48 protein-coding genes (1 of these 48 cut by a window edge) are annotated in these 50,036 nt (G+C 60.6%); 31 read left to right on the top strand and 17 right to left on the bottom strand.

All coding sequences use genetic code 11. From position 1 onward, the window contains the following. The first annotated feature begins 150 nt into the window (after positions 1 to 150). The 10 genes from JQN68_RS03300 to JQN68_RS03255 all read left to right on the top strand — a co-directional run bounded on the left by JQN68_RS03300 (position 151) and on the right by JQN68_RS03255 (position 10,737). Positions 151 to 1,251, top strand: coding sequence for an ATP-NAD kinase family protein (locus JQN68_RS03300; RefSeq protein ID WP_225071711.1), 1,101 nt, complete (start codon positions 151 to 153; stop codon positions 1,249 to 1,251). An 89-nt stretch (positions 1,252 to 1,340) separates the two neighbouring features. Further along, positions 1,341 to 1,958 carry a thiamine phosphate synthase gene (gene thiE, locus JQN68_RS03295; RefSeq protein ID WP_225071712.1) on the top strand — a complete coding sequence of 206 codons (618 nt, stop codon included), beginning with the start codon at positions 1,341 to 1,343 and terminating at the stop codon, positions 1,956 to 1,958. A 565-nt stretch (positions 1,959 to 2,523) separates the two neighbouring features. After that, a complete protein-coding gene (locus tag JQN68_RS03290; RefSeq protein WP_225071713.1) occupies positions 2,524 to 3,504 on the top strand; it encodes a thiamine pyrophosphate-dependent dehydrogenase E1 component subunit alpha in 981 nt (326 codons plus the stop codon). 39 nt (positions 3,505 to 3,543) lie between these two features. Then, a complete protein-coding gene (locus JQN68_RS03285) occupies positions 3,544 to 4,548 on the top strand; it encodes an alpha-ketoacid dehydrogenase subunit beta (RefSeq protein ID WP_225071714.1) in 1,005 nt (334 codons plus the stop codon). Positions 4,549 to 4,553: 5 nt separating this feature from the next. Then, positions 4,554 to 5,921, top strand: coding sequence for a dihydrolipoamide acetyltransferase family protein (locus JQN68_RS03280; RefSeq protein ID WP_249621004.1), 1,368 nt, complete (start codon positions 4,554 to 4,556; stop codon positions 5,919 to 5,921). Positions 5,922 to 6,038: 117 nt separating this feature from the next. Continuing rightward, positions 6,039 to 6,965, top strand: coding sequence for a lipoyl synthase (lipA, locus tag JQN68_RS03275; RefSeq protein WP_502799345.1), 927 nt, complete (start codon positions 6,039 to 6,041; stop codon positions 6,963 to 6,965). Positions 6,966 to 7,168: 203 nt separating this feature from the next. Beyond that, positions 7,169 to 8,581 carry a dihydrolipoyl dehydrogenase gene (gene lpdA / locus JQN68_RS03270; protein WP_225071716.1) on the top strand — a complete coding sequence of 471 codons (1,413 nt, stop codon included), beginning with the start codon at positions 7,169 to 7,171 and terminating at the stop codon, positions 8,579 to 8,581. Positions 8,582 to 8,830: 249 nt separating this feature from the next. After that, positions 8,831 to 9,481 carry a lipoyl(octanoyl) transferase LipB gene (gene lipB / locus JQN68_RS03265; RefSeq protein ID WP_225071819.1) on the top strand — a complete coding sequence of 217 codons (651 nt, stop codon included), beginning with the start codon at positions 8,831 to 8,833 and terminating at the stop codon, positions 9,479 to 9,481. Further along, positions 9,478 to 10,260 (top strand): alpha/beta fold hydrolase, encoded by a 783-nt coding sequence (locus JQN68_RS03260; RefSeq protein WP_225071717.1) that lies wholly within the window; start codon positions 9,478 to 9,480, stop codon positions 10,258 to 10,260. The genes lipB and JQN68_RS03260 overlap by 4 nt, the downstream gene beginning before the upstream one ends. 126 nt (positions 10,261 to 10,386) lie before the next feature. Beyond that, the gene (locus JQN68_RS03255) at positions 10,387 to 10,737 is read left to right on the top strand and encodes a DUF3135 domain-containing protein (protein WP_225071718.1); all 351 of its coding nucleotides are present in this window, start codon (positions 10,387 to 10,389) and stop codon (positions 10,735 to 10,737) included. Between the two features lie 196 nt (positions 10,738 to 10,933). Here the strand turns inward: JQN68_RS03255 and JQN68_RS03250 are convergent, their stop codons facing one another. Both JQN68_RS03250 and JQN68_RS03245 read right to left on the bottom strand, forming a co-directional pair. Next, positions 10,934 to 11,188 (bottom strand): hypothetical protein, encoded by a 255-nt coding sequence (locus JQN68_RS03250; RefSeq protein WP_225071719.1) that lies wholly within the window; start codon positions 11,186 to 11,188, stop codon positions 10,934 to 10,936. A 214-nt stretch (positions 11,189 to 11,402) separates the two neighbouring features. Next, complete coding sequence (locus tag JQN68_RS03245; RefSeq protein WP_225071720.1) at positions 11,403 to 12,113, bottom strand: ATP-binding protein; 711 nt, start codon at positions 12,111 to 12,113, stop codon at positions 11,403 to 11,405. A gap of 253 nt (positions 12,114 to 12,366) precedes the next feature. On the opposite strand from JQN68_RS03245, the gene JQN68_RS03240 reads away from it, so the two are divergent. Beyond that, positions 12,367 to 13,791 (top strand): aldehyde dehydrogenase family protein, encoded by a 1,425-nt coding sequence (locus JQN68_RS03240; RefSeq protein WP_225071721.1) that lies wholly within the window; start codon positions 12,367 to 12,369, stop codon positions 13,789 to 13,791. A gap of 15 nt (positions 13,792 to 13,806) precedes the next feature. Here JQN68_RS03240 and JQN68_RS03235 read toward each other — a convergent pair whose 3' ends face one another. Both JQN68_RS03235 and JQN68_RS03230 read right to left on the bottom strand, forming a co-directional pair. After that, the gene (locus JQN68_RS03235) at positions 13,807 to 14,409 is read right to left on the bottom strand and encodes a DNA-binding protein (protein WP_225071722.1); all 603 of its coding nucleotides are present in this window, start codon (positions 14,407 to 14,409) and stop codon (positions 13,807 to 13,809) included. Between the two features lie 79 nt (positions 14,410 to 14,488). Beyond that, complete coding sequence (locus JQN68_RS03230) at positions 14,489 to 15,643, bottom strand: iron-containing alcohol dehydrogenase (protein WP_225071723.1); 1,155 nt, start codon at positions 15,641 to 15,643, stop codon at positions 14,489 to 14,491. 196 nt (positions 15,644 to 15,839) lie between these two features. On the opposite strand from JQN68_RS03230, the gene JQN68_RS03225 reads away from it, so the two are divergent. Both JQN68_RS03225 and JQN68_RS03220 read left to right on the top strand, forming a co-directional pair. Continuing rightward, positions 15,840 to 16,352: a hypothetical protein gene (locus JQN68_RS03225; protein WP_225071724.1), complete on the top strand. Its 513-nt coding sequence runs from the start codon at positions 15,840 to 15,842 to the stop codon at positions 16,350 to 16,352. Continuing rightward, positions 16,352 to 16,897 carry a macro domain-containing protein gene (locus JQN68_RS03220; protein WP_249621003.1) on the top strand — a complete coding sequence of 182 codons (546 nt, stop codon included), beginning with the start codon at positions 16,352 to 16,354 and terminating at the stop codon, positions 16,895 to 16,897. Before JQN68_RS03225 ends, JQN68_RS03220 begins: the two co-directional genes overlap by 1 nt. Positions 16,898 to 17,103: 206 nt before the next feature. On the opposite strand, the gene JQN68_RS03215 is transcribed toward JQN68_RS03220, so the two are convergent. From JQN68_RS03215 to JQN68_RS03185, 7 genes are all read right to left on the bottom strand, one after another. Then, positions 17,104 to 17,556 carry an ATP synthase subunit C-like protein gene (locus tag JQN68_RS03215; protein ID WP_225071726.1) on the bottom strand — a complete coding sequence of 151 codons (453 nt, stop codon included), beginning with the start codon at positions 17,554 to 17,556 and terminating at the stop codon, positions 17,104 to 17,106. Between the two features lie 29 nt (positions 17,557 to 17,585). Continuing rightward, entirely contained in the window at positions 17,586 to 19,358 is a 1,773-nt protein-coding gene (locus JQN68_RS03210; protein WP_225071727.1) for a V-type ATP synthase subunit I, read from the bottom strand. A 51-nt stretch (positions 19,359 to 19,409) separates the two neighbouring features. Beyond that, a complete protein-coding gene (locus tag JQN68_RS03205) occupies positions 19,410 to 20,021 on the bottom strand; it encodes a V-type ATP synthase subunit D (RefSeq protein ID WP_225071728.1) in 612 nt (203 codons plus the stop codon). A 27-nt stretch (positions 20,022 to 20,048) separates the two neighbouring features. Then, positions 20,049 to 21,350 (bottom strand): V-type ATP synthase subunit B, encoded by a 1,302-nt coding sequence (locus JQN68_RS03200; protein ID WP_225071729.1) that lies wholly within the window; start codon positions 21,348 to 21,350, stop codon positions 20,049 to 20,051. Continuing rightward, positions 21,347 to 23,083 carry a V-type ATP synthase subunit A gene (locus JQN68_RS03195; protein ID WP_225071730.1) on the bottom strand — a complete coding sequence of 579 codons (1,737 nt, stop codon included), beginning with the start codon at positions 23,081 to 23,083 and terminating at the stop codon, positions 21,347 to 21,349. Before JQN68_RS03195 ends, JQN68_RS03200 begins: the two co-directional genes overlap by 4 nt. A 99-nt stretch (positions 23,084 to 23,182) precedes the next feature. Beyond that, positions 23,183 to 23,743 (bottom strand): DUF2764 family protein, encoded by a 561-nt coding sequence (locus JQN68_RS03190; protein ID WP_225071731.1) that lies wholly within the window; start codon positions 23,741 to 23,743, stop codon positions 23,183 to 23,185. Positions 23,744 to 23,745: 2 nt separating this feature from the next. Beyond that, on the bottom strand, positions 23,746 to 24,351 hold the full coding sequence (locus JQN68_RS03185) for a hypothetical protein (protein ID WP_225071732.1): 606 nt from the start codon (positions 24,349 to 24,351) through the stop codon (positions 23,746 to 23,748). 370 nt (positions 24,352 to 24,721) lie between these two features. Between JQN68_RS03185 and JQN68_RS03180 the strand changes: the two genes are divergently transcribed. From JQN68_RS03180 to ablB, 3 genes are all read left to right on the top strand, one after another. Next, complete coding sequence (locus JQN68_RS03180; RefSeq protein ID WP_225071733.1) at positions 24,722 to 25,072, top strand: hypothetical protein; 351 nt, start codon at positions 24,722 to 24,724, stop codon at positions 25,070 to 25,072. A gap of 97 nt (positions 25,073 to 25,169) precedes the next feature. Beyond that, positions 25,170 to 26,486 carry a lysine 2,3-aminomutase gene (gene kamA / locus JQN68_RS03175; RefSeq protein ID WP_225071734.1) on the top strand — a complete coding sequence of 439 codons (1,317 nt, stop codon included), beginning with the start codon at positions 25,170 to 25,172 and terminating at the stop codon, positions 26,484 to 26,486. After that, positions 26,479 to 27,318, top strand: coding sequence for a putative beta-lysine N-acetyltransferase (gene ablB, locus JQN68_RS03170; RefSeq protein WP_225071735.1), 840 nt, complete (start codon positions 26,479 to 26,481; stop codon positions 27,316 to 27,318). Before kamA ends, ablB begins: the two co-directional genes overlap by 8 nt. A 28-nt stretch (positions 27,319 to 27,346) precedes the next feature. On the opposite strand, the gene JQN68_RS03165 is transcribed toward ablB, so the two are convergent. The 4 genes from JQN68_RS03165 to JQN68_RS03150 form a co-directional block, all read right to left on the bottom strand. Then, positions 27,347 to 28,507, bottom strand: a complete 1,161-nt coding sequence (locus JQN68_RS03165; RefSeq protein ID WP_225071736.1) for a glycoside hydrolase family 3 protein — start codon at positions 28,505 to 28,507, stop codon at positions 27,347 to 27,349. Continuing rightward, positions 28,500 to 28,934 carry an ACT domain-containing protein gene (locus tag JQN68_RS03160; RefSeq protein WP_225071737.1) on the bottom strand — a complete coding sequence of 145 codons (435 nt, stop codon included), beginning with the start codon at positions 28,932 to 28,934 and terminating at the stop codon, positions 28,500 to 28,502. The genes JQN68_RS03165 and JQN68_RS03160 overlap by 8 nt, the downstream gene beginning before the upstream one ends. 75 nt (positions 28,935 to 29,009) lie before the next feature. Next, positions 29,010 to 30,317 carry a phenylacetate--CoA ligase family protein gene (locus JQN68_RS03155; RefSeq protein WP_502799344.1) on the bottom strand — a complete coding sequence of 436 codons (1,308 nt, stop codon included), beginning with the start codon at positions 30,315 to 30,317 and terminating at the stop codon, positions 29,010 to 29,012. Positions 30,318 to 30,553: 236 nt separating this feature from the next. Beyond that, a complete protein-coding gene (locus tag JQN68_RS03150; RefSeq protein ID WP_225071739.1) occupies positions 30,554 to 31,351 on the bottom strand; it encodes an NlpC/P60 family protein in 798 nt (265 codons plus the stop codon). A 436-nt stretch (positions 31,352 to 31,787) separates the two neighbouring features. Between JQN68_RS03150 and JQN68_RS03145 the strand changes: the two genes are divergently transcribed. The 9 genes from JQN68_RS03145 (at position 31,788) to galE (ending at position 42,800) form a co-directional block, all read left to right on the top strand. Next, on the top strand, positions 31,788 to 32,363 hold the full coding sequence (locus JQN68_RS03145) for a nicotinamidase (RefSeq protein ID WP_225071740.1): 576 nt from the start codon (positions 31,788 to 31,790) through the stop codon (positions 32,361 to 32,363). Positions 32,364 to 32,716: 353 nt separating this feature from the next. After that, positions 32,717 to 33,910: a glycosyltransferase gene (locus JQN68_RS03140; RefSeq protein ID WP_225071741.1), complete on the top strand. Its 1,194-nt coding sequence runs from the start codon at positions 32,717 to 32,719 to the stop codon at positions 33,908 to 33,910. A 34-nt stretch (positions 33,911 to 33,944) separates the two neighbouring features. Beyond that, on the top strand, positions 33,945 to 34,613 hold the full coding sequence (locus JQN68_RS03135) for a hypothetical protein (RefSeq protein ID WP_225071742.1): 669 nt from the start codon (positions 33,945 to 33,947) through the stop codon (positions 34,611 to 34,613). Positions 34,614 to 34,767: 154 nt separating this feature from the next. Continuing rightward, entirely contained in the window at positions 34,768 to 35,838 is a 1,071-nt protein-coding gene (locus tag JQN68_RS03130; protein ID WP_225071743.1) for a polysaccharide biosynthesis/export family protein, read from the top strand. A 57-nt stretch (positions 35,839 to 35,895) separates the two neighbouring features. After that, positions 35,896 to 38,295, top strand: coding sequence for a GumC family protein (locus tag JQN68_RS03125; protein ID WP_225071744.1), 2,400 nt, complete (start codon positions 35,896 to 35,898; stop codon positions 38,293 to 38,295). 142 nt (positions 38,296 to 38,437) lie between these two features. Continuing rightward, positions 38,438 to 39,238, top strand: coding sequence for a tyrosine-protein phosphatase (locus tag JQN68_RS03120; protein WP_225071745.1), 801 nt, complete (start codon positions 38,438 to 38,440; stop codon positions 39,236 to 39,238). A gap of 48 nt (positions 39,239 to 39,286) precedes the next feature. Next, positions 39,287 to 40,624, top strand: a complete 1,338-nt coding sequence (locus tag JQN68_RS03115; RefSeq protein ID WP_225071746.1) for a UDP-glucose dehydrogenase family protein — start codon at positions 39,287 to 39,289, stop codon at positions 40,622 to 40,624. A 139-nt stretch (positions 40,625 to 40,763) separates the two neighbouring features. After that, a complete protein-coding gene (locus tag JQN68_RS03110; RefSeq protein WP_225071747.1) occupies positions 40,764 to 41,783 on the top strand; it encodes an NAD-dependent epimerase in 1,020 nt (339 codons plus the stop codon). A 36-nt stretch (positions 41,784 to 41,819) separates the two neighbouring features. Further along, positions 41,820 to 42,800: a UDP-glucose 4-epimerase GalE gene (gene galE, locus JQN68_RS03105; protein ID WP_225071748.1), complete on the top strand. Its 981-nt coding sequence runs from the start codon at positions 41,820 to 41,822 to the stop codon at positions 42,798 to 42,800. 145 nt (positions 42,801 to 42,945) lie between these two features. On the opposite strand, the gene lptG is transcribed toward galE, so the two are convergent. Together lptG and lptF are read right to left on the bottom strand one after the other, a co-directional pair. Next, entirely contained in the window at positions 42,946 to 44,031 is a 1,086-nt protein-coding gene (lptG, locus tag JQN68_RS03100; protein ID WP_225071749.1) for an LPS export ABC transporter permease LptG, read from the bottom strand. Next, on the bottom strand, positions 44,028 to 45,215 hold the full coding sequence (lptF, locus tag JQN68_RS03095; RefSeq protein ID WP_225071750.1) for an LPS export ABC transporter permease LptF: 1,188 nt from the start codon (positions 45,213 to 45,215) through the stop codon (positions 44,028 to 44,030). Before lptF ends, lptG begins: the two co-directional genes overlap by 4 nt. A 209-nt stretch (positions 45,216 to 45,424) precedes the next feature. On the opposite strand from lptF, the gene rpsB reads away from it, so the two are divergent. The 6 genes from rpsB to JQN68_RS03065 form a co-directional block, all read left to right on the top strand. Further along, complete coding sequence (gene rpsB, locus JQN68_RS03090; RefSeq protein ID WP_225071751.1) at positions 45,425 to 46,210, top strand: 30S ribosomal protein S2; 786 nt, start codon at positions 45,425 to 45,427, stop codon at positions 46,208 to 46,210. A gap of 134 nt (positions 46,211 to 46,344) precedes the next feature. Next, positions 46,345 to 47,256, top strand: a complete 912-nt coding sequence (gene tsf / locus JQN68_RS03085) for a translation elongation factor Ts (RefSeq protein ID WP_225071752.1) — start codon at positions 46,345 to 46,347, stop codon at positions 47,254 to 47,256. A 13-nt stretch (positions 47,257 to 47,269) separates the two neighbouring features. Further along, positions 47,270 to 47,995 (top strand): UMP kinase, encoded by a 726-nt coding sequence (gene pyrH / locus JQN68_RS03080; protein ID WP_225071753.1) that lies wholly within the window; start codon positions 47,270 to 47,272, stop codon positions 47,993 to 47,995. 5 nt (positions 47,996 to 48,000) lie between these two features. Continuing rightward, entirely contained in the window at positions 48,001 to 48,558 is a 558-nt protein-coding gene (frr, locus tag JQN68_RS03075) for a ribosome recycling factor (RefSeq protein WP_225071754.1), read from the top strand. 190 nt (positions 48,559 to 48,748) lie between these two features. Further along, positions 48,749 to 49,471 carry an undecaprenyl pyrophosphate synthase gene (uppS, locus tag JQN68_RS03070; RefSeq protein ID WP_225071755.1) on the top strand — a complete coding sequence of 241 codons (723 nt, stop codon included), beginning with the start codon at positions 48,749 to 48,751 and terminating at the stop codon, positions 49,469 to 49,471. Positions 49,472 to 49,572: 101 nt separating this feature from the next. Further along, on the top strand, positions 49,573 to 50,036 hold the 5' portion of the coding sequence (locus JQN68_RS03065; protein WP_225071756.1) for a phosphatidate cytidylyltransferase. It continues 385 nt past the right edge of the window; only the first 464 of its 849 coding nucleotides appear in the window; the start codon lies at positions 49,573 to 49,575; the stop codon falls past the right edge of the window.

The raw sequence follows: 50,036 nt of genomic DNA, 5'->3' as shown, positions 1-50,036 counted from the left end.
GATCTGCGCCATGCTGCAGGCTCAGGGCTATGACCCGGTCTGGAAGGACTGGGACCGGGCGTTTCTGAGCGAGGAGAGCCGATTGGCCAGTTGATGGTTTTTTCTTCAGTCTTCAGCCTTCGGACTGAACTTACCAGGAGGTTCCTGCCCATGACAGGCTGTTCCGCCGCCGATATCAGCATCGGCATCATCGCCAATCCGGCTTCCGGGCGGGATATTCGCCGTCTGGTCAGTGCCGCATCCGGTTTCACCGTGGCCGAAAAGGTCAATATCGTTCGGCGGCTGTGTCTCGGAATGCGTTACATGGGGGTGTCCCGGATTTGCCTGATGCCGGACCTTTCCGGGATTGTCGGCAGCCTCCTGAAACAAAAAGAGCAGGGCTCCCGGGTGCTGGGCGAGCACTGGCCGGAACTGGTGTTGCTGGACATGCCTGTCGAGGAGTCGGCGGTGGATACCCAGCGCGCCGTCGAACACATGGTTCAGTCAGGGGTGCGCGTCATCATTGTTCTGGGTGGGGACGGGACTCATCGGCTGGTGGCCAAACATTGCGGCTCCATTCCTTTGGTGGCTCTGTCCACCGGAACCAACAACGCCTTCCCCCACTACCAGGAAGCCACCGTGGCGGGCATGGCCGCCGGGTTGGTGGGAACCGGCGCCGTCCCCATCTGTGAAGTGACGGAGCGCAACAAGGTGTTGCGGGTCGGCATCAACGATGCCCGCCGGGACCTGGCCCTGGTCGACCTCTGTCTGACGGATGACCGTTGGATCGGGTCGCGGGCCATGTGGCAACCGGAAAAGGTGCGGGAGATCTTCGTTACCTATGCCCAGGCCGACGCCATCGGTCTGTCCGCCGTGGCCGGTCTGGCCAATCCCGTGTCGCGGGATAGCGGCCACGGCCTGCATCTTCGGCTTTGCCCGCCGGGGCAGGGGCGGATGACTTTGTGCGCGCCCATCGCGCCGGGACTCATCGTGCCCATGGGGATTGCCGATCTGCAGATTATTCGGCCGCACCAGCCCTGCAGCCTGACCACGGTCCAGGGTGCCATTTCCCTGGATGGCGAGCGCGAGTATGTCTTTCACACCGGCGATAGTCTGCGCATCTGGCTGGATCTCGATGGACCCTTGACCATCAATGTGTCGCGCACCATGCATCTGGCCGCCGAGCGCGGCATGTTTTCCATGTCCTCACCGACCCTGGCGGTGGAGTCTTCCCTGGCTTGCGGTATGTGCAGTGTCGAGCCGGAGTACTGAAAGGAAGTAAATATTCAGCATCGTGGACGCAGGGTCTCGCGCCGCCCACCCCGAGCCCCTGTGCTGAACGGTTACGAAAGGAATTCGGTATGAGAGCCCATCGCCTCTCCGGCCTTTATCTGATTACCATGCCGGTTGCGGATCTGTTCGAGCGGGTGGAGCTCGCCCTGCAATTGGGGGTACGCACCCTGCAGTACCGGGGCAAGGACGAGGCGCCCGCACGGCAGTTGCAGGTGGCCGGAGAACTGCGGCAACTCTGCCGGCAATATGGTGCCCTGTTCATGGTCAACGACAGTATCCAACTGGCCCGGGAATGCGCGGCCGACGGGGTTCATCTCGGCCAGGGCGACGGCAACGTGGCTGTAGCTCGAAAGGTTCTGGGTGCCGATGCCCTGGTCGGAATGTCCACCCATTGCCTCGCCGAAGCCGTGGCCGCCGAGGAGCAGGGCGCCGACTACATCGGATTCGGCTGCCTGTTTCCGACCGGAACCAAAACCGATACCACCGCCGCCAGCCTCCATGAACTTCCCCGCGTGCGCCGCGCCGTGCGCCTGCCCATCGTCGGCATCGGTGGCATTGATGCCGACAATGCCGGCCGGGTCCTGCAGGCCGGAGCCGACGCCGTGGCGGTCATCTCCGCCGTCATGCAGGCCGACCATCCGGCCGATGCCATCCGCCGTATCCTGCAAAGCTGCCAAACCGCCTGAAACGCATCCCTCATCCCTCGAAGCCTGCTCCCTGCGTCCCAACCACCAGTCGTCAGCTTTCATCCTTCATCCTTCATCCTTCAGCTATCATCCTTCATCCTTAAGCCTTCATCCTTCAGCCTTCAGCCTGCCCTTATAAACCATGGTTTTGCGACAGGTGTTTGATCGACCATGGGACACTTGTCGCATAATTTCCCCGAAGGGTGAGAAGTGTTCGGAGCAGGAGGCATTTCCATGGTGCAAAGACTTCCTGTTTGGGGCTTGTGGCCTTTTTTTGTTGTTGTAAATAGTGTTGAAAAAACAGTGTTTTGTGAGATTTTCGCGGTGCTTTGCCAGAATTTTGGGGTCCTCGATGGAAAATTTGGGAGGGATTGGCACCTGTTGTGCTCTTACAGATTGCCGTCATGCGGGGCAATGAACGCACAGCGGCTTCATTGCCTGAATATAGGAATTTGTAATATCGAGGGCAAAGGAGGTGCTGATTGACGCAGGAAGGCTTGCATGGAGCGGCCATATTCAATCCGTAGTTTTGCTGTAACATTTCAAAGACTGAAGGGAGAAACAGATGAAGGCACAATTGTCCAAAGAAGATCTTCTCAGGGCTTACAGAAAGATGCGCGAGATCCGCGAGTTTGAAGACCGCGTTCATGTCGAGTTCGCCAAGGGGACTCTGCCCGGCTTCGTGCATCTTTACTCGGGTGAGGAAGCGGTTGCCGTCGGCGTCTGCGAACATCTCAACGACTTGGATCGTATCGCCAGCACCCATCGCGGCCATGGTCACTGCATCGCCAAGGGCGTTGATCTGGTGGGCATGATGGCCGAGATCTACGGCAAGCAGACCGGCACCTGCGGCGGCAAGGGCGGCTCCATGCATATCGCCGACCTCGACAAGGGCATGATGGGCGCCAACGGTATCGTCGGTGCCGGTCCCCCTCTGGTGGCGGGTGCCGCTCTGGCTTCCAAGCTGCGCAAGGACGGCAGCGTCGGCGTGGTGTTCTTTGGTGACGGCGCCTCCAACCAGGGCACCAACTTCGAATCCATGAACCTGGCGGTGACTCTGGAACTGCCGATGATTTTCGTGCTCGAGAACAACGGCTACGCCGAATCCACCTCCGTCAAGTACTCCGCCAAGGTCGGCTCGGAAAATATCGCCGACCGCGCCCGCGGTTTCGGCATGCCGGCGGTGACCGTGGACGGCAACGATTTCTTCGCGGTTTACGAAGCGGCCGGCGAAGCCATCGAGCGTGCCCGCAAGGGCGGCGGTCCGACCTTCCTGGAGTGCAAGACCCTGCGCTATTACGGTCATTTTGAAGGCGATGCCCAGACCTATCGTCCCAAGGACGAGGTCAAGAATGCCCGCGCCAACAATTGTCCCCTGAAGCGTTTCGCGGCAGCGGCCGTTGAGGCCGGTCTGGTCGAGGCGGCGGAACTCGAGGCCATCGACAAGGACGTCCTGGCGCTGGTCGAGAAGGCCGTCAAGGAAGCCGAGGCTGCTCCGCAGCCGGATATGAGCGCTTTGCTGACGGACGTTTACGTATCTTACTGACCCCTTGTGACGATTCAGGGTATAGAAAGGAATAAAACGATGGCTAGAAAGATCATGTTCAAGGACGCAATCAACGAAGCCATATGCCTGGAGATGGCGCGCGACGAGTCCGTCATCCTCCTCGGCCTGGATGTGGCCGGCGCCGCCGGTACCGACCAGGAGCGCGATGCCTGGGGCGGCGTGCTCGGCGTTACCAAGGGGATCTATCCCAAGTTTCCCGATCGGGTAATCGATACCCCCATTTCCGAGTCCGCCTACATCGGCGCCGCCGTCGGCGCTTCGGCTTGCGGCATGCGCGCCATCGGGGAACTGATGTTCTCCGACTTTTTGGGAGTGTGCTTCGACCAGCTGTACAACCAGGCGGCCAAGTTCCGCTACATGTTCGGCGGCAAGGCCGTGACCCCGGTCACCATCCGCACCATGATCGGCGCCGGTTTCAGCGCCGCCGCCCAGCATTCCCAGAGTCCCTATTCCATGTTCGCCCATGTGCCGGGCCTGAAGAGCATCATCCCCTCCAACCCCTATGACGCCAAAGGGTTGCTGGCGGCCTGCATTCAGGATGACGATCCCTGCGTCTTCTTCGAGCACAAGGCCCTCTACACCATGAAGGGCGAGGTTCCGGAAGAGCACTATACCATCCCTCTGGGTAAGGCGAATGTGGTTCAGGAAGGCAAGGACGTGACCATCGTCGCCCTGGCGCGCATGGTGCAGGTGGCCACCCAGGCGGCCAAGGCCCTGGCCAAGGAAGGCATCGAGTGCACCATCATCGATCCGCGCACCATCTCGCCCTTGGACAAGGACACCATTTTCTCCAGCGTTGAGAAAACCGGTCGCCTGGTGGTGGTGGATGAGGACAACGATCGTTGCGGCTTCGCGACGGATATCGTCGGCATGGTGGCCCAGGACCTGTTCCGCTCCCTGAAAGCGGCGCCGCAGATGGTCACGCCGCCCTTCGTGCCGGTACCTTTTGCCGCCAACCTGGAAGCCGAGTATATTCCCAACGCCGCCAAGGTGCAGGCAGCTGTACGCAAAACCCTGGAGTAATCATCATGAGTGAAGCAAGGATCATCGCCCTCACCATGCCCAAGTGGGGGTTGACCATGGAAGAAGGGACCATCGCCTCCTGGCTCATCGAGGAGGGGGACGAGGTGGAGCCCGGCACCGAGATGCTGGAGGTCGAGACGGACAAGATCGCCCAGCCGGTGGAATGCACGGTCAGCGGCGTGCTGCGCCGCAAGATCGGTGAAGAAGGGGAAGTCTATCCGGTGCAGGCCCTGATTGGCGTGATTGCCGGCGCCGATGTGCCTGACGAAGAGATCGATGCCTTTCTGGCCGCTTATGGCGGTGAGGAAAATGAGGGTGCAGAGGAATCTTCCCCTGAGGCCGTCTCGGCTCCCGCCGGGATCCATGAACTGACCATGCCCAAGTGGGGCCTGACCATGGAAGAAGGGACGATTGCTTCCTGGATGCTCGACGAAGGCGATGAAGTGGAACCCGGCACCGAGATCATGGAAGTCGAGACGGACAAGATCGCCCAGGCGGTGGAAAGTACGGTCAGCGGCATTCTGCGCCGCAAGATCGGCGAGGAGGGCGAAGTGTATCCGGTGCAGGCCCTGATCGGTATCATCGCCGAGGCCTCGGTTTCCGATGCCGATATCGATGCCTTTCTTGCCCGACGCAGCGGCGCGGCGGCTCCCGCTACCGAACCGGAAACTGCGGAAACAATCCCTTCCGCAGCTCCGGCAAAGCCGGCCAGCAAGCCCATGACGGCCATGCGTGCCGCGATTTCCAGTACGGTGACCAACTCCTGGACGGTTCCTCAGTTCCCGGTCACCATGGCTATCGACATGGGTGCCGCCAAGCAGTTCCGGAACGATCTCAAGGCCGCCTGCAAGACCGTGTCCATGAACGACATGGTGGTGAAAGCCTGCGCCAAGGCCATCGAGAAGTATCCGATGGTCAACGCCACCCTGGGCAACAAGGAATACATCTTGAACCCCGAGGTGAATATCGCCGTGGCCGTCGGCCTCGACGACGGCCTGATGATGCCGGTTGTCAAAGGCTGTCAGGACCTCAGTCTGGAAGAGGTGGCCGGCAGTTCCCGGGCCCTGATCGACAAGGTCAAGGCCGGGACCTGCGGCCCGACGGAGATGGCCGGGGGCAACTTCGCCATCTCCAACCTGGGGATGCTCGGGGTCGACCAGTTCGTGGCTCTGGTACCCCCGGGAATGACGGCGATCCTGGCCGTAGGCGGTATCAAGGAAGAAGTGGTCGTGAAGGACGGCAACATGGTCCCTGCCTCAACCATGAAGGTAACCCTGGTAGCCGACCACCGGGTGGTGGATGGATTGTATTCCGCCCAATATCTGGTGGAACTGAAGCGCCTGCTGGAAAACCCGGCGGAACTGCAGGGTTGAGAATGGAACAGCCCGGAGCCGGCATCCGGGTGTAAGTAGGCCCTCCGGGGGCGAGCGCCCTCGGAGGGCCGGCACAAATCCGCCGGTTGGCAAATCAGCATGAACAGGGAGCCAGTCATGGCACTGATGGAAAAAAAGCGCGGTGGCGCCAAAACGGCTCGAAGTTGCATGGACATCGATCAAATTCTCGCCAAACCGGCCTGGATCAAGGCCAAGGCGCCGGCGGCGCCCGAGGTGCGGGAGTTGACAGGCATTCTGCGCAACCACAGCCTGCATACCGTCTGTGAGGAAGCCAATTGCCCGAACCTGGGCGAATGCTTCCAGCGCGGCACCGCCACCTTCATGATCATGGGGGATATCTGCACGCGTCGCTGTCCGTTCTGCGACGTCGCCCATGGTCGTCCCGCGCCCCTGGACGAGCAGGAACCGGAGCATCTGGCGGCGGCCATCCAGGCCATGCAGTTACGGTATGTGGTGATCACCTCCGTCAACCGTGACGATCTTCCCGATGGCGGCGCCGGGCACTTTGCACGCTGTATCGGCGCCATCCGGGCCACCGGCAGCGGTGTCAAGATCGAAATCCTGGTGCCGGATTTTCGCGGACATGTCGAGGCGGCCTTCGAGGGCCTGGCCGGCAACCTGCCGGACGTGTTCAACCACAACCTGGAAACGGTGCCCCGCCTGTATGGCGAGGCGCGTCCCGGCGCGCGCTACGGTGAGTCGCTGCAGTTGCTGCAGCGGTTCAAGGCGCGTTTTCCGGGAATCCCCACCAAGTCCGGTCTGATGGTCGGCCTCGGTGAAACGGACGAAGAAATTCTGACGGTGATGCGTGATCTGCGCGCCCATGGCTGCGACATGCTGACGGTGGGCCAATACCTGCGCCCCAGCCGCCATCATCTGCCGGTGCGCCGCTACGTGACACCTGAACAGTTCGACAAATTCCGGGAAGAAGGCCTGGCCATGGGCTTTGCCCAAGTCGCTTCCGGGCCCTTGGTGCGTTCTTCCTATCATGCCGACCTGCAGGCCCGCGAGGTGCTGCAGTAACACCCAAGTTTCGGCGTAATCTATTCTGCAGCGGTGTGCAGGGTCCCGTGCCGCCCACGCCGCGGGCCGCATGAACCCATCCCAGGGGCTTGGCCGGCGCCATCCGGGCGCCAGACACCCTCGGCGCGGGCGCCCCGAGACCCTGTACGGCACAGTTGCTTTTCGACAAAAACCTCGGTTTTTGCACCATAAGGAGAAGATAAATGGCTGAAGACGTTTTTGATCTGGTGATTCTGGGTGCCGGCCCCGGCGGTTATGTCGGAGCGATCCGCGCCTCCCAGTTGGGACTCAAGGTGGCCGTGGTGGAAAATCGCCCGACCCTGGGCGGGGTCTGCCTGAACGAGGGCTGCATCCCCAGCAAGGCCCTGCTGGATTCCAGCGAACACTTCGCGCTGGCTCGGGACAAGTTCGACCTGCACGGCATCGAGATTGCGCCGCCGAAACTGAATCTGGCGCGCATGATGGAGCGCAAGGCAGGAGTGGTCAGCGACCTTACCGGCGGCATCGCCTACCTGTTCAAGAAAAACAAGGTGACCTGGCTCAAGGGTCGCGGCAAACTGATGGGCGCCGGCAGCGACGGCCTGCAGCAGGTGCAGGTGGAAGGCAAGGATGCCGGCGTGGTGCGCGGCAAGCAGGTGCTGCTGGCGACGGGCGGCAAGGTGGCCCGAATTCCCGGCCTGGACGTGGACGGCGAGGTCATCATCGACAATGCCGGGGCGCTGTGTCTGCCGGCGGTGCCGGAACATCTGGTGGTCATCGGCGCGGGCTATATCGGCCTGGAACTGGGTTCCGTCTGGCTGCGTCTCGGTGCCAAAGTGACGGTGGTTGAAATGCTGCCGGTCATGCTGCCCAAATCGGACGGGGAGGCGGTCCAGGCTCTGACCCGATCCCTGAAAAAGCAGGGCATGGCCTTTCATCTGGGAACCACCGTTCAGGGCATCGAGGTGAGCAACGGTCAGGCGCGCATCACTCTGGCCAAGGGGGACAAGGTCCAGGAAATCACCTGCGACAAGGTGCTGCTGTCCGCCGGACGCAAGCCCAACACCGACAACCTGGGTCTGGAAGAAATCGGCGTCCAACTCGACGAGCGGGGCTGCATCCGGGTGGATGAAAACTACGCCACCACCGTGCCGGGCGTCTACGCAATCGGCGATTTGATTCCCGGCCCCATGCTGGCGCACAAGGCGTCGGAGGAGGCGGTGGTGTTCGTTGAACGCCTGGTGGGAAAGAACTCCCAGGTGCATTACGAGACCATCCCCGGGGTCTGCTACACCTGGCCGGAGATGGCTTCCGTCGGCCAGACGGAGGAACAGCTCAAGGAGGCGGGGGTGCCCGTCAAAACCGGCAAATTCAACTTCATGGCCAACGGCCGGGCTCGGGCCATGGCCGAGACCGAGGGCTTCGTCAAGGTGCTGGCCCATGCCGACACCGGTCAGGTGCTGGGCGTGCACATCTTCGGTCCGCGCGCTTCGGACATGATTGCCGAAGCCGTGGCGGTAATGAGCTACGGCGGTACCGCCCACGATATCGGCGCCATGTTCCACGGGCATCCGACCCTGGCCGAAGCCCTCAAGGAGGCGGCTCTGGACGTGGACAAGGCCGCGGTACATTGCTGAGATTCGCCTATCCTGCGGGATCGACGGGTTCCGTGCCATAGGGTTGACGGCGGGCTGCTGCACCACACAAAAATTGCTTCTTCCTCCCCGGCAATCGCGTTGCAGCCCGCCGTCGAACAAGCACCTTCACCTTTTACCAGGGTTAAGTATCTGCGAGACCCTGTTTCCGGGTGGGAGGACCCTCCTAGCCTCCCACCCGGGCTTTTTTGTTCTAAGTTGATTTAAAAGCTTCCGGAGTGCGCCGTGGAATTGAAGGTCCAGGATTTGGGAACGATCGGCTATGGTCTGGCCTTGGCTCTGCAGGAGGATCTCGTTGCCCGCATCGCGGCGGGCCGGTCGGAGGAAACGCTGCTGCTGCTGGAGCACCCGCCGGTCTACACCGTGGGACGCGGCGGTCACCTGGAAAATGTCCTGGATGAATCCATCGAGGTGGTGCGCATCAACCGGGGTGGCGACATCACCTATCATGCACCAGGCCAGTTGGTCGGCTACCCGCTGCTGAACCTGGGTCGCCGGGGGCGGGATCTGCATCATTATTTGCGGTTTCTTGAAGAGGTGCTGATCCAAACGGCCGCCCATTTTGGCGTCGACGCCTGGCGCGAGGCTGGTCTTACCGGGGTATGGACGGCCCAGGGAAAATTGGCCTCCATCGGGGCGGGGGCGCGGCGCTGGGTCACCATGCACGGTTTTGCCCTGAATGTTTCCATCGACTTGGCGGGCTTTCAGCGTATCCATCCTTGCGGCATCCAGGATTGTCCTATGGTCTCCCTGGAGGGACTGACAAAGCGGCACCTGCCCATGCCGGAAGTCAAGGGTATCGTTGCCGGGATCTTCCAAAGGCTGCTGCCGGAATGGCTGCCGCTGGCGGAGGGCGTATTCGCTTCGGACCCGTCGTTATGAAACTGGCCCTGAACTGGGAAGTGCAGGGCGAAGGCATTCCACTGGTTGTTCTTCACGGCCTGTTCGGCAGCCTCGACAACTGGCGCTGGATGGCGCAACGACTCTCCGGCGAGTTTCAGGTTTTCAGCGTCGATCAGCGCAATCATGGGCAGTCGCCGCACAGTCCGGTTTTTGATTACCGGGCCATGGTTGAAGACCTGGAAAAATTCCTGGATGACCGCCTATTGGACCGGGTGCACCTGCTTGGACATTCCATGGGCGGGAAGACCGCCATGCTTTTTGCCGCCCATTACTCGGAGCGCATCGACCAACTGCTGGTGGCCGACATCGGCCCCGGTCCGAACCCGCCTCGGCATGATGGGATTTTTGCTCTCCTGCAGGCGTTGCCCCTGGATTCCATGGAGAATCGAGGCGCCGCGGATCGCTGGCTTCGAGAGCGCCTGCCCGACCCCAACCTGCGCGGCTTTCTGCTGAAAAACCTCCAATTGTCACCAGAAGGCCGACTGCAATGGCGCTTCAACCTTCCGGTCCTGCGGCGCAATTACGACCAAATCCTGGAGGCTTTGCCCATTGAAAGGCCGGTCGAGGTTCCGACCCTGTTTTTGCGCGGCGAGCATTCCGACTATCTGCCGCCGGCCGAATTGGAGTCCCTGGGTAAAATTTTTCCCCGCTGCCGCATGGTGACTCTGGCCGGTGCCGGCCATTGGCTGCATGCCGACCAACCGCTAGCCTTTCACCACCAGGTCCGCGAATTTCTGCGAGAAAACCCCGGTCCCTAACACAATCCCCCAGTGCCTCTCAGACTCGCCGGCACCTCATGCAGCAGGCCTTGTAAATCTCTCCTTCCGTGGCTGATATCTGCTTTGGTCGATGGTAGACTTGAAGCAGGAAGGGAGGTGGGGGTATTGACGAACAAAAAGCCGACGGAATTCCGCATTGACGAGTTGATCGGACTTTATCAACAGGATCCCGAGCGTTTCGAGGCTTTGCGGGAAGAATGGATTCGTACCACCATCGAGGAATTTCCGGAGGAATATCGACAACGGGCGCGTGGATTGCAGTTTCAGATCGAAATGAAACTGCGAAAGTATCACGACCCCGTGGCGCGCATGCATGCCATGTTCGATATGTTCTGGGACCAGTTCATGGAATTCGACAGGGTGTTGCACGATCCTCAGAGTTGCCTGGAGCAAAGAAGTGGACGGGTGAAAACTGCCAGGGTGTTGGAATTTCGTAAATCTTCTCGACGGCATTGACCTGAATGCAAAGATCCTGGCCTGCAGGTGTTCAAATACACAGCAGCGTAATGTTGCAGTGCCGGTTGGTTTTTACGAGGTGCCACGTAGCCCGCTGCAATGATCACAGGTAGACTTCAAACATACAGAACATCCAACTCCTTCTTTTGGCACGTTGATTCAACCTCCTGATCAACGTGCCTTTTTTTGCCTTTGCTCAAGGCACTCTGCGGTAACAAAGCCCCGAATCCGCCATTAGATCGCAACAGTCCTCCGGCGCGGGCACCACCTCGATGAGGTGGTAGAGTTCCGTCGGCGCATCCTGGAGGTGGGCCAGGATTTCCTCTTCAGAGTGCCGTTCATCAAAAATCAGGACATCATAACTGGCGTCCAGAATATGGAGATGGGCCGCCAGATCCGCCGACCAACGGTCGCACCAATGGGTCAGGTTTTTGATGATCAGTCCTTTCATAGCCGGACCTCCTTTGTATGCAGTGAGGAACAGGCCCCAGTGGACATGGGTCGGATGGAGTGTCCCGGTCAGTATGAAGCCTTGATTTTATTTTATCGGATTTCAGGCGCTTGCCAACGGCACGGGGGCTGATGATTGTTTCAGGCGGAATAACCGACCGGCAGCCCGGAACGGTCCGGGCTGCCGTGGGGAACGGGATGTGTCGGGGCGTCGATTATTTAAGGTCGCCGCGGATACCGATGGTGATGGTTTCCACGGGAATATCCTTGCCACTGGCAGCCACTGCCTGCTGGGCCAGGGAGACCAGGCCGGCGCAGCAGGGCACTTCCATGCGCACCACGGTCAGGCGCCGGATATGGTTTTGCTGCACGATGGCGGTCAGGCGGTTCAGGTAAGCCTGGCCGTCATCCAGTTTCGGACAGCCGATGAGCAGAGTTTTGCCCTGCAGAATATCCCGGTGAAAATCGGCGTAGGCGAAGGGTGCGCAGTCGGCCGCCAGCAAGAGATCCGCGTTCGCCAGGAAGGGAGCCGTGGGCGGTACCAACTGCAGTTGCACGGGCCAATGGCCGAGATGCGACTGACGGCTGCCGCCGGTGTCCTCCTGGGTCGCCGGCGGTTCCAGGTGGTGCAGGCGGGCCGAGGGACAACCGCCATGGGCGGCGCGGGGCCGGGCCGCCGGCGCGGCGTTGGTCTTGAGGTGGGCGGCCACCTGCTCTTCATCGAAATGATCCGCATTGCGACGTTCGATGGTGATGGCATCCTGGGGGCAGTGCCCCAGACAGGCGCCCAGGCCGTCGCACAGATTGTCCGCCACCAGGCGGGCCTTGCCGTCGATAATCTGGATGGCGCCTTCCGCGCAGGCCGGTACGCACAGACCGCAACCGTTGCATTTCTCTTCGTCGATTTTCACTATTTCACGGATCATGATGGGCTCCCGCTTTAGGGGTGAGGGTTTTTTTGTCCTGATGTGAGGTCATAGTGCCTCAATCGACGCCGATTGAACTTGATGCCGGTCAACATTGCACCATTTTCTCCAACCGCTCGAAGAATTCTCAAACCTGACCGGCAAACCGGTTGCGGGGTTGGGTCGTCGGTCCGGCTTTGCTATACTGATGTCTCATCATTCATCTGAAACCCATGGCAGGGCAGGGCTCGGCCCGCCCGGGAAGGAGCAGGACATGACGCAACGCAACTTCTTGTTTATCGATGGACAATGGCAGGCTTCCCAGAATGGCGCCACCATCGAGGTCGTCAATCCGGCCACCGAGGAGGTTTTCGCCAGGGTGCCGGCGGGCTGCCCGGTGGATGTGGAACTGGCGGTGGCGGCGGCCCGGGCAGCACTGCCCGCCTGGTCGGCGACACCTGGGGCGCAGCGCGCCGATTATCTGGAGCGCATCGCCCGGGGATTGCAGGATCGCACGGAGGAACTGGCGGCGGTGATTACCGCGGAACTCGGCATGCCGCTGAAGCTGTCCCGCCGCATTCAGGTCGGCCTGCCCATCCAGACCCTGCAGCAATTCGCCGCTTTGGCGCGCGACTATGTTTTTGATGAGCCCCTCGGTGGATCCCTGATCGTACGCGAACCGGTCGGAGTGGTGGCCTGCATCACCCCTTGGAACTATCCCCTGCACCAGATCGCCGCCAAGGTCGCTGCGGCTCTGGCGGCCGGCTGTACCGTGGTCGTCAAACCCAGCGAGGTGGCGCCCCTGGATGCCTTCATTCTAGCGGAAGTCGTCGAGGCGGTCGGCCTGCCGGCAGGGGTTTTCAACCTGGTCAGCGGCCCCGGGCATCCCGTTGGTGAAGCTCTGGCCGGGCATCCCGGAGTAGACATGGTGTCCTTCACCGGCTCGACCCGGGCCGGCCGGCGCATCATGGAACTGGCGGCGGCTTCCATCAAGCGCACCGCCTTGGAACTGGGCGGCAAATCGCCCTCCGTGATTCTGGAGGATGCCGATCTGGCCGCGGCGGTGAAAGCAACAGTGGGCGGCTGCTTCTTCAACAGCGGCCAGACCTGCAGCGCCCTGACCCGGATGCTGGTACCGGAAGACCGCTACCAAGAGGCAGCCGCCTTGGCCGTCGAGGCGGCGCGAGCCTATACGGTCGGCGACCCCATGGCCGGACAGGCTCGTTTGGGTCCGCTGGTCTCCGCCGTTCAGCGTGAACGAGTCAGGGATTATATTCGGCGCGGAATCGCCGAGGGGGCCGAACTGCTGTTGGGCGGCGCAGCGCCGCCGGACGGCCTGGAACGGGGCTATTACGTGCAGCCGACGGTGTTCGGCCGGGTCACGGCCGAGATGAGCCTTGCCAGGGAGGAAATTTTCGGACCGGTGCTGGCTATTCTTACCTATCGGGATGAAGAACATGCCCTGGCCTTGGCCAACGATTCGGATTACGGCCTGGCAGCGGCCGTCTGGTCGGGAGATGAGGCCAAAGCCCTGCGGATGGCGCGGCGGTTGCGGGCCGGCCAGGTGGATGTCAACGGTGCTGCTTTCAACCCCCTGGCACCTTTCGGGGGCTTCAAGCAGTCGGGCTACGGTCGGGAAATGGGCCGCTTTGGGCTGGAGGAATTCCTGGAGGTGAAATCGGTTCAGCGGCCGGGCTAGCTCGGGTTGTCGACGTTAAAAATCGAAGGTTTTCTGCGGTGCCGGCTCGGCGCTTTTGCGGCTGCGGCGGTTGGTTTGCGTCGCCGGGGGGGATGGCGGATCTTCCGGCGGCGCGACGGTGGCGGCACCTGCTTCGTCCTGAACGGGCCGTTGCTGTTCGAGGTGCCGCAGGCGGCAACGGGCCTCGTCAAGTTGCTGCTGCAACCGTTCCAGGCGCTGCTGCCATTCGTGTTGACGATCGCAGGCCGCCGCCTCCATTTGCTCCAATCGGTCCGTCAGTTCCCGGTTGCGCTGTACCATTACGGCCAACTGGGCCTGTGCGGTTTCGGTCTCGGCCATGCCGGCACTTAGCCGTTCCTGCCATTGCTGTTGCAAAGTTGCAGTTTTCTCCAGAATTTCCCGTTGCAGTGCCTTGCGCAACTGGGGCGAGAATTCTCCATGGTCCGCCTGAGAGGCCTCGGGGCGGCCGTGCTGCCAGCATTGCAGGTGCTTCAGGACCGTTGACATGGAACCGCCGGTGCGATGCTGGACGGCGCGTACCGTCAGCCGCTGTCCATCCTTCAGAAGTTCCTGACAGACTTCGGCAACCCGGGCCAAGGTGATACCCTTTCGTGGCATGACAAGCTCCCAAGGCAAGGCGCCGGGGCCGTGGGCTCCGGCGGCAGGAAAACACCCCGATTAGTTTCTTGATAGCCTGCTATTCGGCCAGGGCCAGGATTGCGGCCACATCCGCCGCGCCCAGATCCTGATGCTCGCCAAGGAGAGGCTCCCGGGCGCCGAGACGTTGTTCGATGATGCGACAATCCGCCGGGCTGATTTGGTAATCCCGCAACCTGGTCGGCAGTCCCAGGGTTTCGAAGAAATTCCTGGTGCGCGCCAGAGCGGCGTCGATGGTCTGATCGGTCGTGGTTTCCGTCACGCCCCAGACGCGTCGTGCAAATTGGAGCAGCTTTTCGGCCTTGCGATGGCGCTGGTGGCTGAGCACCGCCGGCAGGACGATGGCCAGGGACCGGGCGTGTTCCAGACCGAACCGGGCGGTCAGGTCATGACCGATGGCGTGGGAGGACCAGTCCCCCGGCACACCGCAGGACAGACTATGGTTGAGGGCCTGGGTGGCGCACCACATGAGGTTGGCGCGCACGGCATAGCCGTCCCCTTCGGAGTGCAGCTTCGGCGCCTCTTCGAGCAGGGTCAGAAGGATGGCCTCGGCCTGCCGATCCTGCAACGGCGCATTCGCCGGGTAGGTGAGATATTGTTCGCAAACGTGAGCGAAGGTATCCACCACGCCGTTGGCAAGTTGCCGATAGGGCAGGGAGAAGGTGGTGTCCGGGTCGAGGATGGAAAAACGCGGATAGAGATGTTCGCTTTTAAGGGGGATTTTCTCTTGGGTCTCAGTGCGGGAAATGACCGCGTTGAGGTTCATTTCCGACCCCGTTGCCGGCACGGTCACCACGCAGCCCAGGGGCAGCGCCGCGCTGACCGGGACCTTTTTCAGCACCATGTCCCAGGGATCCCCCTGGGTATGGGGGATGGCGGCGGCGATGAACTTGGTGGCATCCATGACGGAACCGCCCCCGGCCGCCAGCAGGAAGTCGATGCCGAAGGATCTGGCTTGGGCGACGGCCCGCATGCAGGTCTCATAACTCGGATTGGGTTCGATGCCGCCAAATTCTTCGACCCGATGATGGCGCAGCGCCGCCATCACCTGGTCGTAAACGCCGTTGCCCTTGATGGACCCGGAGCCGTAGAGCAGCATGACTCGGGCCCGGGCGGGCACCAGTTCCGCAAGGCTGGCAATTGTCCCCTGGCCGAAGATGATTTTTACCGGGTTGTGAAAAACAAAATTCTGCATCTTGCGCCATAACGGTTAAGATTAGAAAAGACGTGACGTCTCCGGTCGTGGCACAGTTCGCACGGCCTCGGTCTGGGGGCATGTAATGCTTTTCAAGTATAGGGAAAAGCGGTCGGGTAGGCAAGGCCGTCGGAGGAGGGCATGCCCAACCGGCTCGCCGGCGCAGACCACCCCACCCATTAAGGAGGCAAGCGGAATGATCATGGAGGCTCCTGCACGTTCTGCGGAACAGGTCCTGGTCGGCCTGGATTTTGAAGAGGCCGGCATGGCTCTGAGCCCTCCACCCAAGCCACAAGCGGCCCTGATTGTCAAGGAACGGTCCGCTGCCATCCGCCTGCTGGGTGACAAACCGCCGGCCGTTCGGGTCGGTCTGCTGTTGGAAAAGGGCGTCGGAGTCCTGGTGGTTCTGATCAAGGCCGGTCAATACGCTGCACGCATCTATCCCATCTGGTGCAACCCGCGCCGGCCGTCGGATCAGACGGTGCTCGCGGTTCTTTCGGGGCAACCCTTTGTCGGGGTGCAATTTTACGGCAGCAGCGGCCGGCGCGAGCGTACCTTTATCGTTGAAAATCCCTGCCCGGCGTTCCGGAGCCGCTGGCAACAGGCTTTGGAACGCTGTCTGCCCTGGTCCGATGAGGAATTTGGCAAAGCGGTGCGCTCCATTCTGGCCCGGCATGGCGGCTCCGCCAATCTCTGGGAAGCCCTTTGATGATGGCACAATATCCCCTGGCAGGCCGCATGGAGGTTATCTGGGGCGACATCACCAGCCTGCGGGTGGATGCGGTTGTCAATGCCGCTAAAGGCTCCCTGGAGGGCGGAGGAGGAGTCGATGGTCTGATCCATTGGGCGGCCGGTTCCAGATTGCTGGAAAGCTGTCGGCGATTGGGCGAATGCCCCATGGGGGAGGCGCGCATTACCCCCGGGTTTGATTTGCCGGCGCGCTTCATCATTCATACGGTGGGCCCCGTGTACGGCCTCGATCCGGAGCCGGAACGGATACTGGCCGACTGTTATCGCAACAGCCTGCGCCTGGCCATCGATCATGGCCTGCGCACCATCGCCTTTCCCGCCATCAGCTGTGGCAGCTATCGTTTTCCGGTGGCCCGGGCCTGTCCCATCGCCATCGGCACCGTCGCGGACCTTTTGCGGCGGGAATCCTTGCCGGAGAAGGTGCTGTTCGTCGTGCATTCTCTGGAGCATTATGAAATCTATCGGACGGTTTTGCAGGGCATCCTGGATGGGGAAGAACCGTAATTCTCCCTGTGATGGGATCTGGTGATGTACCTGCCACCAGCAGCAGGTGGTCTTTATCGTAATCGTAGTATGGCTCGACCGTCATTACGATCATGACAACGACAACCGTTCGCGCATAAAAAAAGGCCGTCCCGCGCCGGACGAAGTACGGACGAGACGGCCTTGGCAAACTGCGAAGCTCGAAGAGGGGCTTGGTCAGCAATCGGTCAGAGGGCACCGCCGATGAAGACCATGACGAACAGGGCCACGGTTTCAATAACGCCGAGGGCCATCAGGTAGTTGCCGAAACCCTTGCCCGTTTCCGCCAGGGCATCCGAGGCGCCGGCGCCGGCGCGGCCCTGCAGCCAGGCCGACATGGCCATGGCGGCGCCACCGAGGATGCCGGCCCCCAGGCAGGCAGGCCAGGCGGCCGGATTGGCCAGGGCGGCGTTTTTGATGGTGTTCATCAGGATCATGCCGTAGATGGTCTGGGAAAGGGGGGCGCCGACGAAGGCGACCAGCAGAAAGGGCGCCGCCTTGCTTTGCGCATAGCATTTCTTCCAGGCGCCGATGGCGGCCAGGGCCGCGGCACCGGTGCCGAGGGCCGAGCCGATGGCGCCCAGGGCCAGGGCTGCGGATGCGCCGATATTGCCGATCGAGGATGCCAATTGCGGATCCATGTGTGTCCTCCTGTTAACGTGAAATGAAATTACGGGGAATCCTCAGGTTTTTTTTTCAGGGGACGGTAGGGAATACCGGCCCATTCCATGCCCAGATGCCCGGAAAATTCCAGCATGTTGAGCCGCACGCCGTGAACCAGCACGCCCATGGCGCCCAGCAGAATGTTGAGGCCGTGACCCAGCACCAAAATGACCGCCATGGCCAAGCCCTTCCAGAACGGCGCCAGTTCCAGCCCCAGAGCCATATCGTTGAAGCTGGTGGCTACCGCCACGGTGGCGGCGCTGACGGCGAACAGCCGGATATAGGACACCAGGTCGACAAAGCTGTTGATGATGTTCATGGCCAGGGAGCCGAGGCCGCCGGCGATGGCCTTGAGGGGATTGTAGCTGGGCTTGGAGAACAGCACCACCGCCGCCATGCCGGGACCGAACAGGCTCCAGAGCAGGCTGTTGGGGATTTCCTGACCGAGCACCATCTTGCCGGCGAGGAAATAGTTGCCCATGAACACCAGCACCCAGCCCAGCTCGCTCAGAGCGCGGGCTCTCCGGCCGATGAGCAGGGCGTTCCAGAGATGGGCCAGGATCAGGTGGATGGCACCGAGGCCGAAACAGAGTTTCTGGACGTTGGTTTCCTGGGCCAGGCCTTCGATGAGAGCGACGCTTTGCTCGCCGCCGGTCCAGCCGAAGTAGGTGCCGGTCAACACCCCCCAGATGATGGTGCCCACGGCCAGTTCGCCGAACAGCCAGAAGGGTGCCTTGGGCGCATGGGGGAATTTTTTGCGCAGCAGCAAAGTGAGGATGAGGAAAATGGCGCCGTAGCCGGCATCGCCGATGAGAATGGCGAAAAACAGGGAAAAAAATACCAGGAACCAGGCACTGATATCGATCTCGTGATAGCCGGGGATCACCCCCAGGCCCTGGAAGATGAGCCGCACCGGTTCCACCCAGCGCGGCAGGCGCAGCAGAGTGGGGATATTCTTCTCATGCGCATCCGGATCCCGGACCAGCAAGCCCCAGCCGTGACGGCGGGCCGCCTGCCAGAGGGGATCGCACAGGCTTTCCGGTACATAGCCCTGCAGGTAGGCCAAGGCGCCGTCCTCGCCCATGCCGTCGCGGGCTTCGCAGAACTGGATGCGGGTCGCCAGGGATTCCAGAACCTGATCCAGCACGGTGCGGTGCTGTGCCAGATCCAGCAACCGTGCGCGCGTTTCAGCCAGAGATTGGTCCAGATCCCGCAGTTCCTGTTCGAGGCCGGCCACATCACCGGCTGCGGGTAGGGGAATGAGATCCATGGGCAGGCTGACGCCTCTTGCGACCAGGGCGGCATAGTAGCTGACCTTGTCCCGGGTGGAGATTTCCTGCAGCAGGCTCCCCTCCGGCAGGGCGGGCCGGCTGCCTTGCGGCGCCGAGAACAGAACCAGCTCCAGGCCCCGCTGCTGCAGGGGCTGCAATGCGGCCGGGTCGAAACCGCCCCAGGGTTGCAGGGTCTGCAGGCGTTCCTGACAGTTTTTTTGTTGCTTGCGCAGCTCGGTTTGACGACGATCCGCGGCATGGATGGCCGCCATCAGGTCCGGAGCCGACGGCACCGTTGCCGCCTGGGTTGCCGTGGCGCTTCGGACGGCCGGCAGATCCGGCAGCATGGCCAGGGTTTCTTCGATCTCTTCCCGCTGCTCCAGCAGTTGTTTCAGCTGCTCCGATTCCGCCATGCGCACCGGTTGCACGTGCACGATGCCCAAAGCGGCGAGCTGCTCGATGGTCGTGCGCCGCTCCGCGGCCAGGCAGACCACGGTTATTTTTTTCATCGGTTCAATCATGGTCGACTCTACCCCTGTTCAGGGCTCCCGTGGTTGCCATCAGGTCGCCGCGGCCCGGGCCGCGCACTTGGCTTTGGCGATCTTGGCCCGGCCAACGGCGTTGGACTGCTGATCCGCGAGGAAGATCTGGATCTGGCGGATGTTGTCCTCGGTTTCCGGAATCTTGACCTTCTCGAACAGGTTGACGCGCTGGGTGGTCACCTGCAGTTCGCGCTCGATGGCCTCGAGTTGTTCAGTGAGCAGTTGCTGACGCAGGCGCAGCACCGTCAGGCGTTCCACCGCCGCCAGCAACTCGTCATGCCACAAGGGCGCGGCAAAAAGATCCTGCTCGCGGATTTCAAAGTCCAGGCTCTCGAACACCGGGGTGTCGATACCGGCGATGTTGCGCACCGAGGTGCGCCAGGTATTGACCTGGTACAGTTCCTGGAGGTGTTCCATTGGGGTGCCACCCAGTAAGGCGATCCACACTTCCAGTTCCGATTCAAAACCGCGGATTTCCTTTTCGAGATCCTGCATTTCCAGCTGCACCCGGCGGATCTCCATCTGCAACTGCTGCTTCTTCAGCTTCAGGGTGGGCAGATAGCGCAAAAAGCGCTTCAGCGCATCGCGTTGCACCTTCAGTTCGGTTTTGGTCAGTTTGATCTTGGCCATGGCGCTCGGTTCCGGATTCGGCAGGCGTTATTGGGCCTTGGGCCAATATTGGGCAATCAGGTCGGACTTGATGCCGGTTTCGGCCGGTTCGAAACATTCGGCCAGGGTGGTCCAGCCCAGGTCCAGGGCCTTTTCCAGGGGAATATTGACGCTCAGATCCATCATGCGCGCCTCGAACAGATCGCCATATTTGAGCAGTTTGGTATCCCATTCCGAAACCCGGAAACCCATGGCCCGCTTTTCCTGGGCCTCACGGAAATCGGCATAAAGGCGAATCATGGTATCCATCAGGGCCCGGTGATCGGACCGCGTGGCATCGTTGACCTGCTGTTTCAGACGGCTCAGGGAGCCGAAGGGCTCAATGCGCCCCTGCTTCAGATAAAACTGGCCCTCGGTGATATAGCCGGTGTTGTCCGGCACCGGATGGGTGACGTCGTCGCCCGGCATGGTGGTGACCGCCAGCACGGTGATGGAGCCGGCGCCTTCGAAATCAACCGCCTTTTCGTAGCGGGACGCCAACTGGCTGTAGAGGTCGCCGGGATAGCCGCGATTGGAAGGGATCTGCTCCATGGTGATGGCGATTTCCTTCATGGCGTCGCAGAAGTTGGTCATGTCCGTCAGCAATACCAGGACCCGCTTGTTTTCATTGACCGCGAAATGTTCCGCCACCGCCAGGGCCATGTCCGGCACCAGCAGGCATTCCACCACCGGGTCGGAGGCGGTGTGGATGAAGAGGATGGAACGGGACAGGGCGCCATGTTTTTCCAGGGTCTGGTGGAAAAACAGGTAATCGTCGTATTTCAGCCCCATGCCGCCGACCAGGATCAGGTCGACCTCGGCCTGCATGGCGATGCGTGCCAGCAGATCGTTGTAGGGTTCGCCGGCCGAGGAAAAGATGGGCAGCTTCTGGCTTTCGACCAGGGTGTTGAACAGGTCGATCATGGGCAGGCCGGTGCGAATCATGTTGCGCGGCACAATGCGCCGTGAAGGATTCACGGAAGGTCCGCCGATTTCGATCTGGTTGTCCGACAGGGGGGGGCCCGCATCACGGGGCTCACCGGAACCGTTGAACACCCGGCCGAGAAGATTGGCCGAAGCGGAAACCCGCATGGGATGGCCCAGAAAACGTACCCGGCTGTCCGTGGCGATGCCCCGGCTGCCGGCGAAGACCTGCAGGGACACGCGGTCGCCGTCCAGACGGATGACCTGCGCCAGGGAGGTGCCTTGATCGCTGACCACCTCGGCCAGGGAGTAGTAGGGCACGTTGGGCGCCAGGACGGTGATGACGTTGCCCGAGATCTGGACAATATGATGGTAGAATTTTTTCATGAACGCCTCTTTGCTGCAAGAAGTTCATCGATGCGTGACTCGGCGGCGCGGAATTCACCGGAATCCCATGGGGTATAGTGCCAGTCGATGAAAAGTTGGCGCAGATTCTGGAAGAAACTGCGGGCTTCGCCGTGACTGGCCAGGTCGAATTGCCCTTCGATGACGCCGAGTACCTTCTCGAACAGGTAATTCTGCCGCTCCGCCGAACAGGCCGCATCGATGGCGTCGAAGGAGTTCTGCTGCAGATATACGGAATCGAGGAATTCGCTTTTCAGAAACAGGGTGAAGTCCTCGACCGGGGTGCCTTCCTCGCCGACCACCTTCATCATCTGATTGATGTCATTGCCCTGCTGCAGGACGGTGCGGGCCCGCCGCACTTTTTGCGAGGGCACTACCGGATGGTATTTGCTCCAGCTGTCGAGGGGATTGATGGCCGGGTAGCGGCGGGCGTTGGCCCGGTCCCGGGACAGACCGAGGAAACCGCCGACCACCTTCAGGGTGCCCTGGGTAACCGGTTCCTCGAAGTTGCCGCCGGCGGGGCTGACCGCGCCGCCGATGGTGATGGAGCCGAAGCTGGCGTCGTTGAGTTCGACCAGGCCGGCCCGTTCGTAGAACCCGGCGATGCGCGTTTCCAGGTAGGCGGGGAAGGCCTCCTCGCCGGGGATTTCCTCCAGACGACCGGACATTTCACGCAGGGCCTGGGCCCAGCGCGAGGTCGAATCGGCGAGCAACAGAACATGCAGGCCCATCTGGCGATAATATTCCGCCAGGGTCACGGAGGTGTAGATGGAGGTTTCGCGCGCCGCCACCGGCATGGAGCTGGTGTTGCAGATGATGATGGTGCGGTCCATCAGGCTGCGGCCGGTGCGCGGATCTTCCAGTTCAGGGAATTCGGTGAGCACTTCGACCACCTCGCCGGCCCGTTCGCCGCAGGCCGCCATGATCACCACGTCGACTTCGGAGTAGCGCGACAGGCTGTGCTGCAGAACGGTTTTTCCCGCGCCGAAGGGGCCCGGCACGCAGAATGTGCCGCCCTTGGCCACGGGAAAGAAGGTATCGATGACCCGTATCTGGGTAACCAGGGGATCGACGGGAAGATGCTTTTTTCGGTAGGCGTCGATGGGAATTTTTACCGGCCAGCTCTGTACCATGGTCATCTGGCGCTCTTCGCGGCCGTTGCTGAGACGGGCGACCACGTTGTCCACGGTCAGGTAGGAGGTCGGAGCAATCCAGACCACCTGCCAGGTCCCGGGCCAGGCGAAGGGCACCATGATCCGGTGTTGGAACAGGCCCTCGGGAACGGTTCCGACCGCATCGCCGGCACTGACCACGGCGCCGACCTGGACCTGCGGAGTAAAAGCCCATTGCTGCTCCCGATCCAGGGGGTCCAGGTACAGGCCGCGCTGCAGAAAGAAGCCGGCCTGTTCCGCCAGTTTCGGCAGCGGATTCTGCAGACCGTCGAAGACCTTGGTCAACAGGCCTGGCCCCAGTTGGAGAGAGAGCAACTCTCCGGAAAACTCCACCCCGTCGCCGATTTTGATGTCGCGCGTATCCTCGAAGATCTGCAGGTCGGCTTCTTCGCCACGTACCCGGATGACCTCGCCCTTCAGACGACAATTGCCGGTCAGAACGTAGGCAACCTCGTTCTGGATGACCGTGGTTTCGTAGCGGACGCTGACCATGTTGCCATTGACGCCGACAACCTTGCCTTTTTTATATTGTTTCCTGACCATTTGCTCTCCTGGAATCGAAGTAACAGGGCATTGCAGGGTTAATCCGGACCGGATTAGTTGGGCCGCCGGATTTCTGTAATCCGGTGGTCGTCGGCCAGGTTACGGCTCGACGAGGGTACGCACCCGGCGCGCTTCTTCGCGGGCCTGGTCGACCAGCGCGTTCAAGACCTCGCGCCCTTGGTCGCTGGAGAAGGCCTGCCATTTTTCCGCAATCAGCAGGCGTAGCCGATAAACCACCAAAGCGTCCACCGAAAAGTTTTCACCAATCAGGGGTTCATCCAGCAGTTCCCAGCGGATGGCATCCAGTTGCCGCTCCCGTTCCAGGGGGTTCGGCGCCCCCAAGGCCTTGTGCAGCTGGTGGTCGAGGCTGGGGAAGACGTCCTTTTCCGGGCGCCGCCAGCGGTCGACCTGGGTCGTTTTCTGACTTCTGGCCCGCAGCAGGTAGTTCCGGATGTGGGTTTCCATGCCGTACCAGAAGCGCTCGGCGGCGAACCGTCCTGGTTCCTCAGGTGCCAAGGAGACCGCCGCCAGTTGTTCGGCCAGGGCCTGACCCGCCTGTTCGGCCACCAGTTCCAGGAAGCGGGCCGAGGACAGAAAGGGAGTGACGCCGAATCTCAACAACGGCAGCGAACTGATAAGGAAATAATATTGCGTGGCCATGGTCAGACTTTAAGCAGGGCGACCAGTTTCGGGCTCAGAAAGGTTCCCATTGCCTCGGCCAGGGCTTCATCGCTGAAGTCGTAAAGGATTTCCTCCCCTTCCAGACGCAACTGGAAACCGCCCCGGATGCCCGGCGCCGGTGCGATGGAGCACTGTTTGACCAGATTATCCGCCAACCGGGACTTCAGTGCCGCTTCAAGCTCTTGACAGCGGTCCGCCGGCAGCAGCACCTCCAGGCTGAAGCTGTCCGTGCCCGCGGCCTGATAACTCTTGATGATATCGCCTAGGACATCGGCAATCGCTGCAGGGCTCAGAGCCTCGCCGGCCAGGTCCTGGAATACGGTCTGCATGCGGGTCTGCAACTCGTGCCGCAGACCGAGAAGAGTGTCGCGTGCCGCCAGACGCAAGGCTTCCTTGCCATGATTGACCAGGTTGTCGGCTTCTTTCCTGGCACGGTTGACAATTTCATCGCCTTCGGTTTTGGCCCGCTTGAGGATCAGGTCCGCTTTGGCCTGGGCATCGGCGATGATCTTTTGGGCTTCGTCCTCGCCGCTTTTGATGCCCTCTTGGTGGATGCGATTGAGAAAAGACTGGAGTTCTTCGGCCATGGTTGACTCCTTGGCGGCTGGGCATGTATCGGCAGTTATAGTGATGATCAAGATGAGCAGGGTGGTGCTGTGAATGGCCCGGAGAGCAACATTCATGGGTGCCAGTAAATCGCGGGAAAACTATCACAATCGAAAGGTTCATGCAAGATTTTTCAAAGGTATGAATGCCCTGTAAAAGCTCTTTATCATGCAACATTTCTGGGAAAACGGTTGCCTGCACCAAGTGTTGCGGCGGCGTCCGCCGATAGTGGGGGAAGAGCCGAAAAATATGGAAATTCGGCAATTAGTTTCGATAAATTTGCATTGATTTATAATGCGGCTTGCGATAGATTCACATTTGTAAACTAAAATATGCTTAAGGAGGCTTGTTATGCAGTTGAACTGGGTCCGTCGCCAAAACCGGGATTGGTGCGATCTTTTCGGTCTCGATCTGGAGCAGCCTTATTTCGAAAATCGTACCGGTGTGTATGTCATCTGGTGGGAGCAACCGGCATTGACGGTGGCTCGCGTGGGTCAGGGAGTGCTTCGGGATTCATTGCGGGCACACCAAAGGGATGCCTGCCTGCAGAGAGAGGCTCATCGGCCCCTGCTGGTAACCTGGGCCTGGGTGCCGGGTGCCAAGCTCGATGGGGTAGTGGCCTATCTCACCCGGACCCTCAGGCCCCTGCGAAGCGGGTCCATCGCGCCTGCGGCGCCGATCACCGTTCAGTTGCCTTGGTGATTCTTCCTATTTTAAAATTTAAAAAATTTAATCACAGGTTTGACAATCCTTCCAGAGTCTGGTATATTCGATTAAAATTAATTCTGGAAGGAGAAAAATGACTTATTCCAAGTTTCAGAGGCATATCGCAGAGCAGATAGGAAGTTATGACACCTTCAAGGAACACTGGCTCGATTGGCGGTGGCACATTCAGCATTCAGTCCGTGATGTCGCTACATTCGAAAAGGTGACGGGTATAAAGCTGGAAGATGAGTTTAAAAAGAATGTATCCCGTACCATCGAAAAATTTCCCCTCGGCATAACCCCCTATTATCTCTCCCTGATCGACGTTGACGACTACTATAACGATCCGGTCTTCAAACAGGCATTTCCCGTGCCCGAGGAACTGATCGTCGAGCCTCACGAAATGGCTGATCCTCTGGCCGAGGACCAGGACAGTCCGGTGCCGGGGATTACCCATCGTTATCCGGATCGGGTGCTGTTTCACGTCAGCAATGTCTGCGCCATGTACTGCCGGCACTGTACCCGCAAGCGCAAGGTGGGGGATGTAGACTCCATCCCCGGCAAGGAGGAGATCGAACGGGGGTTGGCCTATATCGCCGAACACCCCGAGGTGCGCGACGTGCTGCTGTCCGGCGGGGATCCGCTGATGCTCCCGGATGCCTACCTGGATTGGATCCTGACCGCCCTGCGGAATATCCCCCATGTGCAGATTGTCCGACTCGGTACGCGCATGCCCGTGGTGCTGCCCTATCGCATCACCGACGAACTGGTGGCCATGCTGCGTCGGCATCATCCCCTGTGGATCAATACCCATTTCAACCATCCCCGAGAGTTGACCGCATCGGCCCGTCAGGCTCTGGCCCGGTTGGCCGACGCCGGCATCCCTCTCGGCAACCAGACGGTACTGCTGTCCGGTGTCAATGATTGCCAGCGCATCATCCGTTCCCTGGTGCACAAGCTGGTGGAGAACCGGGTCCGCCCCTACTATCTCTACCAGTGCGATCTGTCCGAGGGGTTGACACATTTTCGCACGCCTGTCGGCAAGGGCATCGAAATCATGGAGAGCCTCATCGGGCATACCAGCGGCTTTGCCGTGCCGACCTATGTCATCGATGCGCCCGGCGGCGGCGGCAAGATTCCTCTCAACCCCAATTACCTGATCTCCCTGTCCACCAACAAGGTGGTGTTGCGCAATTTTGAGGGGGTCATTACGACTTATCAGGAACCCAACAGCTACGAACCCATTTTCTGCAACCGGCAATGCCGTGACTGCCGACTGCAACTCAAGCTTGAGGATGCCGAAGAATCCAAGGCCACGGGCATTGAACTGCTGTTGTCCGATTACGATCCGACCATCTCTCTGACTCCCGAGAACAACTCACGCATGGAAAGGAGAGGCGAGGATGGCTGATCGGCTGGAACGGTGGGGTCGCTCCGTACTTCAACACGGTCCGGCCAACGACCGCATCTATCTGATGAAATTGGCGGCGGAGGATTGCCCGGGCATCCTGGATGACCTGGAGCGACTTGCCGGGGCACGGGACTATGGAAAGATTTTCGCCAAGGTTCCGCAACCCCTGACGGAGCCCTTTCTGCAGCGCGGTTACCGGCTGGAAGCCCGGATTCCGGGAATGTTCAAGGGGGAAGCGGATGGCGTGTTTCTCGGCAAATTTTTCAAGCCGGAACGGGAGCGGGAGGCGCGGCCCGAAGTACTTGCGGACATTCTGAAAACCGCCCGGGGCCGGCAGGGAACCGGCCGGCAGCCGATGGCGGAAGGGGAGCAGGCCTTTCGGTTGCGGCCGTTGCAAAGCGACGAGGTCGCCGAGGCGGCGGAGCTGTACGGCAAGGTGTTCGACAGCTACCCCTTTCCCATTCACGATGCGGATTATCTGCGGGAAACCATGGCCACTCATGTGCGCTATGTCGGTGCCTGGCAAGGAGGGAAGCTGGTCGCGCTTGCTTCAGCGGAATTGTTCGCGGACGGGGGACATGCGGAAATGACCGATTTCGCCACCCTGCCCGAGTCCCGGGGGCAGGGCCTGGCCGGTACCCTTCTGGCCAGGATGGAAGACATGGTGCGGCGGGAAGGCATCCGCACCGCCTATACCATCGCCCGGTCCTATTCCTTTGGCATGAACATCACTTTCGCCCGGGAAGGGTATGAATACGGCGGTACGTTGCGCAACAACACCCAGATCTGCGGGCGACTGGAGAGCATGAACGTCTGGTACAAGCCTCTGTGAGAGGCGGGCCGCATGGCTGCCGCGCCGGTCAGCGGCGGAGTTTTTGCTTCAGCGCCAGAATGCGGCGATAGGAGTGTTCGATGCGTTCCCGGCTGACGGCTCCCCGGGCGACCAGTTCCCGGATTACGTCGATGGTGCGGGCCGTGGTTTCGGCGCTGCTGTCGGCAATCAGCAGGATGTCCACGCCGGCATGGATGGCCCGCTCCACCGCCTCGGCATGGGTGTAGTGGCGGGTGATGGCGCCCATGGTCAGATCGTCGCTGAGCACGACCCCGTCAAACCCCAGTTCGCCGCGCAACAGCCCGTCGATGACGGGGCCGGAGAGGGTGGCGGGATGTTCCGGATCGAGCCGTCCGTTGAAGACGTGGGCGGTCAGCACCACGTCGGCCAGCCCTTCGCCGATCAGCTTGCGGTAGGGCAGCAACTCGTCCGCCGACCAGGTATCGGTCACATCCACGAAGCCGTGATGGGAGTCTCCGGCGGAACTGCCGTGGCCCGGAAAGTGTTTCAGGGCGCAAAGCACACCCTCGGCGTGATGGGCCAGGATCACCTGTCGGGCATGGCGGTAGACCCGCTCCGGGGCTTCGCCGAAGCTTCGTTCCAGCCCGCCGATGACGGGGTTGTGACGATTCCTGTCCAGATCCACCACCGGGCTCAGGTTGAGGTTGACCCCGGCGCGGCGCAAGGTGCGGGCGATGATCGCCGAGCGATCATGGGTCAGGGCCGGATCGTTGCGCTGCCCCAGGTATTGAAAGGAGTCGGTGGCGGGAAAGCCGAACTCCTGTTTCAGGCGCACGATGCGGCCGCCTTCCTGGTCGATGGCGATGAGCAGGGGGATGGCCGCGGCCTTCTGCAACCGGGTTGTGAGGGCCCGCAGTTGCGTCGGAGACTCGATGTTGCCGGCGGGTTTTTGAGCATTGCCGCCGTAATTGAACAGGATCACTCCGCCCAGGTTGCGTTGCCGGATGTCCGCCAGAATGGGATGGTCGGCGGGCAGGTGTGAGCCCTGGAAGGCCACCATCAACATTTGGCCGATTTGGGCTTCCAGGCTTGGGCGCGGCGGTTCCGGGCTCGATGTTGCGAAAGGGCTGGCCGGCACCAGGCAGAACAGGGTTGCCAGTGCGGCCGCCAGCAGGCGGAGCAGGGGGCGCTTGGCCGCGGATACGGGGCGGATTCGGGGCTCAGACACAGTAGACTTCTTCCGCCGTCAGGGTGGCCACGCCGGCGGCGGTAAACAGCTGACGGGCATGTTCGGTATGTTCCACGTCGATGATCAGAATCGCCGTCTGGCCATCGCCGAGCACCGTTCCGTAGGCATTCTGGACATTGATGCCGGCATTGGCGAGCAGGACCAGCATGTCGTGCAGCGCCCCCGGGCGGTCCGCCATGCGCACCACGACGATTTCCCGCAATACCGCCGGATGACCCGTTTCGGACAAATGTCGGCAGGCCTCCTGCGGGCGATCGACAATCAGGTTGAGAATCCCCCAGCCCGCCGTACTGGTGGCCAGGGTCATGGCCCGGATGTTGATGCCCTTGTCCTTGAGCACCGCGGTGACTTTTTCCAGTCGACCGGGCTTGTTTTCCAGGAAAATCGACAATTGATGCGCAATCATTGATCCCTCCTCGTTGCGGGGCCGACTGCCTGTCGTTTCAGGCGGCCGCCCCGCTTTCCATTTGCCGTCGGCACGTCACGCCTGCCGCTCATCCCGAACCCGGACTGCCTTGCCTTCACTCTTGGGCAGACTGCCCGGTTCCACCAGTTGCACGGTGGGGGTCACCAGGATTTCATCCCGAACCTCGTGCACGATCTGGCGGGCCAGCTTTTCCAGGGCGGCCAGGTCGCCGGTAAACCAGGCGGCCTGCATTTCGACCTGGATGGTGATCTCGTCGACCCCGTTCCGGGTCTGCAGCAGAATAAGATAATCCGTCCCGACCTGGGCAAACCGCATCAGGATTTTTTCGATCTGCATGGGGAAAATATTGCACCCCTTGACGATGAACATGTCGTCCGTGCGGCCGCTGATGCGATCGATGCGTCGATGGTTGCGGCCACAGGGGCAGGTTCCGGGTAAAAAACGGGTCAGATCCCGGGTCCGGTAGCGTACCAGCGGCATGGCCTGGCGATCCAGCGTGGTAAACACCAGTTCTCCGACTTCACCCTCGACCACCGGTTCCAGGGTCTGGGGATGGACGATTTCCGTCAGAAAACAGTCCTCCCAGACATGGAGACCGTTCTGGCAGGTGCACTCGAAGGCCACTCCCGGGCCGTTCATTTCCGACAGGCCGTAGGAGTTGAAGGCCTTGACACCGAACAGGTCCTCGATACGCCGGCGCTGTTCTTCGGTATGGGGTTCCGCGCCGATGACGAACAGGCGTAAGGCCGTGTCGCGAGCGGGGTCGAGCCCCATCTCGGCGAAGGCGGTATGCAGACGGAACAGGTAACTGGGAATAGTGTGTACGGCCGTGGTGGCGAAGTCCTGCATCAGCCGAATCTGGCGGGTAGTGTTGCCGGCCGCTGCCGGGATGACCAGCGCGCCGAGGCGTTCGGCGCCGTACTGAAAGCCCAACCCGCCGGTGAACAGGCCATAACCGCAGATGTTTTGGAAAACATCCGTGTCGCGCACCCCGGCGCAATACAGGGAGCGGGCCACCAGGTTGGACCAGCTGTCCAGATCGTGCCGATTATGAAATATGACCGTCGGGTTCCCGGTGGTGCCGCTGGAGCAGTGCAAACGCACCGTATCCTTTTTGTCCACGGTCAGAAAACCGTAGGGGAAGTGGCTGCGCAGATCTTCCTTGGTGGTGAAAGGCAAGCGTCGAATGTCTTCCACGCTGCGGATGGAATCGGTGCTGATGCCGCACTTTGCGAACAACGCCCCGTAAAACGGCGAGCGCTCCGCGTGTGCAATGGTGTCGCGCAGGCGTTGAGCCTGCAAGGCGCGCAGGGTCGGGAGGTCGGCCTGTTCGATATGGGGATTCCAGTACATGGTCGGCAAGATTCCTTTCCGGTGAAAATTGCTCGGTTTTGACCTGCGTGCCGGCCCGCCTCACCGTCGGCGGTTAACCTTCGGAGGGGCGTGTGCTGGAGCGGTCTTTTCGAACGCAGGCGACCTTAGCAGATTTTTGTCCCGAATGGTAGTTTTGCCGATTTGAAACAGGAGGCGGCGCCGCCTTGCCCGAATGAATCACACCAGAAAAGCGAAAGCCCTCGTTATCGAGGGCTTTCATTCTTCTAGAAGAAACGGCGGGCACCGAGAAATCTCTTCGAAAAGCCCGGCCTCTGTAGTTCGGCCACTTTTATTTCGTCGTTGCGCTGGGGTGCATGGACAAATTTGCCGTTGCCCACATAGATGCCTACGTGGCTCACCTGGTTGTCGTGGCCGAAGAAGACCAGATCGCCATCGGCAAGGTCGGTCTCCGGGATCATTTTTCCGGCTTTGAACTGTTCGGCCGAGGTGCGGGGAATGTTGATGCCGCAAAGATAATAGACCGCCTTGACGAATGCGCTGCAATCCAGCCCCTCAACAACCGTATTGCCGCCCCATTTATACGGGATGCCGACAAAGCGTTCCGCGGTGCGGGCCGCTACCTCGCCGAGTTCATTGGTATGTTTGGGGTGAGAGATGGATTTGGGCGGGGTTTTTGCGGCGCCGGCAGGGGGCATGGTGCCGACCGGTTGCAGGGGCGCGGCGATGGGTGCCGTGATATAGTAGGACTCGATGATGCGCGAAACCGCCAGGGCTTTTGCGGCTTGGCGGGCTTGGCTGCGGGTGGAATAATCACCGAAGCGGACCGCAAAAACACCGTCATCTTTTTTGAAAAAGTAGGCATCGATGCCCTGATCCTGAAGTTTGGCCGCCAACCGCTCGGCGTTTTCATAACGGGCGAAGGCCCCAACCTGGATGGAATACCCAAGTCGACGGATTTCCGAGGCTTCATCAGCCGCCAAGGGCGCTGCCCAGGAGCCTGCGGCATGAGAAACCAGGATAAGGATCCCGATGGCTAATTTTTTGGTCCAATGAATCGGCATGTGCGACCTCTTGTGGGTGCGGCGGATGGGCCGGCCTGTTGGATTTAGGATTATGTATTTCCGGATTGGTGTGGCTGCGGGGCCGGTCTTTCCAAATTAAGGTTAAAAATATAGTGAATCGCCGTAATTTGTCAATTTTTTGCATGTGCGAAAAGCATGTAAGGTGTACTTGTGTTTTTGGTAACCCGGTTATAATTATTCATTTGTTATCATGTCTGGTTTTGCAGGCTATACATCTTTTAAAGAAGCGTCTGCGAGGTTTTTTTCCTTATTTTCAGTCAGGCTGGTCTGCGTGGCTGCCTTGAGATATTTTAATCGCGAGTCCGATGTTCGTGGCAGGGTCTGGCGGGCGGATGCAGACGGCCGGAGGAATCAAATCCGTTTTGGAGGTTCCCAGGGGAAATTCTGAAACATTCTTGGGTAAGAGGAGGTGCCGATGATTTTGCCGGCTGAACGATTGCGCGAGGGCGATGCCTTGTTGGTTGTCGACGTGCAGAATGATTTCTGTCCGGGCGGCGCATTGCCCATCCCCGGCGGCGACGAAGTGGTGCCGGTGCTCAACCGCTGGATCGCGGCGGCCCATGCACAGGGACGACCCATCTACCTGTCCCGCGACTGGCATCCGTTGCATCACCCGAGTTTCAGCGCAGCGGGCGGCGACTGGCCGGTTCATTGCGTTCAGGATACTCCGGGAGCTGCTTTCCATCCGGACCTCTTGTGTCCGCCGGGCGCCGAAGTGGTCTGTAAAGGGGTGCGCTTCGATGAGGATCAGCTGTCGGCTTTTCATGAGACCGGCCTGGCTCGCCAGTTGCGGCGCCAGGGTGTGCGCAGGCTTTGGGTGGGTGGCTTGGCGCTGGATGTTTGCGTCCTGCGAACCGTGCTGGATGCCTTGCGGGAAGGCTTTGCGGTGGTGGTGCTGGCACGCGCCTGTCGGGCTGTGGATGCGAAGGCCGGCCGCCAGGCCCTGATGGAGATGGAGCGCGCCGGGGCCGCGGTCTTGCTCGAAGATTGACGACCATGCCGTGCTTTGGTCCAGGACCCTCGCAGAATTTGGTCCGGGATGTGCAGCGCCAGTTTAGGCAGCCTTGCGGGGAGTTGGAAAAAAGCTGTCCTAATGCTTGAAATGTGTGGCCGGATCATGTAGATGATGCGGGGAATCTCACGGACTCATGATGATTCCGCCGCCGTTGCTTTTTTGGCGGAACGGCACGGGTCGACCGGTATTGTTTTTACCCTGACTGTTGGTTTATGAACCGTCGGTTTCCTGGCCGGCAACCGGCCGCGATTTGTTCGACGCCGGCTCCGGTTGCCGGCATCGGTCTGTTTATATTGTTTTTTCAGTGTCTTGCACATGGAGTTGAGAAAATGCTGGTAGTTTTTGCGGTACTGTCCCTCATGTCGCTGGCGGCCTGGCTGGTCCTTTGGCTGGGTCACGGGCGCTTCTGGCACATTGCTCCGCGCCTCCCGGCGGCAGGCAGGCATGCCGGCCCGGGCCTGTGGCCGGCCGTGGACGTGGTGATTCCGGCGCGCGATGAGGCCGACATCCTACCGGAAACCCTGACTACCCTGCTTTCCCAGGATTATCCGGGCCGTTTGCGGGTGCTCCTGGTGGATGATCACAGCACGGACGGCACCGGAACCGTTGCCAATAATCTGGCTGCAAACATTTCTGCGGTCAATAAGTTGACTGTGGTTCGTTCCGCCAACCGGCCGGCGGGCTGGACCGGCAAGCTCTGGGCTTTACAGCAAGGTGTGGCGGCCAGTGCTGAAAACGGTGCTCCATTGCTGTTGTTCACCGATGCCGACATCGCTCACCCGCCGGACAGCGTGCGCCGCCTGGCGGCACAAGCCCTCGCCGGAGACTACGATCTGGTATCCCTCATGGCCTGGCTGCGTTACGAAGGGTTCTGGGCGCGATTGCTGGTTCCAGCCTTCGTGTATTTTTTCGCCATGCTGTATCCCTTCCGGCGGGTGGCCGACAGTGGCCGCCGTACCGCCGGTGCCGCCGGGGGGTGCGTTCTGGTGCGACGCTCCGCATTGCAAAGAGCCGGTGGTTTGGAGCAAATAGCGGGGGCCCTCATTGATGACTGTTCCCTGGGCAGACTGATCAAGCACCATGGCCGCCTCGGCGGCGGGCGCATCTGGTTGGGTTTTACACGGGAGGTCGTCAGTCGACGTCCCTGTCAGGGCTTGGGCGCGGTATGGCGCATGGTGGTTCGGACCGCATTCGTGCAGTTGCGGCATTCGTGGGTCCTGCTCGGCGGCACCGTACTTGGCATGGCGTTGCTTTTTATGGGGCCGCCGCTGGCGTTGGCCTGCGGTATCTGGCTGTCTTTGGCCGGCCATGGGACGGCCTGCCTGTGGCTGAGCCTGGCGGGCGCCGCCACCTGGGGCATCATGACCCGAACCTTTATGCCCATGGTACGCTGGTATCGGCTGCCTTGGGCTCTCAGTGCCCTGTTGCCCTTGGCTGGCCTGGTCTACACCCTCATGACCGTGGATTCCGCCCGTCGATTCGTTTACGGCCGCGGCGGAGCCTGGAAGGGGCGGACCTATTGACCGTGGTCGGGGCCTGTGGGCGAAAGGAATTGTCATGATACGGATGCTTGCCGGGCTGCTGCTTCTCTTGGGCGGCGCCCTGACCGTTTGGTCGGTGGCGCTCGGTGCCGAGTCGGCGGCGCCTGCCGAAGCATTTGGTGAGGTCTTGCTGGTCAGCGTGGTGCAAACCATGGGCGCTGCCGAGGCTCATGGGATTGAAGCGGCGGCAGGATGTGGCAAAAACCTTGCAGGGATCTCCCGCGACCGGCGGATCGGCAATCGCCGGCCGCAGGTTATGCAGACCCTGCGGGTGAACTCCGGTCGGGAGGCCTGGTTGCTGATTGGCAGGCGGGAACCCTATGTTGCGTTCTGGTCGGCAGGAGGCGGCTTCCAGAGTGATTATGCACAACAGGTGGAGCTGCAGCAGATGACCCGCGGGCTGCGCCTCCGCCCCCGCTTGCAGGGGCACCAGGTCGATCTGGAACTGGAAGTCTCCGATGAGACTCCGATATCACCTGGCGGCCGGCCGGATGTCTTGCAGGCCACCCGTTTCAGCGGTGCCGTCACTCATGTTACGGTGCCCCTCGACTGTTGGACAGCCATAGCCATGGACGTCGTCGAGCCGGCGGGTGCCGAAGAGGAAGGCCGTCGCATCGGCAATTCCCGCCCGGGATTGACCATCTGGGTGAGGGTCGCGCAGCCGGGCGGCGCCGCGGGGAATTAGTGCCGATCAGGTTCCCGGTTGGGTGCCGAATTAGTTGATTTAAATATTGTAATTTCAGGGGAGGGGTGTTATAACACCTCCATTCGAAAGCTATAACCTTGCCGGCCGGCGCCTCGCCTGCCGTTCATGTCACCGAAGGAAAATGCTCATCCCTATGCAAACAAGTCGATTCGGGAAACGATGGCTCGGGGTTTTCTGTGTTCTGCAGCTGCTTGCCGGTTGCAGTTCTTTTACCGATCTGCCGCCAGGCAGCGTTCTTTCCATTCAGGATGGCCGCCACGCCGCGGTTTTGGAACACGAGTCGGTCGAAGTCGCCTTGGGCGCAGCAGCTGTAACGACGGCACCGGAAAAGGATTATCGCATCGGTCCCAACGATGTTTTGTTCATCAACGTCAAGGGCCATCCCGATCTCAGCAGTCCCGGCGCCGCCGGTGGGAACAATCGCATCGCCGGCAGTCGCGTGGATGGTAAGGGGCGGGTACATTTGCCCCTGGTCGGGGAGGTGACCGTCGCCGGCTTGACCGTCCATGAGGCGCGCAACCGCCTGCAGAAGGCTTTCCGGACCTATCTGCAGGAACCCTGGGTGATCGTGGAAGTGATCGACTACCGCAGCCAGTCCCTGTACCTGCTCGGTCAATTCACCACGCCCGGAACCTATTACATGGATCGACCCCTGTCCCTGGTGGAGGGTCTGGCCCTCGGCAACGGTCTGCGGGACAGCGCCAACTTGCGCAGCGCGCGCCTGATCCGCAGCGGGCAGACCATTGCGGTGGACATCTATCGATTGCTGCAGGAGGGCGATCGGGATCAGAACACCTGGCTGCAGGCCGAAGATGTCATCTATGTTCCCGACGATCGCAACCAGAATGTTTTTGTTTTCGGCGCCGTCGAGAAACCGGGACCGGTGGCCATGCCCAACGGTCGTCTCAATCTCGCCCAGGCTCTGACCAGTGCCGGCATCCAGGAAGCGCGAGCCCAGGAGAGTCATGTGCGCATCATCCGCTCCCTGTCCCCGACCCGTGGCGAGTTGATCGTGGTCGATTTGAACCGAATCATGCGCGGTCAGGCCATGCCCTTCGCCCTCATGGAGGGGGATATCCTGTATGTTCCACGCAGTCGGGTCGGTTCCTGGAACCAGGCCATTCAGGAGATCCTGCCATCTCTGCAGGCCATCAGCGCCGTGTTGCAACCCTTTGTTCAGATCCAGTACCTGAAACGCAATTAGCCGGGCGCCGCCGGGCGGCATGACGCGCTCGAATGCCGTTATTTTTGGGATGAATTCATGGAATATGTAAACGAATCGGACCGCCGGGACTACCTGGAGGGTGAAGAGGTCCATCTTCAGGACTATCTGCAGGTGCTGTATCGGCGCCGCAAATCCTTTTTCTGGGGGTTGGGCGGGGTTTTCCTGGCTGTGGTCCTGTATACCTTCTTTGCCGCTCCTCTCTACGAGGCCAAAACCTCCCTGCATATCCGAGACGAAAAGGTCAAGGGGACCGGTCTGCTGGACGATCTGGGCCTGACCCGGGAGAACCCGGTACAGACGGAAATTGAAATTCTGCGTTCACGTACCAACATGGAAGAGGTCGTCCGGCGGCTCCATCTTGATTGGAAGATCACCGCACCCAAGGAACGCAGCCTGAAACTGCTGGAGTTTGTGTCCACCGCCGAGGAGCCGCACTATGAGTTGCAGGTCGTGGCCGCCAACCGTTTCAAGGTTCTGGACAACAACGGTCGCAACCTGGGCGAGGGGCAGGTCGGCAGACTGTTTGCGCAGGGTCCCCTGAGTCTTTTGGTGGCCGAACTGACCGCCACCCAAGGGGATCGGTTGCAACTGGAAATTCGTCCTTTTCAGGCTCCTGTGAAGGCGCTCCGCGATGGGATCAAGGCCAGCGAAGTGGGCAAGGGAACCAATATCATCGAGGTAACCTATCGGCACACCGATCCGTTGGTTGCCCAACAGGTGGTCAATGCCCTGGCGGAAATTTACCTGGAGCGTAACGTCGCCCTCAAGTCCCAGGAAGCGAACAAGTCGGTGGAGTTTATTGCTCAGCAGTTGACCACCGTACGCGAAAACCTGGATTCGGCTGAAAAGGATTTGGAAAACTATAAGCAGGCGGCGGGGGTGGTGGAGTTGGGCAGCGAAGCGGCCAGCCTGTTGGGACTGATGACCGAGCGGGAAAAAGGCCGCGCCGCCGTCGAACTGAGTCGCAGCCAGGCGCAATTTGCCGTGGCCTCTCTGGAAGAAGCCATGTCCCGTCAGCAGAGCTATGTTCCGGCCGTGCTGATGGATGATCCGGTGGTCTCCTCCATGGCCGGGCGGTTGGCCCAGCTTGAGGTGGAAAAGCGGCGGTTGCTCATCGATCTGACCGAGGCGCATCCGGAAGTGCAAATGATCCAGGGGCAGATTTCCCAGATTCAGCACAAAATGCTGTCCACCTATCGTCAGTTGCTGGCCGGGTTGGAGCGCCAGAGCAGCGATCTGCAGTCGGAATTGGCCGGCTACGAAGAGCGGGCCCGGCAATTGCCGGCCGCCGAACGGGATTTGGCCCGCTTGACCCGGAGCGCCAAGGTCAATGCCGATATCTACACCTTTTTGCTGCAAAAGCATGAAGAAGCCCGGCTGGCCAGGGCCGCGACCATCAGCAACATCAATGTCATCGATCCGGCCATAAAACCGGATCGTCCGGTGAAGCCGCAAAAGGCGAAAAACCTGCTGTTGGGGCTGGTGGTGGGAGTCATGGCCGGCCTCGGCCTGGCCTTTTTCTTCGACTATCTGGACGATAGCCTCAAGGATGGCGAGGCGGCGCAACGTCTGCTCGGTTTGCCCCTGTTGTCGGTCATCCCGTTTATCGGTCTGGAAGATTCCAAAGAGGAGCGGGGGCGCGAAAGGTTTGTCGAACGCGCCAAACGCCGCGTTCTGATTGCCCAGTTCAAACCCAAATCCGCCGCCGCCGAGGCGTTCCGCAGCCTGCGCACCGCCCTGCATTTCTCGGCTCTTGGTCGGGAAAAGAAGGTGCTGTTGGTAACCAGCGCATTTCCCGGTGAAGGCAAAACCACTCTCTCCGGCAATCTGGCCGTGACTCTGGCCCAGACCGGTGAGCGGGTATTGCTGGTGGGATGCGACCTGCGCAAGCCGACCCTGGAAGACATGTTCGGCGGCACCCGCAGTGACGGCCTCACCGAAGTTCTGGTCGGGGACGTTAAGGTGGAGGACGTGATCCGGCATACCGGTTTGTTCCGGCTGGATTTCCTTCCGGCGGGGACCACCCCGCCCAACCCGGCTGAGTTGCTGGGTTCGGATCGGATGCACAGCCTCATCGACGAACTGCGAGACCGTTATGACATCATCCTGTTGGACGCGCCTCCGGTGCTGGCGGTGACCGACGCCACCGTGCTCACCTCCGTAGCCGACCAGGTGGTCTGGATGCTGGAAGTCGGCGCGGTATCGCAAAAGGCCGCCCGCCGGGTCAAGGAGATTCTGAGTAATGTCAGTGCACCCTTGGTCGGGTTGGTGTTCAACGACAAGGCCCATAAAGGCTCCGGCTACTATGGTGGCCGTTATGGTGGATATGGTTACGGATACGGTTATGGTTACGGCTACTACAGCGACGAACAGGTCGAAATTGAACCCATGAACCGGGTTCGCAATCTGTTCAGTCGCGTGTTCCGGCGTAAATGACTGTTTGCAAACTGCCGGCGGGGAGCATTCCTCAGGCAGTTTGCAGGCGCTTTTTCCGGTTTTTTGGAAGGAGCGGCCGGGGTACGCTTTTTCCCCTATCGGCTCGGCATGCCCGCGCCACACCTTTGGTACTTTTATCCCTATGATTGACTGGCATTGCCACCTGCTGCCCAACCTGGACGACGGCCCCGGCACCCTCGATGAATCCGTGGCCATGGCCCGGGTGCTGGCCGAATGCGGCTTCAAGGAGGTGTACTGCACCCCGCATTGCATGCGAGGTGCCTATGAGACCAGCCCGACGCAGGTGGTCAAGGCCGTTGCCGAACTGCAACAGGTGTTGCAGAGGGCAGGCATTCCCCTGCGACTCTGGCCCGGCATGGAATACTATCTGGATGATTTTTTTCCGGATCGGATCGGTCCGCTGCAGACTTTGGGAAAGACCCGGTTGGTGTTGGTCGAAGCGCCGATTCAGATCCATGCTGAATTGGTCAAGGAAAGCCTTTTCAAACTGGTTCGCAAGGGTTATACCCCCATGCTGGCCCATCCCGAGCGTTGCCCGCTGCTGGATTGGTCCGAACCTCCGGGCTTTGCGCAGCGTCTTGGTCAGCGTCTCGGCCGCCTGCGTCCTTTTCGTAGCCTCAATTTGGTCAGGGAGCCATTGCTGGACGACAGCTTGCGTTCCTCCCTGCGGGGCATGGGATGCCTGATGCAGGGCAACCTTTCCAGTCTGGTGGGTTGGTATGGTCGCCCGGTGCAAAGCCAGGCTCTGCGCAATCTCGCCGCCGGTCATTATGATTGCTTCGGCAGCGACGGGCACAGCTCCCGCGCTCTCAAGCGTTATCTCCCTCGTTCTCTCGAAGTTTTTCAGGACCATCCCCTGCCGACCGGTGTAGCCACCGCCATTGCAGGGTGGCGGGCGAAAGCTCAAGCCTACAATCCGTAAGTCCCATTTCGCCTTCAGGCGAGCTGATTCTTTTCAAAGGAACCATCCATGAACCTCACTGTCATTGGCACCGGCTACGTCGGTCTGGTCACCGGCACCTGCTTTGCGGAAATGGGCAACACCGTCATCTGTGTCGACAACGATCCCGACAAGGTGGCGCAGATGCTCCAGGGACGAATCCCTATTTATGAACCGGGGTTGGAAGATATGGTGATTCGCAACGTCAAGGAAGGGCGATTGCGCTTTACCTGCTCACTGGCGGAAGCCATGGCGGACAGCCAGGTGTTTTTTATTGCCGTCGGCACGCCCGCCAACGGCGACGGCAGCGCCGATCTCAGTCAGGTGATGGGGGTTGCGGGCGAGATTGGGCGCCTGCTGGAGAACTATGCCGTCATTGTCGACAAGTCCACGGTTCCCGTCGGCACAGCGGAGAAAGTCCGTGCCGCCATCCAGGCCCAACTTGAGGACCGCAATCTGCAGGTTGCGTTCGATGTGGTCAGCAATCCCGAGTTTCTCAAGGAAGGCGCGGCCATTGAGGACTTCATGCGCCCGGATCGGATCATCGTCGGCACCGACAGCGATCGGGCGCGGGAAACCATGCGGCAGCTGTATGCGCCTTTCAACCGCAACAGTGATCGTACTCTCTACATGGGGGTGCGCGACGCGGAAATGACCAAATACGCCGCCAACGCCATGCTGGCCACCAAGATATCCTTTATCAACGAGATCGCCAACCTCTGCGATCTGTTGGGGGTGGATGTGGAACATGTTCGACGCGGCATCGGTTCGGACAGTCGTATCGGCTATTCCTTCATCTATCCCGGCTGCGGTTACGGTGGGTCCTGTTTTCCCAAGGACGTCAAGGCCTTGATTCACCTGGCGCAGGCCAGCCGCTTTGATCCCCAATTGCTGCGCTCCGTGGAAGAGCGCAATCAGCGCCAGCGGCGCGTGTTGTTCGAAAAAATTGTCCGGCGCTTCGGTCACGATCTCAGCGGCCTGACTTTCGGTCTCTGGGGGCTGGCCTTCAAACCCGGCACGGATGATCTGCGGGAAGCCCCCGCCGTGACGCTGTTGCACGAACTCATCGGTGCCGGTGCCAAGGTGCGTGCCTACGATCCGGTGGCCATGGACGCCGCCCGCCGTCAGTTGCCCCAAATGTGGTTCGAGCAGGGGGACCTGACGCTGGCCGGCCACCAATATGATGCATTGCAAGGGGTTGACGCCCTGGTGCTGGTTACGGAATGGAAACCGTTCCGGACCCCTGACTTCCATGCCATGCACAAGATTATGCGGCAACCCATCATTTTCGATGGCCGCAATCAGTACGAACCGGTTCAGGTCAAACAGTCCGGTTTCGAATATCAGGGAATCGGCCGCCGCGGCTGAGACCTGCGCTGTTGCTGACTGGGGATGGCTCCCACGCAAGGCGCCGGCCTAGGGGAACGTGCCCTGCTTTCCGGTGGCATCGGCTTGGTAAAGAGTGTGAGGTGTTGGCAACCAATGGAAAAGCTTCAGGAGTCGACTTGTGGCTAAAATACTCGTAACCGGCGCTGCCGGCTTTATCGGCTTTCATCTCTCCCAGGTCCTGCTCGGGCGGGGCGACCAGGTGGTGGGGTTGGACAACCTCAATACCTATTACGACGTCAGCCTCAAGGAAGCCCGCCTTCGCCGGTTGCAGGAGCAACCGGCCTTTCGGTTTGTGCGGCTGGACCTCGCGGATCGGTCCGCGATGGCCGAGCTGTTTGCCTCGGAAAAGTTCGACCGGGTGGTCAATTTGGCCGCCCAGGCCGGAGTGCGCTACTCGTTGCAGAACCCCCACGCCTATGTGGACAGCAACCTGGTCGGTTTTCTGAATGTTCTCGAGGGCTGTCGTCATAACGGCGTCGAACACCTGGTGTACGCGTCTTCGTCATCGGTATACGGTGCCAGCACCCGAATGCCTTTTTCGGTCCACGACAATGTCGATCATCCCGTTTCCCTTTATGCGGCCAGCAAAAAAGCCAATGAACTCATGGCCCACACCTATGCGCACCTGTACGGGTTGCCGGTGACCGGGCTGCGCTTTTTTACCGTTTACGGGCCGTGGGGGCGTCCGGATATGGCCCTGTTCCTGTTCACTCGGGCCATCCTGGAGGGGCGCCCCATCGACGTGTTCAATCATGGGCACATGCGTCGGGATTTTACCTTTATCGATGATATCGTCGAAGGGGTGGTGCGCACCCTGGATCATACCGCGGCGCCCAATCCCCAATGGAACGGCAATCATCCCGATCCCGGCACCAGTGCCGCACCTTACCGGCTTTACAACATCGGCAATAACAACCCCGTCGAATTGCTGCATCTCATCGAGGTGCTGGAAAATGCTCTGGGCCGGAAGGCGGATAAAAACTATCTGCCCATGCAGCCCGGGGACGTGCCGGCCACCTACGCCGATGTGGATGACCTGAACCGGGATGTCGGCTTCAGACCGGCAACCAGCATTGAAGAGGGTGTGGCCCGGTTCGTAGCCTGGTACCGGGATTACTTCGGCAGTCTGCGGCCGTAGCAGCCTTCAAAACGTCGGCATTGGAGAGGAGGGGGCATGCATATTCTGGTGTGCGGCGGTGCCGGTTACATCGGTTCGCACATGGTCAAAATGCTGGTCGGGGAAGGATACGAGGTTACCACCTTCGACAACCTGTCCACCGGGCATGCCTGGGCCGTGCATGGCGGTCGGCTGGTCGTGGGAGATCTGCTTGATGAAGCAGGACTGAGGCAGCTGTTTGCAGCGCAGAGCTTTGACGCGGTCATGCATTTTTCCGCCAAATCCCTGGTTGGAGAATCGGTCCGGCAGCCGGCGCAATATTACCGTAACAACGTCGTCGGAACCTTGAACCTGCTCGATGCCATGCGTGCCGCCGGGGTGAAACGATTCGTTTTTTCCTCCTCGGCCGCTACCTTCGGCAATCCGGTTGCAGACCGGATCGATGAATCCCACCCCCAACAGCCCATCAATCCCTACGGTGAGACCAAATTGATGGTCGAGCACGTGTTGCGTGATTATGCCGTCGCTTATGGGCTGCATTCCGTCAGTCTGCGCTATTTCAACGCCGCCGGGGCCGATCCGGATGCGGCCCTGGGTGAAGAGCACGACCCGGAAACCCATCTGATTCCCAACGTTCTCAAAGCGGTCCTGGATCCGGGTCGTGGGTTGAAGATTTTCGGCAGCGATTATCCGACTCCGGACGGCACCTGCGTGCGTGATTACATTCATGTCCATGATCTTTGCCGGGCGCATCTGCAGGCTTTGCATTTCATGGACCGGGAACCGGGCGCCCATGGTTTCAATCTGGGCAATGGCCGGGGCTTTTCCATCCTGGAGATTATCCGTGCGGCAGAGCAGGTCACCGGTACCTCCATCCCCTTTGAATGGCAGCCGCGGCGGGCTGGTGATCCTCCGGTGCTGGTGGCGGATGCAACCCTGGCTCGCACGGCTCTGGCCTGGCAGCCGGCCTTCGGGAACATTCAACAGATTCTGGAGACGGCCTGGGCCTGGCACAGAAAGCCGGCGGCCGGTCGATGACCGGACGGACAGGCGGGCGCTTGAATTGCGCAGCGACCTGTCGTTTTGCGCTCATGAACACCTCTTCCGATCCCGCCGGGATCCCATCTCCCCCGTCCCCTCTTGTTCTGAGAGAGGGGAACTCCCGCAGCATTGCCTCGCGTCCTCAGGTGTCCGTGGTCAGAAACAGCCAGGCGGCAGCCAGAACAAAGAGCAGGTTGGCGGCCCAGGCTGCCACCAGCGGCGGAAAGGTCGCGGAATAGCCGAAGGCAAGCAAAGCCGCATGGACGATGAAATAGGTGGTGCCGATGCCGATACTCAGGGCGATTCCGAGGCCCAGGCTGATGCCCCGGCCTTTACGGATGGCAAAGGGCACGGCCAAAAACGCCATGATGATATTGGCAAAGGGGCCGGCAATCCGTGCATGCATGTCGACTTGGAAGCGTAGGGGATTATAGCCCTCTTTTTTCAGTTTGGAGGCCAATCTGGCCAGTTCGCTGATGGTCAGGTCTTCGTTGCGGCGGTTGCCGGGCACCCGGAAATCGTCCGGAACCAGAGCCAGGGCCAAAGGTCTTTCAGGTAGTCGCCGCTCTTCCAGCAGATCGCCGGTCTGCACTGCAAATTGACGTTCGGTGACCTCCCGGGCCTGCCATCCCCGCTCCGCATAAATGGCGGACATGGCGTCGGTGCGTTGCTGAACCCGGAAGAGTTCATCAAATTGCAAAATGGTGACACCTTGCAGGGATTGGATTTCCGGTTCCGCCAGGCGGATATGGATGATTTTCTGGCCTTCCCGCAGCCAGATATTGTCGCGGCGAAAAACGGCGCTCGGCCGCCCGGCCACCCGGGAGCGCAAAATGTAGTTCGATTTCCGGACCGTTTCCGGCACCAGGTATTCGTTGGCCGCCAGCATCAGCAGGGTCATGCCGACGGCGAACAGCAACATGGGGGCGACGATGCGCCGCAGGCTGATGCCGCCGGCCTGCATGGCCGCCAATTCATTGCTGCGGTTCAGGCCGCCCAGGGTCATGAACACGCCCATCAGGCAGGCGAGGGGGGAGACCTGGCTGATGATCAAGGGGATTTTGTTGAGAAAGTAGGCGACATACAGGGACGGAGCGGCTTGGTGCTCGATGAAGTTGTCGACTCGTTCGAAGAATTCGATGAGCAGGTAGAGGCCCACAAAAACCGCCAGGGCCAGGGCGAAACGCCGCAGGAAGATGTCGAGCAGGTAACGCTGAATGAGTTTCAAGATGGCTTCTCCCACCGGCGCAGGCGCTCGGCCAGCCAGCCGGCAATATGGCCGCAGGTAGCTGCCAGGGGCAAGGGGCGCTCCTGATTGGCGCGGTGCCAGGTGACCAGGGCTGCCAGCAGGAACAGCAGATTCGGCAGCCAAAGGGCAAAGACGGGCAAGGCGCCTTCGCTGGTCAGGGTATTGGCCAGGGAGTGAAGCAGGTAATAGGTCAGAAAGACGAGCAGGCCGACGGCAAAGCCGCTGCCGCGCCCGGAACGCAACGGCTGGATGCCGAGGGGAGCGCCAAGCAGGGCGAACAGCAGGGGAGCCACGGCGAGGCTCAAGCGTTCATGAAAGTCGACCCTGAGTTGCCGTCGCTCTTCGGCGGCAGGCGATTTTTTCAAGGCACGATGCAGGTCATCCAGCTTCATTTCCTTCTGCTTCACTTCGCCCTGTTCCAGGCTGTTGCCGGTCGGTGTCAGATCGAGATTGATGTCGTAGGTGGCAAAGCCGATCACCTGAAAGGAACGGCCCGAAGCCTGCCGCGACTGGCGGTGCAGGGTGCCGTTTTCAAGCCGCAGGGTCAAGGTCAGATCCCGGGGATTGGACAGAACCTGGCCGGTTCGGGCCAGAATCAGGCTGGGCATGGCATCGGCACGTTCGTCGGAGATGAATACACCGGTCATGATGCCGCTGCGTTCGTCGGCTTCGTTGGCGTAAAGCACCAGTCCCGGAAATTCATTGTTGAAGATCTGCGGCATGATGCCGATGTTGGCACGGCTGGTGGTGATTTGAAACAGACGTTGCCGGAAGACCCGCTCGCCGATGGGTTTGAGGGTGGTGGTCAAGCCGGCGGTCATCAGGGAGACCAGCAGACCAAGGCCGAGAATCGGCTTGGTCATGGACCACAGGCCGATGCCGCTCGATTTCATGGCCAGGATTTCGCCGTCCGCCGACAGGCGTCCAAACCCCATCATGATTCCCAAAAGAAAAGACAGCGGCAAACTGACGATGAGGAAACCGGGCAGCAGGCAGGCCACCAGCGTGAGTATTTCCCGCAGCGGGACGCCCTTGTTGACAACCAGTTCCATCAGGCGCAGCAGGCGGCCCATGAGGAGCACCAGGGTCAGCACCGTCAGGCCGAGAACCATGGGCGCCGAGGCTTCCCGCAAAAAATAACGATACAGGCGAAAGGAGGACATGGCCCGGCATGTTAATACAGTTGCGGGCGCCTGTAAACCGGGATTAAGAGGGATTTTAGGCTTGCCATGGCAGTTCTTCCATGGTACGTATTGGCGTTCACATAACGCACGCATCCCGACCTGCGGTGCTGGTGCCCATCATGGTGATGGAGGGCCCGCGGGGCCGACCGGATGCGGAGGCAACAACCAATCGGAAAAGGAGCATCAACGTGGCACAGATTTCCATGAAACAACTGCTGGAGGCCGGGGTCCATTTCGGCCATCAGACCAAGCGCTGGAACCCCAAGATGAAGCCCTATATTTTTGGGGCTCGCAACGGCATCTATATCATCGATCTGCAGAAGACCGTACGCTACTTCAGGGATGCCTACAGCTTCTTGCGGCAGACGGTGCAAAACGGCGACAAGGTCCTTTTCGTCGGCACCAAAAAGCAGGCCCAGGACGCCATCCGCGAGGAAACCCTGCGGGCGGGCCAGTTTTTTGTCGACAACCGCTGGTTGGGCGGCATGCTGACGAACTTTTCCACCATCAAAAAGAGCATTGAGCGTCTGAAGAAGATCGAAACCATGTCCCAGGACGGCACCTACCAATTGCTGACCAAGAAAGAAGCCCTCGGTCTGGAGCGCGAACGGGAGAAGCTTGAAAAAACCCTGGGCGGCATCAAGGGTATGAACAAACTGCCCGGCGCCATCTTCGTCATCGATCCGAAAAAAGAAGCCATTGCCGTCAAGGAAGCCCGCAAGTTGGGCATTCCCGTGGTTGCCGTCGTGGACACCAACTGCGATCCGGACGAAGTGGATTACATCATCCCCGGCAATGACGACGCCATCCGCGCCATCCGCCTGTTCGCTTCCAAAATGGCCGATGCTTGCGTGGAAGGTTCGCAGGACCGGGAAGTAGCCCTGCGTTCCGATGTGGACGGGGCTGAAATGGCCGGCGCCGAGGCGGAAAAACTGGCCGAGGCAGCGGCCGAGGAGTCCGCGGCCGACGCCTAAGGTTCGGCGCGACTTGATTTGAACCAGGCGGCCGGGTTGACTGGCCGCCTTTTTCTCGCATATCCGGGGATGTCCCGACGGCTTCGGGAGGGCCGGCAGCCTTGCCGAAGCTGCAGCACGAGGAGGGAATACAGGTGAATATCACAGCAGCGATGGTTTCCGAGTTGCGCACCAAGACCGGTGCCGGCATGATGGATTGCAAAAAGGCACTGACCGAGGCCCAGGGCGATATGGAGGCGGCGGTCGACATTCTGCGTAAGAAGGGCCTTTCCGCGGCGGCAAAAAAAGCCGGCCGGGTGGCGGCCGAAGGTTTGGTGGCCGGTCAGGGCGGGCAGGGCTGCGGCGTGGTTGCCGAGGTCAATGCCGAAACCGATTTTGTCGCCAAAAATGAAAACTTCCAGAATTTTGTCGACGGTGTGGTGAAGGCTGTGCAGTTGGCTGCTCCGGCTGACCTGGCAGCTCTGCTGGCTGCAGACTATCCCGGTACGGGCCGCACCGTCGCTGAAGAGCAGACCCACCAGATCGCCACCATTGGCGAGAACATCAATGTGCGCCGCTTCAGCCGTCTGGAAGTGGCCTCCGGCCTGGTCGCCTGCTATGTCCATGGCGCAGGCAAGATCGGCGTGCTGGTCGCTTTGGAGACTCCGGCGGCAGATGATGAGCGGATCGCGGCCCTCGGGCACAATCTGGCCATGCATGTCGCGGCGGCCAATCCCCAATATCTCTGCCGGGATGAGGTTCGGGCCGAGGAGCTTGAGCGGGAAAAGGGCATCATGCGCGAGAAAGCGCTGGCCAGCGGCAAGCCGGCCAACATCGTGGACAAAATCATCGAAGGCCAGGTTAACAAGTACTTCGGTGAAATTTGTCTGCTGGAACAGGCTTTTGTCATCGACCCCGATCAGAAGGTAGCCCAAATTGTGGCCGCCGTGGCCAAGGAAGTGGGGGCACCGGTTGAGTTGAAGGCTTATGTCCGCCTCCAACTCGGCGAAGGTCTGGAAAAAAGGGAAGACGACTTTGCGGCTGAAGTCGCAGCAATGACCAAATAGGCTGGATACTGCCATGGTGGAACCTGAACCAAAATATCGTCGCATTCTTCTCAAGCTGAGTGGCGAGGCTCTGGCCGGGGATCGAGGCTTCGGCATCGATCCTCAGGTCATTGCCGACATCGCCGCTGAAATCCGGGAGGTCGTTGAACTGGGGGTCCAGGTCGCGGTGGTCATCGGTGGGGGGAATATCTTCCGCGGCATGGCCGCCGCAGCGAGTGGCATGGATCGTGCCGGGGCCGATTACATGGGCATGCTGGCTACCATCATGAACAGCCTGGCTCTCCAGGACGCCTTGGAGCAGATCGGCGTCATGACCCGCGTGCAGACCGCCATCGAAATGCGTGAAGTGGCCGAACCCTACATCCGGCGCCGGGCCGTGCGCCATCTGGAAAAGGGTCGGGTAGTGATCCTCGGCGGCGGTACCGGCAACCCCTATTTCACCACCGATACGGCAGCGAGTCTGCGGGCCATGGAAATCGGCGCCGAAGTCATTCTCAAGGCGACCAAAGTCGATGGAGTGTACAGCGCGGATCCCTGCAAGGATCAAACCGCGGTCAAATTCCATGAGCTGAGCTATCTCGACGTGTTGAAAAAAGGGCTCAAGGTTATGGACGCCACCGCTACCTCCCTGTGTATGGACAACGATTTGCCCATCGTCGTCTTCCAGTTGTCCCGCCGCGGCAATATCAAGCGGGCGGTTCTTGGTGAGGATATCGGCACCATTGTTAAAGGAGAATGACTGTCATGTATAATGATGTCATAAAGAAATCCCGCAACAACATGGAAAAAGCCATCGAAGCCCTGAAGAAGGATCTGACCCGGGTGCGCACCGGTCGCGCTTCGACGGCGCTGCTGGACGAGGTGCGGGTCGATTATTACGGTACTCCGACGCCGTTGAGCCAGGTCGGGACCCTGGCGGTTCCCGAACCGCGCCTGATTACCATTCAGCCCTGGGAGAAAAATCTGCTGCCGGCCATCGAAAAGGCCATCCTTAAATCCGATTTGGGCTTGAATCCGTCCTCGGACGGTGTCCTGGTGCGCATCGTCATCCCGCCCCTCACCGAAGAGCGGCGCAAGGAGATGGTCAAGGCGGTGCGCAAGATGGGAGAAGAGACCAAGGTGGCCATCCGGAATAACCGCAGGGACGCCAACGACGGTTTCAAAAAGCTGCAGAAGGACAAGGAAATCAGCGAAGACGAGCAGAAGCGGGGCGAAAAGGAAGTTCAGGACCTGACCGACCAGTTCGTTAAAAAAGTCGATGAGGTGGTCGTCGTCAAGGAAAAGGAAATCATGGAGATTTGATGCGGTTCGGCCAACAGGCGGCCGCCTGGATATCGGTTTGGCAGAAGGGCGTCCCCAGCGGCGCCCTTTTTTTTCCGGCCGGACGAATGTTTTGCGCCGGCCGCTGTTTGCAAGTGTTGCCGGTAATTCGGCGTTATGGTAACGTTGCAATTTTACATAAGGCGTGAAGAACCTGGAACTGGACAGCGGCATGCGTGTGCCTGAACATCTCGCCATCATCATGGACGGTAACGGTCGCTGGGCCGAGCAACGCCAGCTGCCGCGCATTCTGGGCCATCACCATGGGGTGGAGGCGGCCAAGGCGATGGTGGAGGAGTGCCGTCGACTGGGAATTCGGTTTCTGACCCTCTACGCCTTCAGCTCGGAGAACTGGGGTCGGCCGGCCGACGAGGTGCGTTCCCTCATGGAGTTGCTCAACCGCTTCCTCGCCCAGGAACTCGACAGCCTGCTGGCGCAGAACATTCGGCTGCGGGTCATCGGGGATATCCGCCAACTGCCCTCCGGGGTTCGTTCGACCTTGGAAGCGACCATGGCCCGAACCGCTCACAACAGCGATATGGTGCTGACCCTGGCCCTATCCTATGGCAGTCGGGATGAAATCCTGAGGGCGGTACGGCGCCTGGCCGAGGCGGTCGGGCAAGGACTGTTGCAGCCGAACCAGATCGATGAGGACCATTTGACTCAGGTGCTCGATACCGCCGGCATGCCGGAGCCGGATCTGTTGATCCGAACCAGCGGCGAGATGCGCATCAGTAATTTTCTGCTCTGGCAGTTGGCCTACACCGAACTGTATTTCACCGAAGTGCTCTGGCCTGACTTCGGGCCCGCGCAGTTGCGTCAGGCCCTGCGGGAGTTTGGCCGGCGGCAGCGGCGGTTCGGCCTGACGGCCAGGCAGGTGCAACCGGACAATTGACCCGGATTTTTCATGGCGTTCGCGGTGACAACCGACCGTGCCAAGCCGGCTCAAGGCTGACGCTTTTGGCGTTTGGTTTGCTCTGATGGAGATGGGCCGGTTTGGCGGCGCAGTCTCATGAACATCCCGGGTTCAGGTCGAGGGAGGCCGTTATCAAATCTCGAATCATTACCGGTGCGCTGCTGCTGCCCATGGTGGTCGCTTTTGTCCTCTGGGCTCCTGTGGCCGCGGTGCATGGGCTGGCCTGCATCTTGGCCGGTCGTGCTTTATATGAATTCTATCACATGGCCCTGCCGGCCTCCCGCAAGAGGGAAGGACGGTTCGCCCTGGTTGGCGGCGCAGTGCTGGTCTGGCCTCTGGCCAGAGGGGAGTGGGCGTGGTTTCAAGGCGGCTTGCTGTTGCTGCTGTTTGCCTTGGCTTTGCTGGTCCTGCTGCGCTGCCGGCCCTTGGAGCGTTCCGGCGTCGACATGGCACTCCTTGGGTTCGGCTTCCTGTACATTACTCTGCCCCTGGGCTATCTCGGGTTGCTGCGTACCTTGCCGCATGGAGAACGCTGGATCCTGCT

The organism is Desulfuromonas sp. CSMB_57, assembly GCF_020194955.2.
Taxonomy (GTDB): domain Bacteria; phylum Desulfobacterota; class Desulfuromonadia; order Desulfuromonadales; family Syntrophotaleaceae; genus JAFCIY02.
Note: the sequence above shows the minus strand (reverse complement) of the source record. Positions and strands in the feature narration are given on the sequence as shown.

Bases quoted from the DNA above. Each gene is read 5' to 3' on its own strand.
- JQN68_RS03195 (WP_225071730.1), bottom strand. From the start codon at position 23,083: ATGGTCAGGAAACAATATAAAAAAGGCAAGGTTGTCGGCGTCAATGGC.
- pyrH (WP_225071753.1), top strand. From the start codon at position 47,270: ATGGTGGAACCTGAACCAAAATATCGTCGCATTCTTCTCAAGCTGAGT.
- JQN68_RS03200 (WP_225071729.1), bottom strand. From the start codon at position 21,350: ATGAAAAAATTCTACCATCATATTGTCCAGATCTCGGGCAACGTCATC.
- JQN68_RS03250 (WP_225071719.1), bottom strand. From the start codon at position 11,188: ATGAAAGGACTGATCATCAAAAACCTGACCCATTGGTGCGACCGTTGG.
- JQN68_RS03205 (WP_225071728.1), bottom strand. From the start codon at position 20,021: ATGGCCAAGATCAAACTGACCAAAACCGAACTGAAGGTGCAACGCGAT.
- JQN68_RS03235 (WP_225071722.1), bottom strand. From the start codon at position 14,409: ATGCCACGAAAGGGTATCACCTTGGCCCGGGTTGCCGAAGTCTGTCAG.
- JQN68_RS03285 (WP_225071714.1), top strand. From the start codon at position 3,544: ATGGCTAGAAAGATCATGTTCAAGGACGCAATCAACGAAGCCATATGC.
- JQN68_RS03145 (WP_225071740.1), top strand. From the start codon at position 31,788: ATGATTTTGCCGGCTGAACGATTGCGCGAGGGCGATGCCTTGTTGGTT.
- JQN68_RS03245 (WP_225071720.1), bottom strand. From the start codon at position 12,113: ATGATCCGTGAAATAGTGAAAATCGACGAAGAGAAATGCAACGGTTGC.
- kamA (WP_225071734.1), top strand. From the start codon at position 25,170: ATGACTTATTCCAAGTTTCAGAGGCATATCGCAGAGCAGATAGGAAGT.
- frr (WP_225071754.1), top strand. From the start codon at position 48,001: ATGTATAATGATGTCATAAAGAAATCCCGCAACAACATGGAAAAAGCC.
- JQN68_RS03220 (WP_249621003.1), top strand. From the start codon at position 16,352: ATGATGGCACAATATCCCCTGGCAGGCCGCATGGAGGTTATCTGGGGC.
- JQN68_RS03215 (WP_225071726.1), bottom strand. From the start codon at position 17,556: ATGGATCCGCAATTGGCATCCTCGATCGGCAATATCGGCGCATCCGCA.
- ablB (WP_225071735.1), top strand. From the start codon at position 26,479: ATGGCTGATCGGCTGGAACGGTGGGGTCGCTCCGTACTTCAACACGGT.
- JQN68_RS03160 (WP_225071737.1), bottom strand. From the start codon at position 28,934: ATGATTGCGCATCAATTGTCGATTTTCCTGGAAAACAAGCCCGGTCGA.
- JQN68_RS03190 (WP_225071731.1), bottom strand. From the start codon at position 23,743: ATGGCCACGCAATATTATTTCCTTATCAGTTCGCTGCCGTTGTTGAGA.
- lpdA (WP_225071716.1), top strand. From the start codon at position 7,169: ATGGCTGAAGACGTTTTTGATCTGGTGATTCTGGGTGCCGGCCCCGGC.
- JQN68_RS03115 (WP_225071746.1), top strand. From the start codon at position 39,287: ATGAACCTCACTGTCATTGGCACCGGCTACGTCGGTCTGGTCACCGGC.
- JQN68_RS03180 (WP_225071733.1), top strand. From the start codon at position 24,722: ATGCAGTTGAACTGGGTCCGTCGCCAAAACCGGGATTGGTGCGATCTT.
- JQN68_RS03260 (WP_225071717.1), top strand. From the start codon at position 9,478: ATGAAACTGGCCCTGAACTGGGAAGTGCAGGGCGAAGGCATTCCACTG.
- JQN68_RS03290 (WP_225071713.1), top strand. From the start codon at position 2,524: ATGAAGGCACAATTGTCCAAAGAAGATCTTCTCAGGGCTTACAGAAAG.
- JQN68_RS03300 (WP_225071711.1), top strand. From the start codon at position 151: ATGACAGGCTGTTCCGCCGCCGATATCAGCATCGGCATCATCGCCAAT.
- JQN68_RS03280 (WP_249621004.1), top strand. From the start codon at position 4,554: ATGAGTGAAGCAAGGATCATCGCCCTCACCATGCCCAAGTGGGGGTTG.
- lptF (WP_225071750.1), bottom strand. From the start codon at position 45,215: ATGTCCTCCTTTCGCCTGTATCGTTATTTTTTGCGGGAAGCCTCGGCG.
- JQN68_RS03125 (WP_225071744.1), top strand. From the start codon at position 35,896: ATGGAATATGTAAACGAATCGGACCGCCGGGACTACCTGGAGGGTGAA.
- lipA (WP_502799345.1), top strand. From the start codon at position 6,039: ATGGCACTGATGGAAAAAAAGCGCGGTGGCGCCAAAACGGCTCGAAGT.
- JQN68_RS03130 (WP_225071743.1), top strand. From the start codon at position 34,768: ATGCAAACAAGTCGATTCGGGAAACGATGGCTCGGGGTTTTCTGTGTT.
- JQN68_RS03230 (WP_225071723.1), bottom strand. From the start codon at position 15,643: ATGCAGAATTTTGTTTTTCACAACCCGGTAAAAATCATCTTCGGCCAG.
- uppS (WP_225071755.1), top strand. From the start codon at position 48,749: ATGCGTGTGCCTGAACATCTCGCCATCATCATGGACGGTAACGGTCGC.
- JQN68_RS03135 (WP_225071742.1), top strand. From the start codon at position 33,945: ATGATACGGATGCTTGCCGGGCTGCTGCTTCTCTTGGGCGGCGCCCTG.
- JQN68_RS03140 (WP_225071741.1), top strand. From the start codon at position 32,717: ATGCTGGTAGTTTTTGCGGTACTGTCCCTCATGTCGCTGGCGGCCTGG.
- JQN68_RS03150 (WP_225071739.1), bottom strand. From the start codon at position 31,351: ATGCCGATTCATTGGACCAAAAAATTAGCCATCGGGATCCTTATCCTG.
- thiE (WP_225071712.1), top strand. From the start codon at position 1,341: ATGAGAGCCCATCGCCTCTCCGGCCTTTATCTGATTACCATGCCGGTT.
- JQN68_RS03210 (WP_225071727.1), bottom strand. From the start codon at position 19,358: ATGAAAAAAATAACCGTGGTCTGCCTGGCCGCGGAGCGGCGCACGACC.
- JQN68_RS03120 (WP_225071745.1), top strand. From the start codon at position 38,438: ATGATTGACTGGCATTGCCACCTGCTGCCCAACCTGGACGACGGCCCC.
- JQN68_RS03240 (WP_225071721.1), top strand. From the start codon at position 12,367: ATGACGCAACGCAACTTCTTGTTTATCGATGGACAATGGCAGGCTTCC.
- JQN68_RS03225 (WP_225071724.1), top strand. From the start codon at position 15,840: ATGATCATGGAGGCTCCTGCACGTTCTGCGGAACAGGTCCTGGTCGGC.
- JQN68_RS03185 (WP_225071732.1), bottom strand. From the start codon at position 24,351: ATGGCCGAAGAACTCCAGTCTTTTCTCAATCGCATCCACCAAGAGGGC.
- galE (WP_225071748.1), top strand. From the start codon at position 41,820: ATGCATATTCTGGTGTGCGGCGGTGCCGGTTACATCGGTTCGCACATG.